Raw genomic sequence first — 55240 nt, forward strand, 5'->3', positions numbered from 1 at the left:
CTGGCGGGATCGCGCCCGCCGGGGCCGCGATCGTCGGGTGAGAACGCCGCGTCCCAGTTCATCGTCACGCGCGGCAGCATCCGCGCCAGCGTCAGGTCGGCGCGCAAACGCTCGCCGGCGGCGAATTCGGCGGCCGAGATCTGCGGCTGGCCGTCCTTGCCCATGCGGCGATGCAGCCAGAGCAAGGGGCTCTCGCGCTCGTCGACCAGCACCATGCGCCGCTCGCCGTCGACCGAGACGAGGCGCCCGGCGAGCGCGCGGCCGGGTCCGGCCCCGCCGCCGGCGAGCACGAGCCGGCGCGACCGACCTGCCCCGGTCCAGAGCGCCAGCCCCTCGCGGACGAGCGCTTCGGCCGCCGCCATCGGCGCATAGCCGGCGCCGAGCGTCGTCCCGTTCGCGGTGCGGTTCAGCGAAAGCCGGCCGCAGCCCAGCGCCGAGACGAGACCGAACGCGCCGGGCTGGCCGAGATGCCGCAACAGCCGCGAGCGGGCGTCGCGATCCCGGTCGCCGTCGGGGTCATGGTCGTCATGGTCGTGACCGTGCCGGCTCATCATGCCGCCTCCCGGGGTGCTGCGGGAAAGAGCGCGGCAGACAGGGCCAGCAAGCCGCATTCGATCGCCGCGAGGCCGAATTCGAGCCGGTCGTCGTCGCGCCCGTCCTCGACCAGCCGGCAGGCGTGGCGAACGGTGGTGCGGTCGCGCCCGAAGCAGATGCCGATCCGGTTGAAGGAGAGGCCGAAGACGACATGCGACAGATACATCGCCACCTGCCGCGCCCGGATCGCCGCGCGGGCGCCGGGCGAGGGACCGCGCAGACTCCGCGCCGGCAGACGCGCCATCGCCGCGGCGGCCGATTCCGCAAGCCGGGCCAGCGCCGTCAGGCTCGCGGGATCGCCACGCCGAATGAGATCATTGTTCATGATATGTTCCCTCGCTGGTTTCACTGAGGCCGGCCTGCAACCGAGACAATATATGAATATAATCCTAAATCCGGTTTGGCAAGGGCCTTGTCGCTTGCCGCGGCGACAGAAAGCGAAGCATGGCTGGCGGCACGCTCATGGCAGCAGCCATGAAAAAAGCCGCCGGCGGACCAGCGGCTTTCCGGATCGGGCAGGCGGCGCGACGGCCGCGGGGAGATCAACTCAGCGGCGCTTGCGGCGCTGCTGGCCCAGGCCCATCTTCTTGGCGAGCTGCGAGCGCGCCTCGGCATAGTTCGGAGCGACCATCGGATAGTCGGGCGGCAGGCCCCACTTCTCGCGGTATTGTTCCGGCGACATGTTGTACTGCGTGCGCAGATGGCGCTTCAGCGACTTGAACTTCTTGCCGTCCTCAAGGCAGATCAAATGATCGGCCGTGATCGACTTCTTCACCGGGATCGCAGGTTTCGGGGCCTCGGCCGGCACGACCGGAGCGACGCCGCCAACAACGCGGCTCAGCGCGGCATGCACTTCGCCGATCAGACCTGGCAATTCGGACGCGGGCACAGAATTGTTCGAGACATAGGCGGAGACGATATCCGCGGTGAGCTCGATGAAATCCGAACCGTCATTGTCAGCCATAGTGGCATCACTCCTTATGAGATTTTTGGACAGGCATAGGCTTTGGCGTTCGTTCTCCCGGGCGTCGAGCGCCTGCGATGGCCATGGCAGGCGGTCGGTCAAGAACCGCCAAACATGGAATCATCCCGAAAGGAACAACCAAATTCGATGTAGTCCAAAGTTAACATCGCCGCAAGTCAATGCCGGCGGCGCGAATACGATCGATCCTTGGAATTGTTGCAACAACTGGAACGTGTTTATGGTGGCCGAAATGCGAAATTCGCCCCAGGCGCCTGCCGGATGATTGTCTTGTCAACATAGATTGCCGCGTCTACCAGTCAGGCCTCGACAGGACACGAGACGGCGGCGATGCGTTCGACTCCAGGATTGAACCGGGACGTATCGACACAGTTTCCGAAGCCGCCGAAGGCGGCGCTCAAGACGCATGCGATTCAGGTGCACGGCACGACGCTGCGGGACGACTACGCCTGGCTGCGCGCCGAGAACTGGAAGGACGTGCTGCGCGAGCCCGAGCGCCTGCCGGCCGAGATCAAGCGCTATCTCGACGCCGAGAATGCCTATTGCCGCAAGATGATGGCCTCGACGAAAGCGCTGCGGAAGACGCTCGTTGCCGAGATGCGCGGCCGCGTCAAGGAAGACGATTCGAGCGTGCCGCGGCCCGACGGGCCGTTCCTGTACTATTCGCGCTACCGCAAGGGCGGCGAGCATCCGCTGATCTGCCGCAGGCCCCGCGACGGCAAGCCCACGACGGGCAAGCGGCGCGAGCAGGTCATGCTGGACGCCTCAGCCTTGGCCAAGGGCAAGGACTTCTTCGATCTCGCCGAGGCCGAGCACAGCCCAGACCACCGGCTGCTCGCCTGGAGCGTCGACGAGGCCGGCTCGGAACTGCATGTGATCAGGATCCGCGATCTCGACAGCGGGACCGACCTGCCCGACCGGATCGAGGACACGACCGGCGACATCGTCTGGGCGGCCGACAGCGCCTCCTTCTGCTATGTCGGGCTCGACGCCGAGCACCGGCCCTCGAAAGTCCTGCGCCACCGCATCGGCACGCCGACCGCGAGCGACGAGTTGCTGCATGTGGAGAGCGACGCCGGCATGTTCGTCGAGGTCGGCGCGACGCAATCGCGCCGTTACCTGCTGATCGAGGTCGGCGACCACGAGACCTCGGAGATCAGGATCCTCGATCTCGCCGAGCCCGAGGCCAGGCCCGTCATGGTGGCGGCGCGCCAGGTCGGCCGGCGCTACGACATCGAGCAACATGGCGACGAGTTGCTGATCCTGACCAACGCCGACGGCGCCGAGGACTTCAAGATCGTCGCCGCCCCGGCCGCCGATCCCGCGCCCGGACACTGGCGCGACCTCGTGCCGCACAAGCCGGGCCGGCTGATCCTCGACCATGTCTGCCTGCGAGGCCGGCTGATCCGGCTCGAGCGCGAGGACGGCCTGCCACGCATCGTCATCCGCGATCTCGCCAGCGGCACGGAGACGAGCATCGCCTTCGACGAGGAGGCCTATGGGCTCGGCCTCGACGCCGGCTACGAATTCGACACCGACACGATCCGCTTCATCTATGCCTCGATGGCGCGACCGGCCGAGACCTTCGACTACGACATGGCAACGGGCGAACGCAGGCTGTTGAAACGCCAGGAAATACCGTCCGGTCACGATCCGGCGGCCTATCGCGTGCGGCGCGTCTTCGCAAGGGCGAAGGACGGCGCGCTGGTGCCGGTCTCGCTGCTGCACCGCGCCGACCTCGCCCTCGACGGCAAGGCGCCCTGCCTGCTCTACGGCTACGGCTCCTACGGCTCGGCGATGTCGGCCTCGTTTCGGACGCGGCCGCTCAGCCTGGTCGATCGCGGCTTCGTCTACGCCATCGCCCATGTCCGGGGCGGCACCGACAAGGGCTGGGCCTGGTATCTCGACGGCAAGCGCCAGAACAAGACCAACAGCTTCACCGATTTCATCGCGGCGGCCGAGATGCTGGCCGACGAGGGCTTCACCGGCCGAGGCCGCATCGTCGCTCAGGGCGGCAGCGCCGGCGGCATGCTGATGGGCGCTGTCGCCAACATGGCCCCGGAGCTCTTCGCCGGCATCCTGGCCGAGGTGCCCTTCGTCGACGTGCTCAACACGATCCTCGACGAAACCCTGCCGCTGACGCCGCCGGAATGGCCGGAATGGGGCGATCCGATCCGCGACGAGGCCGCCTTCAGGATGATCGCGAGCTACTCGCCCTATGACAACGTCAAGGCGCAGGCGTATCCGCCGATCCTGGCGATGGGCGGGCTGACCGATCCGCGCGTGACCTATTGGGAGCCGGCCAAATGGGTGGCGCGGCTGCGCGCGACCATGACGGGCGGCGGGCCGGTGCTGCTGCACACCAACATGGAGGCCGGCCATGGCGGCTCGGCCGGGCGTTTCGACTCGCTGAAGGAGACCGCGCTCGGTTACGCCTTCGCGATCGAGGCGGTGGGCGCGCGCTGGAGCGGGCAGCCCGCGCCGAACGCCTGATCAGGCGTTCAGGCGGTTCTTCTCGCTGGCGAGGTAGGTCTTGAGCTCGTCCATCGAGGCGAAGCTGTAATCCCCTTCCGGCGTGCGGGCCTGGATCGAGCCGTCGGCATAGATGGTGAAATGCGCCGTGCCGACCTGATAGGCCCCGACGACGCCCTCCTCGGAAGCCGCGGGAGCCGGCGCGGCGGATTCAGCTTCGGGTTCCGGCTCGACATCGGGCTCGGGCTCGGCTGAGTCCGGCAGCAGCGCGAAGGTCGGCAGCGGCTCGGGCTCGCGGTCGGAAGCGGGCTCGCCCCCGGCCGGTCCGGGCGCGGTCGCGGCAGGCTCCTCGACCTTGTCCTCCGCCAGATCGGGCTCCGGCGCGGCGGCCTCCTCGCGCGCTTGCTCGGCCTGCGTCTCCTCCGGCTCGAACGGCGCGGCCTCGCGCGTCTGCGGCGGCCAGGGCGGCGGCTCGGATGGCAGCTCCGGCAGGCTCGCGGCTTCGGGCTGCTCCGCGCCGGTCGCGGCCTCGGCCTCGGAGGCGGGCGGCTCCGCGAACCAGCGCTCCTGTCCCGGCCTGATCGCCGTCATCCAGCCGGCGGCGTCGTCGATCTCGCTGTCGGCCGGCACGCGCCGTTCGCCCGCAAGCGCCGGGGTGGCCTCGTCGCCCGATTCCGCGCGGCTGCCGCCCAGCGCCAGCCGGTCCCGGAGCCGGTCGAAATCCTCGTCGAGGGAGGGCGCGGCGACGCTCTCGCGCAGAGCGAGCCCCGATGCCGCCGGCTCGCGATCGGCTGGCTCGGCCGAACCTAGGGGCTCGGGCAGGTCTTGCGGCTCGTCCCCTGCGGCCTTGAAATCCGCCGTCGCCTCGCTCAGGGCGGCCTCGAACTCGTCCGGCGTCGCCACCGGCAAAAGCCCGGCCTCCTGCTTCGCTTCGGACTCCGGCTCGCTTTCCGGCGCGGCCGATCCGGTCCAGCGCGAGGGCGACCAGGGCGCGGCGGGCTCGGTGGTGGGAGCATCGTCCGCCGCATGCGGGACGGCGAACAGATCCGGCTCGTCGTCACGCGCCGCCTCGTCGGTCCTGGGATCGGACGGCCCGTCGGGATCGCGCAGGGCCGCCGCGACGGCCCCGGCGGCCAGGACGCCGCCGGCCGCGGCCGCTCCGCCGATCGCCGCCGGACCCACGCGCAGGCCGCCATCGACGACGGGCGGCGCTCGCGGAGCGAGCGCGGCGCCGGGAGCCGGCTCGCGCTCCTCGCGGGCATGGGCCATCGAGGCGACCGAGACCGCCATGGCCGCGTTGGTCAGTTGGGCGCGCACGCGCCGCAGCTCGGCGAGAACCCGCGACAGCGCCAGCATCAGCACGCCCGCCGTCATCAGCACGGCGCCGACGATGACCAGCGTGAAGCCGCGCTCGATCAGGAGATAGGGCCAGCCCTCGACGATCGCGTAGGCGCCGCCTGCAAGAAATCCGAGACCCACCACAACGAAGATGATGCTCAATGCGATATCCTTGGCGAGGCTTCCGCTCGGGAGCCTGCGACGCGCCCGACGGCGTCGATCATCTAACGTATTGAATAAGAGAGAGTTTCAATTTCTCGCCCGGATAGGGCGATGAATGGGGCATGAGTGAGGCGAAGCCCCGGCCTCGCGACCGCCGACGCGATCGCGCCGAAGGCATCGCCGCCTTGCCCGCGCCGCCGGTTGCCGGAGCGGCGGCGGAGGCTTAACTAGAACGCGAATGGCGGGAGGTTCCGCCGGATATCGGGACGATGCCGGCGCGGCTCCATCGGTGGCCCGCGCGCCGGAACCGTCACGGTGTCCATTCGTTTCATCGCCAAGCCATTCGCGGAATTCACGAATTGCCCCATCTCAAGGAGAGGCCCGATGACCTTCACCCTGCCCGATCTGCCCTATGCCCATGACGCGCTGCAGCCCTTCATGTCGAAGGAGACGCTGGAATATCACCACGACAAGCACCATCAGGCCTACGTCACCAACGGCAACAACGCGATCAAGGGCACCGAATTTGAGGGCAAGTCGCTCGAGGAGATCGTCAAGGCCTCGCATGGCAAGAACCCGGCCGTGTTCAACAATGCCGGCCAGCACTACAACCATCTGCACTTCTGGAAGTGGATGAAGCCCAATGGCGGCGGCAAGCTGCCCGGCGCGCTGGAGAAGGCCGTCGTCGACTCGTTCGGCTCGGTCGAGAAGTTCAAGGAAGACTTCGTCGCCGCCGGCGTCGGCCAGTTCGGCTCGGGCTGGGCCTGGCTCGAGGTCAAGGGCGGCAAGCTCGCCGTCAGCAAGACGCCGAACGGCGAAAGCCCGCTGGTCAACGGAGCGACCCCGATCCTCGGTGTCGACGTCTGGGAACACTCCTACTACATCGACTACCGCAACCGCCGCCCCGACTACCTCAAGGCCTTCCTCGAGAGCCTGGTGAACTGGGAATACGTCGCGGAGCTCCACGACGGCGCCGCCAAGGCCTGAACCTCACCGCGGCCGGACATGAAGACGGGGCCTGGCGGCCCCGTTTTTTGTGTGCACGCATGTCGCGTTCAGCCGCGAACGACGCGTTCGACCTCCCAGGCGCTGCGCGGCTGAACGTGCAGATCCCAATAGTGCTCGGCGACGAGATCGGGGTCGAAGGCCGAACCGGGCGCGACCTGCCCGGCGATCGTGACGGTCGCGACATGGATGCCGTCGCCGGCCAGTTCCCCGGCCAGCACATGGGCCAAAGCGCGCAGGGCGGCCTTTCCCGTGGTGAGCGACCCGACGCCGACGCCAAGCTCCGGCCGCAGCGCCAGGCCGCCGCCGGTGAAAAGAATGCCGCCGGAGCCGCGCTCCGCCATGCCGGCCGCCACCTTCCGGGCGCAGACCAGCGCGCTGGTGACGTTCAACGCCAGATCGCGGTGGAACAGGGCCGGGTCGAGAGCAAGCGATGGTCCCTCGCGCCAGAACGCGCCGTTATAGACCAGCACCTGCGGCGGTCCGAGGTTGCCGATGATCGCCTCCATGACGCGCGCGGTCTCGGCGAGATCCGACAAATCGGCCGCGTAGGCGCTGGCGTCTCCTGCGGCGGCTCCGATCAGCGGCAGGAGCGGCCACGGATCGCGCGAGACCAGGGCGACGCGCATGCCCTCGCTTGCGAAGCGGCGGGCGATCGCCGCACCCATGCCGGGCCCGGCGCCGGCGATGATCGCGAGCGGCGGGTCGCTCACGATCCGCTCTCCGGCGGCCACCATGGCGGCAGGGCCATACCCCTCGCGTCGTGATGGCGGCGCACGGCCGGCATGCCGATCAGCGGCGTGTAATCGAAAGCGATCAGCCCGGCGCGGACGTGCGGATAAGTGTCGAAAACCGCCTTGGCCGCCGCGACGCTCTCGGCCTCCAGGATCATGAAGGTCCGCTCATAGGCGGGGTCCATGTAGGCCTGCAGAATGAGGCCGTCGGCATAGAAGGCCCGGCCCGTCTCGACCTCGGCTTCCATTTCCGCCGTCAAGGCTTCGGGCGTGGCCGCGGCGGTCGCGCGGCTGGTGGCGAAGATGCGCATCGCCTGGCCCTCACTTCAGCATCATCGGCGTCAGGACCGGGGCCATCAGCATCTCGAATTCGAGATTGGTCGCGCTGACGATGTTCTCGACGATCAGCCCAACGCGGACACGGGCGACATGCGTCTCGTCGAACAGGATCACCCGGTTCGACGCGGCGACGCCGAAGAAGTCTCCGGCATGGCGCTGGCGCGAGTGGAAGCGGGTGACGACCCGCGTCCCGTCCCGCGAGACGAACTGGTCGATGATCTCGACCGGGCTTTCGGCCGGGAACGCCGCGACGAAGGCCGTGACGATGGCCTTGTATTCCTCGCGCCCTTCGATCGGGCCGGTCGGCTTCAACCCCGTGAAGCCCTGCACCCCGGGATGAAGCGTCGCGTCGGCGACGGCAAGATCGGCGTGGCCGAGAAACTGCGTGACGAAGCGGCTAACGACGCTGGCTGGATCGGACATGGGTCACCTCCTGATCCGGCCCACATGGTCGGCCGACGCCATGAGGTCTATGCGCCGGCAACGATAATCGATATCGCTGTCGGCGATGACGCTCCATGGTATTGACCTCAATCTGCTCGTCGCCTTCGATGCGATCCGCGAGACGCGAAGCATAAGCCAGGCGGCAACGCAGCTCGGATTGCGCCAACCGGCGGTCAGCGGCTCGCTTGCTCGATTGCGAAAGCTGTTCGGCGACGAACTCTTCGTCCGAGCCGGCGGCGAGATGCAGCCCACTCCGAAAGCCTTGCGGATCGCCCCGGCGGTCGCGACGGCGCTAGCGCAGCTTCGGCAGGCGCTCAGCCCCAATCTCGCCTTCGATCCGGCCGGGGCCCGGAGATTCACGATCGCCAGCACCGACTATACGACCACGGTGCTGATACCGCCTTTCCTGACCGCGCTGGAGCGGGAAGCCCCGGAGGCGACACTGCGCATCGTCGGCTACGACAAGGACGATATCGGCTCGCTCATCGACCGTGGGGTCATCGATCTGGCGCTCGGCGTCTTCCAGAAACCGCCCGAACGCTCGGTGCGCCAGCGCCTCTGCCGCGAAAGTTTCGTCGGCGTGGCCCGCTCGGAACATCCGGGGCTGACCGAAGGCGGCATGACGCTCGACGCCTATCTGCGACAGCGGCACGCTCTTGTTTCGGTGCGGCGCGACGCAGTCGGCGAGATCGACCGGGCACTGGCCGAGCGCGGCCTGTCGCGGCGGATCGCGGTGACGCTGCCTCATATGCTGGCTCTGCCGGCGCTGCTGTCAGGGAGCGATCTCGTGACCGCCCTGCCCGGCCGTATCGCGGCCCGCTTCGCGAATGCCGGACTGGTCAGTTTTCCCTTGCCGCTGCCGCTGCCGGCCTGGCGCATCGAGATGCTGTGGAACCCGCAGGCCCGTAGCGATCAGGCGAACGCCTGGTTGCGCAGCCGGATCAGCGCGATCGCCGCCGCGCTTTGATCAAGCGGCGACGCTGCGCAGGAACTGGTCGACCGTCGTGCGCAGGCGCAGCGCCTGGGTGGCGACCTCGCCGGCCGCGCCCCTGACCTCCTCGGCCGAGCGCCCGGTCTCCTCGACCGAATCGGCGAGAACGCTGAGATCGCTCGACACCGACAGCGCCGAGGACGAGGCCATGGCGACGCCGCTGGCGATCTCGCCGGTGGCGATCGCCTGCTGCTCGATCGAGGTCGCGACCGAATTGGCGAAGTTCTCGATCGCGCCCATGCGCTCGGCGATGTTGCCGATCGCGCCGACGACCTCGCCGGTGGCGCTCTGGATCGCGCCGACCTGGGCGACGATGCGGTCGGTCGCGTCGGCCGTCTGGGAGGCGAGGTTCTTGACCTCCGAGGCGACCACGGCGAAGCCGCGCCCGGCCTCGCCGGCGCGGGCCGCCTCGATCGTGGCGTTGAGCGCGAGAAGGTTGGTCTGGGCGGCGATGTCGCGGATCAGGTTGACGACCTCGCCGATGGCGCGCGCCGTCTCGTCGAGCGCGCGCACCGAGCCCGCCGTATCGCGCGAGACCGAGGCCGCCTCGACGATCTCGGTGCGGACGCGGCGGACCTGGAACTCGACCTCGCGGATGGCCGCGCCCATTTCCTCGGCGGCCTGGGCGGCGTTCTCGACATTGGCCGAGGCGCCCTGCGAGTTCTGCGCGGCCCGCGCCGCACGGCCGGACGATTCCGCCGCCACCCGGGCAAGCCCGTCGGAGGCCTCGCTCATGCGGTCGGCATTGCTCTTGAAGGCCTCCAGCGCCACGCCGACCTCGGCGCGAAACAGCGCGATCGACTGGTCGACGCGATGCTGATGTTCGCGGCGCTCGGCCGCGGAGAGATGCTGCTTCTCCTGCAGCGTGGCGCGTTCCGCCAGGCTGACTTTCAGGATCCCGAGCGCGTGCGCGATGGCGCCGATCTCGTCGCGGCGGCCGACCGCGTCGATCGGCGTATCGAGCTTGCCGTCGGAGATGCCGACGATCGCGTTCGTCATGCTCTTCAGCGGCTTCATCGTGCGCGAGAGCGAAATCCAGAGCAGAGGCCCGAGAACGACCAGGATCGCGATGCCGAAGCCGATCGTGGCGAACTGTTCCCAGTTGGCGCGCGCGACGAGGCGGGTCTTGTCGAAACGGATCGCGACATAGCCGATCTGCTTCTGATGGCCGCCGATCCTGACGACATGGAGCTGGGTGATGAAGGTGTTGTCCTCGAGCTGGAGCGAGGTCTGCCCGCTCATGATGTCCCAGGGCTCGCGCCCGATGATCTTGGCGAGCCTGTTGGGTGTCAGCGACAGACGCGCATCGTCGTTGCGTCCGGCCGTCGCCAGCGCGACGAGGTCGTCCGCGACGAAGCCTGCGTCGAAATCCGGGTCGCGCTGCAGCGATTCGAGGATATAGCCCAGCGTGTTGGTGTCGCGCGCCAGAATCAGGGAAGGCGAGGCGTTGACCACCATCAGGGTCAGCGCGGTCATCTTCTGCTCGAGGTCGGCGCGGGTCTTGCCGTCATTGTAGCGCGCCACCGCGATCACGACGAAGACGATGGCGATGGCCACGATGGCGACGGCGGCGCCGACGATCTGCGTGCTCAGCGACCCGGCTCGCGCGAGCATGGCGGGCGCGCCAGCGGCCGAGATATCCGCTCGCCTGAACCAGTTCATTGCGTTGATGCCCTTGCCGCCAGCCTGGAAGACGGAGCCGGACCGACGCCGCACTCCCGATCGCCAATCTGGCCCAACGCGGTAAATTTTCGATTGCGATGCGGGCGATCAATCGAGCGAAGCGAAGCGACCGATCCGAAAGCCAGGCGGCGGCGCGAAGGCCATCAGCGCGGCGTGCTCCAGAGGCCGCGTCGCGACCACGGGGTCGAGCAGCCTCAATTCGTCGTCGACGAAGCCGGGATGGCACATGACGACATGGACCGGGCCCGGCCTGACCAGAAAGCGCGCGAGATCGGCGGCGATGTCGCGGGCCGGGTCGAAGGGCGAGACGCCCGAGAAGCCGCGATTGACCGGGATGCCGCGCCGCGTCGCCGCGCGCGCCAGGCCGAATCCGAGCCCGGAGATGACGAGCGCCTTGGCGACGGCGACGCCGCGCGCGCGGATGGCGTCGATCCGGTCGGAGGGATCGCGCAAATAGACCGTGCCCGCCGGATAGCGCCGCGCGATCGCGTCGAGCACCGCGCCGCGAATGCCGGGCAGGACATGGACGTGCTGGTGTCCGTCGACGAAATCGGGCGCGCGGCCGAGGGCGTCCTCGAAGGCGTCGAGCTGCCGCCCGATCTCCCGCGCGATCTCGGAGCGGATCTCGGCGGAGGCTATCGCCGCCCGCGCCAGATCGGCGAGCTTCGGCAGTTCGCCGCCCGGCGTCAGACGCGGCATCGCGGAAAGCGGCGCGGCGCAGGTCAGGTTGAGATGCAGGCCGAGATCGGCGCGGCCGGCATGGGCGGCGAGCGCGCCGGCCAGCTTCGGCCAATGCGGGCGACTGGTCATCGCGCCGGCGGCCGAGAGCCGGCCCTCCCCCAGCAACGCCAGGATCGAGCGGCTGACCCCTTCGGTCAGGGCGAAATCATCGGCGCAGAGCACGAAACCGCTCGTCATCGTCGGTTGTTGTCCCCGGTTCATCGACAATCGTATAGAAGACGCGCCATCCATCCGCGCCGCCGCCTTGCGGGCCGGCGCGCGTCACGGTCTTTGTGCGGATCGCGTCGCGCTGTCGAGCCCCCGCGCCGTGGCCCGGTCGGCTTTTGCCCGCCCGAGAGGTCCGTTTCGTGTCCGAACCATCGCCTGCCCCCCCTTCGACGCTTCATACCGCAAGTACGGACCGGCCCGAACTCTCGATCGTCGTCCCGGTCCATAACGAGGCCGACAACCTGCCGCTGCTGGTCGAGCGCCTGAACGCCGTGCTCGCGACGGAAGTGACGTCCTGGGAGCTGATCTGCGTCGACGATGGCAGCCGCGACGGCACGCTCTCGGTGCTGCGCCTGCTCAATGCGCAGGATCCGCGCATCGGCGCGGTCTCGTTCAGCCGCAATTTCGGCAAGGAGATCGCGATCGCGGCCGGCCTCGACCATGCGCGCGGCGACGCCGTCGCGATCATGGACGCCGATCTCCAGCACCCGCCCGAAACCATTCCGGTCTTCCTGGCGAAATGGCGCGAGGGCTATCTCAACGTCTATGGCCAGCGCTCCGACCGCAACAGCGAGAGCCCGCTGAAGCGCAACTTCGCCAGGATGTTCTATCGGCTCTTCGCCAGCTTCGGCGAGACGCAGCTTCCGGAAGGCGCGGGCGATTTCCGCCTGCTCGACCGCAAGGTGGTCGATGCGCTGCGGGCCCTGCCCGAGCGCGCCCGCTTCTCGAAGGGCCTGTATGCCTGGGTCGGGTTCCGCTCCATCGGCGTGACCTTCGACGTCGCCGAGCGCGAGCATGGCGAGACCAAGTTCCGTTTCGGCAAGCTGTTCTCCTTCGCCTTCGACGGCCTGTCCTCCTTTTCGACCATACCGCTCAAGGTCGCGACCTGGGCCGGCGTCGTCACCGCCATCGCCGCGACCTGCGCCGCCGCCTTCTTCCTGCTGCGCACCCTGTTCTTCGGCACCGACCTGCCGGGCTTCCCGTCGCTGATCGTCTCGATCATGTTCTTCTCCGGCATCCAGCTTATCTCGCTCGGCATGATCGGCGAATATGTCGGACGGATCTTCGCCGAGGTGAAGCGCCGGCCGCTGTACCTGATCGGCGAGCGCGTCGGTTTCGACGCCCGCGCCGTCGACCATCCGCGCGGCGACGCCCTGCCGCCGCTGATCCGGTAGACGCTCTCCGTCATTGCCGGGCGAGCGCGGCGATGCAATGACGGTTGGCGCACTGGACCATCCTTCGAGACGCCGCTATGCGGCTCCTCGGGACGAGGGCTGAAGCTGTCAGCCCCGCCAAGGCGCGCGATGCTCAGAAAGATCCTCTCCGTCGGCGGGTTCACGCTGCTCTCGCGCCTGACCGGCTTCTTGCGCGACATCGTGCTGGCGGCCGTGCTCGGCGCGGGCGCGCTGATGGACGCGTTCTCGGTCGCGCTGCGGCTGCCCAACCATTTCCGCGCCATCTTCGGCGAGGGAGCCTTCAACCAGGCCTATATTCCCAGCTTCGCCCGCATCCGCCAGCAGGCCGGCGAGGCCTCGGCGGCGCTGTTCTCCGACCGCGTCTTCACCCTGATCCTGATCGTGCAGGCCGCCCTGCTCGCCGTCGCGCTCCCGTTCATGCCGGAGGTGGTCCGGCTGCTCGCGCCGGGTTTCGCCAACGACACGCAACGCTTCGAGCTCGCGGTCGCGCTGACGCGGATCACCTTCCCCTATCTCACCTTCATCACGCTGGTGACGCTGCTCTCGGCCAATCTCAACGCGGTCGACAGGTTCGCCGCCGCCGCCGCCGCGCCGATCCTGCTCAACATCTGCCTGATCGCGGCGCTCGCCGTCGCCTTCCTCTTTCCGAACGCGGCCTATGCGGCGGCCTGGGGCGTTGCCGCCGCGGGCCTGCTCGAATGGCTGCTGCTGGCATTCGCGGCGCGCCGGGCCGGGGTCGCCGCGGCGCTGACCCGCCCGCGCCTCGACGCCGACATGAAAGCGTTCCTCAAGGCGTTCGGGCCGGCGGTGATCGGCTCGGCCGGCGTCCAAATCGCGCTCTTCGCCGACACGATCATCGCCTCGCTCCTGCCGGCGGGGGCCTATGCCGCGCTCTATTACGCCGAGCGGCTCTACCAGCTGCCGATCGGCGTGATCGCGATCGGAGTCGGCACCGTGCTGCTGCCGACGATGAGTCGCCTGATCGCGGCCGGCGACGTCGCGGCCTCCGACAGGGCGCAGAACCGGGCCGTGGCGCTGACGCTGGTCGCGGCGGCGCCCTTCGCCGCCGCCTTTCTCGCCATTCCGGAACTCATCGTCTCGGCCCTGTTCGAGCGCGGACGTTTCGACGCGGCGGCGAGCCAGGCGGCGGGCGCGGTGCTGTTCGCCTATGCGGTCGGCCTGCCGGCGATCGTGCTGATCCGGACGCAGGTGTCGAGCTTCCAGGCGCGCGGCGACACCGCCACGCCGATGCTCGTCTCGCTGACGGCGATCGCCTGCAACATCGCGCTGAAGCTCGCGCTGTGGCGCGATCTCGGCGCGCCCGGCCTCGCGCTTGCGACGGCGGGCGGAGCCTGGATCAATGTCGGGCTGTTGTTCCTGCTCGGCGTCCGGCGCGGCTGGACTCGGCCGGCGAAGGGCCTGCCTGCGCTCGCCGCAATCGTTCTGGTCGCGACCGTCCTCGCCGGGCTGACGGCGCGCTTCACCGCGCCGCCGCTGCTCATGCTGGCGCAGGCCGTCCCGGCGGAGCCGAGGCTGGCCGCGCTCGCCGGCATCGGGCTCGCCGCGATGATCGTCTATGGCGCGGTTTTGGCGATCGGGCTCAAGGCGGCCGGGCTGATCCGGCTGCTGCGCTGAAACCTCACGCCGCCTTGGACCGACCCTTGGACTTGGCGAAGTCCATGTAGAGTTCGCGCGCCTTGCGGTACATCGGGCCGGGCTGGAGCGGGGTGTTGTCGATGCGCGTCACCGGCACGACCTTCGAGTAGTTGCCCGAGGTGAAGATCTCGTCGGCCTGCTCGAAATCGCCATAGCGCAGGCTGCATTCCTCGACCGTGATCCCGTCCTGCCGCAGCAGCCCGATCACGCGCTGGCGGGTGATGCCGTTCAGGAAGGTGCCGTTGGGCGCGGGCGTCCTCACCACGCCGTCCTTGGCGAGGAAGATGTTCGAGGTCGCGGTCTCGGCGACGTTGCCGAGCATGTCGAGCACCAGCGCGTTGTCGAACCCGGCCGCCTTGGCGGCGCGCAGGATGCGGGCGTTGTTGGGATAGAGGCAGCCGGCCTTGGAGTCGGTCGGCATCGTCTCCATGGTCGGGCGGCGGAAAACCCCTTGCGTCACCGAGAAGCCTGTCGTGGGCGGCGGCATCGCCGCCTCGAACAGGCACAGGCAGAACTGCGTCGATTCCGCGTCGGCGATGATGGTCGAGGGACCGTCGGCCTCGGCCCAGTACATCGGCTTGACGTAGAGCGCGGCGCCGGGAGCGAATTTCTTCGCGCCTTCCAGCGTCTTCTCGATGATGAATTCCGGCGTGACCGTGGCCTTGAGGCCGAGCGCGGCGGCCGATCGGTTCACGCGCGCGGCATGCCTGTCGAGATCGGGGGCGACGTCATCGAAATAGCGCGCGCCGTCGAACACGGCCGAGGCCTGCCAGAGCGCATGGCTGCGCGGCCCGACGAAGCCCGGGTTGCCTTCGTGCCACTCGCCCTCGAACCAGCTCCAGGTCTGGGAATACCATGCCATCGCGGCGCTCCGATCGGGTCAGTTTTGCTGGCCGACACCGTCTGCCTGGGACAGGCTCGCGTCAACACGGCGGCGATGATCTGATGTGATGGAAGCGATCGGAAGGCGTGATGGATCCCGGCTGATGGATCGCTCGTGACGGATCAGAGCCCGAGCGCGCGGGCGCCCGAGACCACCGCCATGCCGACGATCAGCGCCAGCAATTCGCTGCGCCGGATCACCATGCTGCCGACCGCCGCCAGCAGCGCCAGCGCCGCCGACAGGCCGAGCCGCTCGACCAGCGGCAGCACGGTCGCGACCACGATCGAGCCCGGCAACGCCGCGAGCCCGCGCCGGACATGCGGGGTCAGCGGGATGAAACCCATCAGCGCCACGCCCGAGATGCGGCAGAGATAGGTCGCCAGCGCCATGCCGGCGATGGCGAGGATCGCGCCCCAGGCGCCGGGATCAGGCAGCGTCATCGCTGAAGGCTCCGACAGCCGCGCCCGACAGCGAGCCGACGATGATGAAAGCATAGCCCTCGACCAGCCTCGCGGTGACGAGCGCGACGAGGCCCGCGACGACCCAGGGCACGGCGGCGCGCCGGCCGCGCCAGAGCGGCACGATCATCGCCGCGAAGAAGATCGGCATGACGAGGTCGATGCCGTAGGTGCGCGGGTCGGCGACGAGCGCGCCGAGCAGATAGCCCGGCACGGTCGCCGCCACCCAGACCAGCCAGAGCGTCACCCCGGATCCGACGAGCACGCCGAGATCGCGCCCGCCCTCGCCATGATAGCGCGCGCCGATCAGCCAGCTCGCATCGGTGAAGAGGAAGAGGTGCAGGGCGTTGACCGTCTTCGGATAGTGCGCGAACCAGGGCTGGAGCGAGGCGCCCTGCAGCACCATGCGGGCGTTCACCGTCGCGGTGACGACGGCGAGGCCCGCGATCGCGCCCCAGCTCCATTCCGGCCGCCAGATCTCCATCGCGACGAGCTGCGCCACGCCGGCATAGACGGCGGCGCTCATCAGCACGGCCTCGAACAGGCTCAGGCCCTTGGCCGAGGCGGCAGCCCCGAAAGCGACGGCGAAGACGACGACGCCCGGGACCAGCACCGAGACCTTGCGCAGGCCGAGCACGGCCCCGGCAAGCGTCAGCGAAAAGACGGGTTTTGGCGGCGGCTGGAGCGGTTGCGCGGACATGCCCTTTCCAAGGGCCAAGCGCCGTTCCGGTCAACCGGGGCGGGCGGAGTCGCCGCATGATCGCAGCGCAGGACGGAGGACAGGCAGGATGTCACGGACTATGCTTCGGGCATGATGACTATGCTTCGGGCATGATCTGGCTCCACGCTCCCGACGAGACGGCGAAAGCACTGCCCGTCGCCTGGCTGATCGCCTCCGGCCGCAGCCCGGTGAATCTGGGCGAGCGCTCGGCGCTGCGACGCGGCATCGCCCATGACCTGATCGCGCGGCAGTTTTCGCTGCCACATCAGGCGGTGACGATCGAGCATGACGAGCGCGGCCGGCCCGTGCTGGCGCGGCCGATCGGCGCCGGGCTGCACCTGTCGCTCGCGACCCGCGCGGGGCTGGTCGCGGTGGCGCTGGCGCGCGGCCCCGTCGGCGTCGACGTCGAGCGGATCGAGCCCTCGGCCCCGCCGCCGCTGTCCGTCCTGCATCCGGACGAGCGCGCCATGCTGGCCGCGCTGCCTGAGGCCGCGAGGCCGCTCGCCTTCGCCCAGATCTGGACCGCCAAGGAGGCCTATGTGAAGGCGCTCGGCGCCGGGTTCGTGCGCACCCCGGAGAGCTTTTCGGTGACGCTCCTGCCCGAGGAGCGTTTCTCGGTCGAGGACCGCGAGCAGCCGACGCAGGCGCTCGGCCATGGCCTGATCGCCAAGAACGGCGGCCAGGCAACCCTGGCCGCCGCGATGATCGTGCTCGACTGAGGTCCGGTTTCAGCCCGGCTCGTCGATCGGCTTCTTCTTGAGCATGTAGGCGACGACGCAGACGATGGCCGCGCCGATGACCGAGGTGACGTAGCGCGGCATCGCGGCCGGGCCGATGCCGAGCGCGCCGACATCGGCCGGGACGGGCACGACCCATGTCGGCATGTTGACCTGCAGCCATTGCAGCACCGCGATGTCGCCCAGGATCATCTCCGCCGCGATCCAGCCCAGCAGGGCTGCGCCGAGCCAGATCAGGATCGGATATCGGGCGATGATCGAGGTCAGGAACTGCGCGCCCATGATGATGAGCGGGATCGAGAGCAGCAGGCCGAAGATGAAGAGCTGGGGATGTCCGCGCGAGGCGGCCGCGATGGCGATGACGTTGTCGAGGCTCATCACCGCGTCGGCGATGGCGATGGTGCGCACCGCCTTCCAGAGCGAGTCGCTGGCCTCGATGTCGGAGTGCGTTTCCTCCTCGCCCATGGCGAGCTTGATCGCGATCCAGAACAGCAGGAGACCTCCGACGACCTTGAGATAGGGCACCAGCAGCAGGTAGGTCACGGCCAGCGCGAAGATGATGCGCAGGCCGATGGCCGCCGAGGCGCCGAGCCAGATGCCGATCTTGCGCTGCCTTTCCGGCAGCGAACGGCAGGCGAGCGCGATCACGACCGCGTTGTCGCCCGAAAGCAGGAGGTCGATCCAGATGATCTGGAGCAAGGACACCCAGAATTGCGAGGATGAGAAATCCATGTCGCGGTCAGTCCCTTTGTCAGAGGGCCGGATCGGGCCGGCGGGGTTTCAGGAAATAGCCGAGGCCGAGCACGAGGATCGCGCCCAGAACCGCCGCCGGGTATTCGAGCTTTTGGATCAGCGCTTCGCCGAAGCGGGCGACGAGCCAGGGATCGCTCTCGATCATCTCGCCTGCGACCCAGCCGAGCAGCGCGGCTCCGGCCCAGACGAGGACGGGGAAGCGCGACAGCAGATTGGTGATCAGCGAGGCGCCGAGCACGATCAGCGGGATCGAGATCACAAGGCCCGCGACCAGCAATGGCAGCGAATCCTTGGCGACGGCCGCGATCGCCAGCACGTTGTCGAGGCTCATGACGATGTCGGCGACCGCCACCGTCTGCACCGCCTTCCAGAGCTTGCTGCTGGCGGCGATGCCGTCCTCTTCCGCGCCGCCGTCCTCGATGACCAGCTTGACCGCGATCCAGACCAAAAGCGCGCCGCCGATGATGCGCAGGAAGGGCGCGTTCAGCAACGAGGCGATCAGCACCGTGAAGACGACCCGCAGCAGCACGGCGACGCCTGCGCCCAGCGCGATGCCCTTGGTGCGCTGCTTGGGCGACAGCGCGCGGCAGGCGAGCGCGATCACCACCGCGTTGTCGCCCGACAGGACGATGTTGAGCGCGATGATCTCGAACAGCTTGCCCCAGATCAGCGGGTCGGCCAGCGACAGCGACGACAGATCCATCAATACAGCCCCTTCGACGGTCTCAACGCTCAGCTTCTAGCCAAGTCGTTCAGGCTTGTCCTGCCCATCCCGACGGATTTACGACTTTAGGCCAAGGCTTGTTCAGTCCAAGGCTTGTTCAGTCCAAGGTTTATTTCAGCCCAGAGCCTGCTCGATCGCCTTGCCGGCTGCCTGCGTTCCCAGCGTGCCGCTGAGATCGCGCGTGCGGGTGCGGGCGTCGCCCAAAGCGCGCTCGATCGCGGCCTCGATGCCCTTGGCCGCCTCGTGCTCGCCGAGATGGTCGAGCATCATCGCGCCCGACCAGATCTGGCCGACCGGGTTGGCGACGCCCAGCCCGGCAATGTCCGGAGCCGAGCCGTGGACCGGCTCGAACAGCGAGGGATGCTCGCCGGTCGGGTTGATGTTGCCGGACGGCGCGATGCCGATTGTGCCGGTGCAGGCCGGCCCCAGATCCGACAGGATGTCGCCGAACAGGTTCGAGGCGACGACGACGTCGAAGCGGTCCGGATTGAGCACGAAATGCGCGGTCAGGATGTCGATATGATACTGGTCGACGGCGATGTCGGGATAGGCCTTCGCCATCTCCTTCACCCGCTCGTCCCAGTACGGCATCGTGATCGAGATGCCGTTCGACTTGGTCGCCGAGGTCAGCTTCCTGCGCGGACGGCGCATCGCCAGCTCGAAGGCGTATTTCAGCACGCGGTCGACGCCGACCCGGCTCATCACCGTCTCCTGGATGACGATCTCGCGCCCGGTGCCGGCATACATACGCCCGCCCACGGAAGAATACTCGCCCTCGGTGTTCTCGCGCACGACGAAGAAGTCGATGTCGCCGGGCTTGCGGCCGACCAGCGGGCCGGGCACGCCGGGCATCAGCCGCACCGGGCGCAGGTTGACGTACTGGTCGAATTCGCGCCGGAACAGCAGGAGCGAGCCCCAGAGCGAGATGTGGTCGGGCACCTGCGCCGGCATGCCGACCGCGCCGAAGAAGATCGCGTCATGGCCGCCGATCCGGTCCTTCCAGTCGTCGGGCAGCATCTTGCCGTGCCTGGCGTAGTAGTCGCAGGAGGAGAAATCGAACGTGTCGAGCCTGAGTTCGAAGCCGTAGCGCTTCGAGGCGGCCTCGAGAACGCGCAGGCCCTCGGGCATCACCTCCTTGCCGATGCCGTCGCCGGCGATCACGGCGATGCGATGGACACGGTTGGTTCCGGTCATGGCTGTTCTCCAAAAAACGCGGCGAATTCGGCCGCGACGAGATCGGGCAGTTCTTCGGCGAGGTAATGCCCGCCGGGAAGGGCATGACCGCGCACGTCCCCGGCGCGCAGCCGCCAGAGCGCCAACGGATCGAAGCATTCGCCGATGACGCCGTGCTCGCCCCAGAGCGCGAGCAGCGGCTGCGTCAGCTTGCGGCCGCCATCGGCATCGTCATGGGCGATATCGATGCCGGCCGCCGCGCGATAATCCTCGCAGCTGCCGTGAATCGTGGCGGGGTCGGCGAAGCAGCGCAGATAGTGCTCCAGCGCTTCCGGCGCGAAGGGCGACAGGCCCGCCGAGCCGGAGCCGCATTTCTTCAGCCAGTAGGCCTTCGGATCGGCGCCGATCATCCGCTCGGGAAACGGCGCGGGCTGGATCAGGAAGAACCAGTGCCAATAGGCCCGGGCGAAGGCGTCGCTCGTGCCGGCATACATCTCGCGGGTCGGCGCGATGTCGAGCGTCGCGAGCTTGGTCACGCGCCCGGCATGGTCGAGCGCCAGGCGATGGCCGACGCGCGCGCCGCGATCATGCGCGCCGACGCAGAAGCGTTCATGGCCGAGCGCGCTCATCACCTGAGCCATGTCAAGCGCCATGGCGCGCTTGGAATAGGGGAAGTGCTCGGCATCGGTCGCGGGTTTGTCGCTGTCGCCATAGCCGCGCAGATCGGCGCAGACGAGCGTGAAGCGGTCCCTCAGCCGCTCGGCGACCTTGTGCCAGAGCGCGTGCGTCTGCGGATAGCCGTGCAGCAGGAGCAGCGGCGGGCCCTCCCCGCCGGTGCGGACGCGGATGCGCGCGCCCGACGTCGCGATGTCGAGCAGGCGAAAGCCGGGGAAGAGGCCGTCCTCGACTGGCACTTCGGTGAGACTCATCGGACCCGACGCTTGCAACAATGACAGGCGAGGTAGCCTGAAATGTCTTGGATTGCGCCTGCGGATTATTTCACAATCCTGATCAATAGCGAGGAGGCCTGTCGCAGCGGCGCGGCAGGCCGGGGCCGGCGCAGGATGCCTCTAGCATCGGCGCTGACGACACCCTAGAAGGTGCCTCGCAAACGGACCAGAGCAGGCATGAACGACATCGACACCCTGGGCGCCACGCTTCTCGGCGATATCGGCGCGGCGCAGGACGAGGCGGGCCTCGAACGGCTCAGGATCGCGGCGCTCGGCAAGGCCGGCTCGATCTCGGGCCTGCTGAAGACGCTCGGCGCGATGGCGCCGGAGGAGCGCAAGGAAAAGGGACCGCTGATCAACGGCCTGCGCGACAAGGTCCAGGCCGCGCTCGCCAGCCGCAAGGACGCGCTCGGCCACGCGGCGCTGGAGGCCAGGCTGGCGGCCGAGACCATCGACATCTCGCTGCCGGTGCGCGAGGGGCCGGAACAGCGCGGACGCATCCACCCGATCAGCCAGGTCATCGACGAGATCACCGCGATCTTCGGCGACATGGGCTTCGCGGTGGCGGAAGGGCCCGATGTCGAGACCGACGACCTCAACTTCACCAAGCTCAACTTCCCCGTCGGCCACCCGGCCCGCGAGATGCACGACACCTTCTTCTTCGCGCCCGACTCCAACGGCGAGCGCAAGCTGCTGCGCACCCATACCTCGCCGGTGCAGGTCCGCACCATGATCGCGCAGGAGCCGCCGATCCGCGTGATCTGCCCGGGCCGGACCTACCGGATGGATTCCGACCAGACCCATACGCCGATGTTCCACCAGGTCGAGGGCCTGGTGATCGACGAGCGCGCCCATATGGGCCACCTGAAATGGGTGCTGGAGGAATTCTGCAAGGCGTTCTTCGAGATCGACGAGGTCAAGATGCGCTTCCGGCCGTCCTTCTTCCCCTTCACCGAGCCTTCGGTCGAGGTCGACATCCAGTGCTCGCGCAAGGGCGGCGAGATCCGCTTCGGCGAGGGCGAGGACTGGCTCGAGATCCTCGGCTGCGGCATGGTCCATCCGAACGTGCTGAAGAACTGCGGGCTCGACCCGGAAGTCTATCAGGGCTTCGCCTGGGGCATGGGCATCGACCGCATCGCCATGCTGAAATACGGCATGCCGGACCTGCGCCCCTTCTTCGAGGCGGATGTGCGCTGGCTGCAGCATTACGGCTTCCGCCCGCTCGACCTGCCGACGCTGACGGGCGGATTGTCGTCGTGAGCGCAGGGAGGATTCCGGCATGAGCGGCGCGGTCTGGGCCGGCCTGTTCGCGGCGCTGCTTGTCGCGACGAACCTGCTCTGCCAGGCGGTCGCCTTCGTGCGCCTGCGCCGCCAGGACACCGGATCGGCCGTGCTCGACGCGCTGCCGGCGGTGACGATCGTGCGGCCGGTGTGCGGCATCGAGGCGTTCAGCCGCGAGACGCTGACCTCGGGCCTGACGCTCGACTATCCGCGCTACCGGACGCTGATCTGCGTCGCCGACGCCGACGACCCGATCGTGCCGCTGGTCGAGGAGCTGATCGGCCGCTTCGGGGCCGAGCAGGTCGGCCTGATCGTCGGCGACGTCGCGGTCAGCGCCAATCCCAAGCTCAACAACTGCGTCAAGGGCTGGGAGGCGGCCGCGACCGAATGGGTCATCCTCGCCGACTCCAACGTGCTGATGCCGAAGGACTACATCCAGCGCATGCTGGCCTCGTGGCGGCCGGATACCGGCCTCGTCTGCTCGACGCCGGCGGGCTCGCGGCCGTTCGACTTCGGCGCCGAGGTCGAATGCGCCTTCCTCAACACCTTCCAGGCGCGCTGGCAATATGCCGGCGAGGCGCTCGGCTTCGGCTTCGCGCAGGGCAAGTCGATGCTCTGGAACAAGCCCTTCCTCGACGCCAGTGGCGGCATAGCCGCGCTCGCCGACGAGATCGCGGAGGATGCGGCCGCGACCAAACTGGTGCGCCGCGCCGGCAGGCACGTGCATCTCGTCGGCCAGCCCTTCGAGCAGCCGCTCGGCGCGCGCACGCTACGCGACGTGGTGCAGCGCCAGTTCCGCTGGGCGCGGCTGAGGCGCGTGACGTTCCTGCCCTTCTTCGCGCCGGAGATCCTGTCCGGGCCGCTGCTGCCCGTGCTGCTGGCCGCCTTCGCCGCGCCCGCCTTCGGGCTGTCGGCCTGGCTTGGGCCGCTGCTCGTGCTGCTGCCCTGGTATATCGCCGAGATGGCGCTGGCGGCGGGCGTCGGCTGGTATTCGTCCTGGCGGATGCCGGCGGCCATGCTCGTCCGCGACATCGTCTTTCCGGGCATCTGGGCCTACGCCTTCCTTGCCGGCGAGGTGAGCTGGCGCGGGAACGCGATGAAGATCAAGACGGATGGGGCGGACGAGCTGAACGCCGTGGCGCCGGCGGCGGCGTTAAGTTTGCGACGCGATGGTCAGGGGTGATAGAAATAGCAGCGTCACCGCTTTGCGGACGAAAACCGAGCATGTCGAAGCCTGAGGAGTTGATCATGGTCTTCATGAGCGAGGCGGCGACTCGGGAACTCGAGGCCGTGATCGAAACGACTGTCAAAGCCAAGCTCGGCGGAATCGTCGATGTCGTCGAGACGCGTTTCGAAGATAATCAATTGGGCGAACCGGCGATTTTCGTTGACGTTTTTCTAACGGAGGACGCGCCGACGACTCTTGGTAAGCGCTTCAGCGACATGCATCTCGCCGTATTGACTGCGCTGGAAGCGCAAGGCGAAGCACGCTTTCCCTATATTTCGCCGAAGTGGCCGCACGACGAGTATCCGGAAGATGTTGAACCCCCGCGTCCCAGGCGTCGTGCATGATAGACGATATGCTGCGCCTAGCTCTTGATCTGACATATCGAGACAAAGGTCGTCCCCAACAAGTCTCCATGCGCCGCGCCACATCGACTGCCTATTATGCACTCTTCCACGCCCTTCTCGAAGTTTTTGCCGACCAAACAGTCGGAGGCGGCGCGCCTTGGGACGTGTACGAACAGGTATACCGTTTTCCTGATCATGCATCGCTCGCGAAAAGATTGAAACTTGTGAATGACATGCAAGTCAGATCTGTCGCGGCAACGCTTGCCCGCCTTCAGCAAGAGCGGCTTAAGGCCGATTACGATCCACAGCCTTTCCTGCTGGGCAAGATTGAAGTTCAAGAACTCATCATTTTGGCGAAAGAAGCCATTGTCGCGGTTCGCGGCCTTAATAAGGCGCAACGTCGTCTGATCGTAGCGGGACTGCTTGCCAGAAGTCGGTAAGCGTACTTTGCCCTTCGCCATTGAAGAAGACAAACGCATGAAATTCACGCATTCCTGGCTCAAGAGCCATCTCGACACCACCGACACCCTCGACACCATCACCGAAACCCTGACCCGGGTCGGGCTCGAGGTCGAGGGCGTCGAGGACAAGGCGAAGGCGCTGTCGGCCTTCACCATTGCTTACGTCATCGAGGCGAAGCCGCATCCCAATGCCGACCGCCTGCGCGTCTGCATGGTCGATACGGGAGCAGGCCAGCCGGTGCAGGTCGTCTGCGGCGCGCCGAACGCCCGCACCGGCATGAAGAGCGTGTTCTCTCCGCCCGGAACCTACATCCCCGGCAAGGACATCACGCTCGGCAAGGGCGTGATCCGCGGCGTCGAGTCCAACGGCATGCTGTGCTCGGCGGCCGAGCTCGAAATCTCCGAGGACCATGACGGCATCATCGACCTGCCCGACGACGCGCCGGTCGGCCAGCCCTATGCGCGCTATGCCGGCCTCGACGACGCCGTGATCGAGATCGCGGTGACGCCCAACCGCGCCGATGCGCTCGGCGTCGCGGGCGTCGCGCGCGACCTGTCCGCCGCCGGCCTCGGCGCGCTGACGACGCCCTCGGTCAAGCCGATCCGGGGCTCGTTCCCCTGCCCCGTCACCGTGACGCTCGACTTCGCGCCCGAGGACAATGCGCTCTGCCCCGCCTTCGCGCTCAGGCTGGTGCGCGGGGTCAGGAACGGCCCTTCGCCGGAGTGGCTGCAGGCGCGGCTGCGCGCGATCGGGCTTCGCCCCATCAACGCGCTCGTCGACATAACCAACTTCATGACCTTCGACCGCAACCGGCCGCTGCACGTCTTCGACGCCGCCAAGGTCAGCGGCGATCTCGTGGTGCGCCGGGCGAGGGACGGCGAGAGCATCCTCGCGCTCGACGGCAAGACCTATGCGCTCTCCGACGAACAGGTCGTCATCACCGACGACCACGGCGTCGAGTCGCTAGCCGGCATCATGGGCGGGGAGGCGTCGGGCTGCGACGAGCACACGGTCGACGTGCTGGTCGAGAGCGCGCTCTGGAGCCCGCTCAACATCGCCCGCTCGGGCCGCGCGCTCGGCATCAACTCCGATGCGCGCTACCGCTTCGAGCGCGGTGTCGATCCCGATTTCTGCCGGCCGGGGCTCGATCTCGCCACCGCGATGATCATCGAGCTTTGCGGTGGCGAAGCCTCCGAGATGGTCTTCGCCGGCGAGTTGCCCGAAGACGCTCATGCGATCGATTTCCCCTGGTCCGAGGTCAAGCGCCTGACCGGGCTCGATCTGCCGCAGGTCGAGATGAAGCTCGCCCTGACCTCGCTCGGCTTCCACGTTTCGGGCGCGGGCGAGCGGGTCGAGGTCACGGCCCCGTCCTGGCGCGGCGATGTCGGCGGCAAGGCCGATCTGGTCGAGGAGATCCTGCGCATCGCCGGGCTCGACCGCGTCGTCTCGACGCCGCTTCCCCGGATCAGGGGCGAGGTGGTCAAGCCGGTCCTGACCGTGCCGCAGAAGCGCACGCGCCTCGCCAAGCGTCTGCTCGCGAGCCGCGGCATGGTCGAGGCCGTGACCTGGTCCTTCATCGCCCATGATGCGGCGCAACTCTTCGGCGGCGGCTCGCGCCAGCTCGCGCTCGCCAACCCGATCGCGGCCGATCTCTCCGACATGCGGCCCTCGCTGCTGCCGGGGCTTATCAAGGCGAGCCAGGCCAATGCCGACCGCGGCATCGGCGAGGTCGCGCTGTTCGAGGTCGGCCAGGTGTTCCAGAGCGACGAGCCCGAGGGCCAACTGATCGCGGCTGCCGGCCTGCGCCGGGGCGCGGCGCGGCTGGAGGGCGTCGGCCGGCACTGGGACGGTGCGGGCAAGCCCGCGGACGCGCTCGACGCCAAGGCCGATGTCATGGGCCTGCTGGCTGGTCTCGGCGTGCCGGTCGGCGGCCTGCAGATCGTCGCGGGCGGACCCGACTGGGCCCATCCCGGCCGCTCGGCCACCTTGCGCTTCGGGCCCAAGGGCGTGATCGGCGCCTTCGGCGAAGTCCATCCCAGGGCGCTCAGGGCGCTCGACGTCAAGGGTCCGCTGGTCGCCTTCGAGATCCATCTCGATGCCTTGCCGCTGCCGAAATACAGGCCGACCAAGGTCAAGCCGAAGCTCATGCTGTCGGGCTTCCAGCCGGTGACCCGCGACTTCGCCTTCATCGTCGAGACGTCGGTCGCGGCCGGCGACATGCTGAAAACGGCGCAGAACATCGACCGCGCGCTGATCGCGGACGTCTCGGTCTTCGATCTCTACGAGGGGCCGGGCGTCGAGGCCGGCAAGAAATCGGTCGCGCTGGCGGTGACGCTGCAGCCGAAGGAGAAGACGCTGACCGAGGCCGAGATCGAGGCGGTCGGCGGCAGGATCGTCGCCGAGATGGCGAAGCGCCACGGGGCGACGCTGCGGGGGTAGTCCCGGCCAACGACCAACAAAAAAGACCGGCGTCACCGCCGGCCTTTTTCAGTCAGATGAAGGCGAAAACCCTCAGGCGGCCTTCGGCTCGGCGGCGGCGAGCGCGGCCTTGACCGTCTCGACCACGGCGGCGAACGAGGCCGCATCGTCGATCGCCATCGCCGACAGGGTCTTGCGGTCGAGCTCGATCCCGGCCTTGGTCAGGCCGTTGATGAAGGCCGAATAGACGAGGCCATGCTCGCGCACCGCGCCGTTGAGGCGCTGGATCCAGAGCGCGCGGAACGAGCGCTTCCGGTTCTTTCGGTCGCGATAGGCGTATTGCATCGAGCGATCGACGGCGGCCTTCGCGGCGCGAATCGTGTTCTTGCGGCGGCCATAGAAACCCTTGGCGGACTTCAGTGTCTTCTTGTGCTTGGCATGGGACGTTACGCCCCGTTTCACGCGAGCCATGTGGTGATCTCCGGAAGGTTAGGGGCGTCAGCCGTTGGGGAGGAAGTATTTCTTCACGTTGGCCGCATCGCCCTCGAAGAGGACGTTGGTGCCGCGGTGATTGCGGAGCTGCTTGTTGGTCCGCTTGATCATCCCGTGACGCTTGCCGGCCTGTGCGTAGAGCACCTTCCCGGTTCCGGTGATCTTGAAGCGCTTCTTGGCGCTCGACTTCGTCTTGATCTTGGGCATTTCGGCTCCTCATAGGTCGCGAGCGCGCGAGTTGCGCCGCTTCAATCTTGCTTGCTGGAAGCAAAGAACGATCGCCACGGCAGCCCTTATCAGCCGGGCGATCGAAGGACGCGCGTATGACAGAAAAGGCGGGGGGTGGCAAGCATCCGTCACGACTTGACATGATCGGCGCGAGACCCGCCGATGCGGTGACAAGGCGGGGAATCCAGCATTCATGAATCAGCTTGCCATTCTCGCGAGCATCGCGGCGATCCATCTCCTCGCGATCGCGAGCCCCGGGCCGACCTTCGCGGTCGTGATGAGCTATGCGGTGAGAGGCGACCGCCGGGCCGGGCTTCTGCTGACGCTCGGCGTCGTGCTGGCGACGCTGACCTGGGCATTTGCCGCGGCGGCCGGCCTCGGCACGCTGCTGGCGAGCTTTCCGCTGGCCTATCGCTCCCTGCAGATCGCCGGCGCTGCCTATCTGATCTATCTCGGCGCGAAGCTGCTGATCGCGACCTTTCAAAACGGAGGAGCGGCCGCATCTCATGCCGCCGCCGAGCCGGAGTCCGGGCTGGAGGCGGTGCGCGCCGGCTACCTGACCAACATCACCAACCCCAAGGTCGTCGCCTATTACGCCAGCCTGTTCGGCGTGATGATTCCGGCCGGCGCGCCGGGCTGGCTGTTCTGGGCCGCCGTCGCCGTGGTGGTCGTGGTCTCGACGGCCTGGTGGATCGCGGTGGCGCTGTTCTTTACCGTGCCCATGGTGAACCGGGCCTATGTCCGGGCGAAATCGGGCCTGGACATCGTCATGGGCGTCGTCCTGATCGCGCTTGGCCTGCGCCTCGCCGTCTTCGGATAAGCCGGCGGGCCGTCGAACTCAGCATGGAAAACGCATGACCCCCTGCATCATCACCGTCGCCATCACAGGCTCGCTCCCGACCAAGCGAGACAATCCCGCGGTGCCGATCTCGATCTCCGAGCAGGTCGAATCCACGCAGGAAGCGTTCGAGGCCGGGGCGACGCTGGCGCATTGCCATGTCCGCACCGACGAGGGCGCGCCAACCTCGGACCCCGAGCGCTTCGGCCGCCTGCTGGAGGGACTGCGCAAGCACTGTCCCGGCATCATCGTGCAACTCTCGACCGGCGGACGCTCCGGCGCGGGACGCGAGCGCGGCGGCATGATCCCGCTCAAGCCCGACATGTGCTCGCTCTCGACAGGGTCGTGCAATTTTCCGACCCGGGTCTACGAGAACAGCCCGGAGCTGGTCGACTGGCTGGCCAGCGAGATGCTCGCCCATGGCGTCAAGCCGGAGATCGAGGCCTTCGACCTGTCGATGCTGTTCAAGGCGGTCGAGATGAACGTCGCCGGCGCGATCAGGGGGCCGCTGCATGTCCAGTTCGTCATGGGCGTCAGGAACGCCATGCCGGTCGACCGCGCGAGCTTCGAGTTCTACGTCGCGACCCTGAAGCGGCTTAGCCCCGACGCGACCTGGACCGGGGCCGGCATCGGGCGCGACCAGATCACGCTGAACCGCTGGTCGCTGGAACTCGGCGGCCATTGCCGCACCGGGCTCGAGGACAATGTCCGGCTCGACCGCGAAACGCTCGCCCCGTCCAACGCCGCGTTGGTGAAACGCGTCGTCGAGCTCTGCCCGGACTATGGCCGCCGGCCGGCGACGGTGGCCGAGGCGCGCAGCCTGCTCGGTCTGGCCGCAGCCTGACGCAGCCTGCTCATCACGATGAAACATATGCCCCTGGCGCGACCAGCGCCACGTCATTTCGGCGCGAGCACCATCACCATCTGGCGGCCTTCGAGCTGCCAGTCGCTCTCGACCTTGGCGACCTCGGCGAGATCGCCCTTGACGCGCTCGAGCACCTTCACGCCGAGATCCTGGTGGGCCATCTCGCGGCCGCGGAAGCGCAGGGTCACCTTGACCTTGTCGCCCTCCTCGAAGAAGCCGTGCATGGCCTTCATCTTGACGTCGTAATCGTGCTTGTCGATGCCCGGCCGGAGCTTGATCTCCTTGATCTCGATCGTGCGCTGCTTCTTGCGCGCCTCGGCCGCCTTCTTCTGCTCGAGGAAGCGGAAGCGGCCGTAATCGAGGATCTTGCAGACCGGAGGCACGGAGTTGGGGGCGATCTCGACCAGGTCGAGGCCGGCATCCTCGGCAATCTTCAGGGCCTCGAAGAACGAGACCACGCCGCGATTGGCGCCGGCATCGTCGATGAGCTGGACATCTCGGACGCCGCGAATGTCGCGGTTGGAGCGCGGGCCGTCTTTGGTCGGGGTCGGGGCAGCACGGAAAGGACGACGAATGGGGGTATTCTCCTGTGATTGGCGCGTTGCGCGCCGCTGGGCAGACACATTGCACAAAGAGGCGCGATGTCAATGGAAACCCGGAAGAGGGCAGTAGGGTAGTCGGCAATACGGCAGCCGATGCAATAGACCCGACTGCCTATCGCCGACCGCCCTATCTCTCCAGCAGGGCGCAATAGACGTCGAGCGTCTCCGACACCATCGTCTCCAGCGAGAAATGCTGCTCGACATGCAGGCGGGCCCGGCGCGCGAGCGCGTCGCGGGCCGATGGCCGCAGGCTGAGCGCCTCGGTGAGAGCCGCCGCCAGCGCCGCGGCGTCGCCGGCCGGCACGCGCCAGCCGGTGCGCTCGGAAGGCGGGGTCCGCGGCGGGGCGAGCACCGTCTCGGGCACCGCGCCGAGATCGGAGACGACGACCGGCGCGCCCATCGCCTGCGCCTCGACCGCGACGCGCCCGAAGGCCTCGGGCTCGGTCGAGGGCACAGCCACGATCGCCGCCGCCAGCAGCGCGGCCGGCATGTCGGCGCAGTGGCCGACGCGCTTGACGCGGTCCTTCAGGTCGGCGGCGGCGATCTGCTGGTCGAGCTCCTTGACGTAGCCGTCGCGCCCCTGCGGATCGCCAGCCAGGATGAAGGCGGTGTCGCTGTCGCCGCCGTCGCGCAGGATGCGGGCGGCCTCGATCAGCACGCGCTGGCCCTTCCAGCCGGTCAGCCGGCCGGGCAGCAGCACGATGCGCTGATGCGGCTCGACGCCCCAGGCCTTGCGCAGCGCCTGGATGCGCTCGGGACCGACGGCCGCCGGCGCGAAAGCGGAAAAATTGGTGCCGCGATGGACGATGCGGATGCGGTCGCGGGCGAAGCCGTGCTTGGCCAGGATCAGCGCGGCGGTATAGGCGGAGTTGGCGATCACCACGTCGCCGCGCGCCATCACCGAGTTGTAGAGCGCCTTCACCGTCGAGCGGCTGGCGTATGAGCCGTGATAGGTCGTGACGAAAGGCAGCCTGAGCCGCCGCGCCGCCGCCAGCGCCACCCAGGCCGGCGCGCGCGAGCGGGCATGGATCAGCTCGACGCCCTCGTCGCGGCAGAGCCTGGCCAGCCGGCCGACATTCAGCGCCATGGCGAGCGGGTTCTTCGACGCCGCAGGAAAAGGCAGCCAGACACCGCCCTTGGCCTGGAGCTCGGCGACGAGCCGGCCGCCTTCGGTCGCGACCAGCGCGCGCGCGCCGGCATCGGTCAGGCCCTTGGCGATGTCGACCGCGGTGCGCTCGGCCCCGCCAGCATCGAGATCGGGGATGATCTGCAGGATGGTGCGGCCGCTGAGCGGATGGGTCTCGGTCGAGGGCAGCGTCAGATGCGCGCCGGGCTGCATGGAAGGGTTCACGTGATCAGGATACTCGCTGGTTCGTCGACGATATGACCACGCGCGCCTTGCCGCCGCAGCCGAAATTCGCGATGCAGGGCGGATTCGCCACAGGAGATTTGAACGTGGAGCGCGAGCCGCCGCAATGGCTGGAGACCGGGCAAGGCGACAGACGGCGCAGGCTCGCCTGCCTGGTCCAGACCGGCGACGGCCCGCCCGTGGTCTGGCTCGGCGGCTTCCGCTCCGACATGCGCGCGACCAAGGCCGAGGCGCTGTCCGACTGGGCGCGCGCCAACGGGCGCGGATTCGTGCGCTTCGACTATGCCGGCCATGGCGAGAGCGGGGCCGATTTCGCGCGCTGGACCCTGTCGGACTGGCGCGACGACGCGCTCGCCGTCATCGCCGCCCATTGCCGGCGGCCGCCGGTTCTGGTCGGCTCCTCGATGGGCGGCTGGATCGCGCTGCTCGCCGCGCGCCAGATGATCGACGCCGCGACCGCGCCCGCCGGCATGGTGCTGATCGCGCCGGCGGTCGACTTCTCCGAGGAGCTGATGTGGGCGCAGATGCCGGACGGCGTCCGCGAGACGATCATGCGCGACGGCGTCTGGATGAGGCCGTCCAAGTATTCGCCCGATCCGACCCCGATCACGCGGGCGCTGATCGAGGACGGACGCCGCAACCTGATGTTCGGAAGCGAGATCAGGACCGGCTGCCCGGTGCATATCCTGCAGGGGATGGCCGATCCCGACGTTCCGTGGCGCCACGCGCTCAGGCTGGTCGAGCATCTCGGCTGCGATCCGGTCGTGCTCACGCTGATCAAGGACGGCGATCACCGTCTCTCCGGCCCGGCCGACATCGCCCGCCTTCAGGACGCGGTCGCCCAAGTCGCGCGACCAGCCTGACGCCCCCCGGCCGACGACAGCGTCAATGGACGCTGACCATCCTGAGATCGTGTTCCCAGGCGTTGGCGGTCGCGGCCTCGCGCGAATCGGTCACCAGGATCGGCGCGCCATCGGCCGAGAGCAGCGCGAAGAGCTGCAGGCCGGGCTTGATCTGAGGCGCCTGCGGGAAGATCCGCACGAGCTCTTCCGAGCTCATCGGCTTGAGATAGGCGACCTCGCCCGTGCCGAGCGCGGCGAATTCGGCCGGGGTCAGCGGGCTGGCCTGGATCAGGTCTCTGTCTTCGTTCATCGCGCCCTCCTTCAGAGCAGTGCGAATGGCGAGCTTCCAGTCTACGACGGCGATCATGAACGGAAGCAAAATCCGGGCTCATGATTTTGGCGCCGTCGCTTCAATCCCGGCTCACGATATCGATACGCCGGATGAGCCGTTCAGGTTCCGGCCGCACGAGATCGATCGCGAGCAGGCCGTTCGAGAGATCGGCCCCCAGCACCTGCATGCCGTCGGCCAGCAGGAAGGCCCGCTGGAACTGGCGCGCGGCGATGCCGCGATGCAGGAACTGCCGGTTCTTGTCTTCGCTCTGGCGGCCGCGAATGCAGAGCTGGTTCTCTTCCAGGGTGATCTCGAGCTGGTCGCGCGCGAAACCGGCGACGGCGAGGGTGATTCTGAGCCGGTCGGGTTCGTCCTCGGTCCTGACCAGCCGCTCGATGTTGTAGGGCGGATAGCCTTCGCTGCCGCCCTTGGCGACCCGCTCCAGCGCCCGCTCGATATCGTCGAATCCGAGCAGGAAAGGATGGGACAGGCTTGGCGTGCGCGTCATTGAGAAGCCCCCGAAAGGCGCCTCCGGAAACATCCGGAGCCCGCTGGCCGCAGCGCCCCGGAGCGGAGGGCGAACCCCTCCGCGCAAGGGATACATGGCGATACGGGTTTCAGGCTTCAAGAGCGGCGCGCCGCGCCTTGCCGATATCCGGGTGGTACAGCCACCCCGGCTTGAACGGGGGACCTCTAGATCCACAATCTAGCGCTCTAACCAACTGAGCTATGGCTGCATGCCGCACCCTGGCGACCGGCCCGAAGGACATGGTCCGCGACGGCGCGGAACCTAGAACCGACGCCGCCCGATTGCAACCGCGTAATCGCGGCGATTCCGGCAAGCCTCGCGGCGAGCGCGCACGTCCCGTCAGCCGGCGCGCAGGGAGGAGCCGGCGATCCGCGCGATCTCCCTGAGATGCGCGGCATGCGCCTCGTAGCCGCGGCGGACCGCCCTGGCCTGAAGCGCGACCGCGTCGGCGGCGCTGTCGGTGAGCGCCAGCGTCTCGGCCTCGCCGAGCCTGGCCTTCAACTCGGCGCAGGCATGGTCGAGCATCTTCGCCTGCAACGCGCCGACGGTCCTGGTCAGCGTCAGCGTCTGGCTCAGCATCGCGCCGATGAGGTTCGGCATCTCCGGCGGCGCCGGCGTGGCGGGCCTGGCGAGCGCAGCGGCCTTGGCGGACGCAACGATGGCCGGAGCGGCCTTGGCGACGTCCTTCGCCACGGCGACCGACTTCGCGGCGACGGTCCCGGCGACCTTGGTGGCCTTCCGGCTAGCGGCGACGCTTGCGGCCACCACCGGCGTGGCGCTCTCGACCGCCTTGGCGGGAGCGGACGTCACGGCCTTCGCCACGGATTCCGAGGCCTTGGCGACCTTCGCGGCGGGGGACGCCAAGCCGGCGGGTGCGACGCGCTTGGCCGATTTCGTCTTGGCGGGCCTGGTCGATTTGGCGGGCGCAGCGGCAGCCTTGGCCGGAGCGGCCTCGACCTTCGACGCGGGCGCGGCGGTCTGGGCGGGCGCGGCCGCGACCGGCTTGGGCAAAGCCTGAACGACAGGCGCAGGCTTCGCGACTGGCGTGGCTGCGGCGACCGGAGCCGGGGCAGGCTTGCTCCCGACGGGCTTGGCCGGAACCGGCGCGGCCGGAACCGGATCGGCGGCGACCGGGCGGGACATCGCAGTCACGGGCGCCAGGCTGATCGGCGCCTTGGCGGGGGCCTTGCCCGGAGCGGGCTTGGCGTCGGCGGGATTGGCCATCACGGTTCTCCTTCTGCGATCGAACGGCTCGTGGCCGGGCGGACTGCCCGGCCGAGCCGGCAATTCACGAGCGTGGCCGGGGCACGGCGCTGGCGCGCCATGCGACGGCCCGCCTCATCTTGGCGGTCACCTCATCTTGGTGGCTTTGGCGGCCGTCTCGGCAGCCTTGCCCGCCACGTCCTGGGCTGCCGCGCCCATGTCCTTGAACTGGGTCTGAAGCGCAGCCATCTGCGACTTCAGGAATTCGGACTGGTGCTGCATGACCTCGGTCATGTCCTTGGACTTGACCAGCTTCTGGGCGAGGTCGAAGGCGGCCGCGACATTGGTCTCGGCATAGCTCATCGCCTTGCGGGTCGCGTCCTGCGCGTTGACGCGGGCCGTTTCGGCCGAGCCATGGGCGGAGTCGACGGCCTTCTGAGCGGCGCCGATGAAACCGTCGAACGCCTTGCGGGCCTGATCGACGCTCTTCTCGGCGAATTCGCGCATCTCGGTCGGAACCTCGTAGGGGATCTTGCCATTCATCGGGTCTTCCTCCGGTCGTCTGGATCCATCGCTCAACGGCGATTGTGCGCTGCAATATCATTGTTGCAATGCGATGACAACAGCGCGCGCATCAAGGGCGCCCGCACGTTAACGCTGTTTAAAGGAGACGCGGGAGGGCCGGCGGGGTTCCATGGATTTGCAATCCGCCCGAGGGTATTAAACAGTTGTTAGCCATATCGGCTAAATCGAACGGGCGACGGGCGGTCATGAGCGGAGCCGGACAGGACTGGGCGCGGATCGGCGCCGCCGCGGCGCGGGATGCCGGGCTCGCGGGCTTCGCCGCCGGCGGCGCGCTGCTGATCTGGGACGCAGGGCGCGGCCGGGCCAGCCATGCAAACGCCGCCGGACTCGCGCTTCTGGGCCGCGACGGGCTCGACGCCGAGCTGCCGGCCGCGACGCGGCAGCGGCTCGCGCTTCTCGCCGGCGGCCTCGCCTCGCGCGCCGCCGTGCGCCTCGAACGGCTCAGGCTGACCTCCGGCTTCGCGGCGATGCCCGTGACCTGCGGCTGCCGCCTGCTCGATGGCGATGACGGCCAGGCCGTGCTGGCGATCGCCGTGCCGAGCGCAGAGCTGCGCCGGCTCGGCGTCGCCGTGCCGGACCCCGACACGACCGAGCCGGTTATCGCGACGGAAGCCGCCGAGCCCGCGCCCGACCAATCCGCGCCGATCGAAGCCGCCGTGTCGGCGGCCGATGCCGCGCCCGCCCCGCCCAGACGCGCGCTGGCGCGCTTCCTCTGGCAGAGCGACGCCGCCGGCCGTCTGACCAGCGTCTCGCCCGACATCGCCACGCTGGTCGGCCCCGCCGCGGCAGCCGCGCTGCCCGGCCGAAGCTGGCGGGATCTGCTCGACGCCGAGATCATCGACCGCGATGGCGGGCTGCTCGCGCGCCTTGCCGGGACGGCGACCTGGAGCGGCCATGGCGTGCTCTGGCGCATCGGGCCGGAACAGGAAGGTGTGCGCGTCGAGCTCTCCGGCGTGCCGGCGCTCGACGCCGCGCGCAAATTCTCGGGCTTTCGGGGCTTCGGCCTCGCCCGTCTGACGAAGCGCGAGCCCTTCCCCGCGCCTGCGACCGCGCTGGCCGGGCAGGACGCGGCGCCCGAGATCGCGGAGGAAGACCTGGCCGCGCCGCTGCCTGGCCTGCAAGAGCCGACCGAAATCCAGTCGGACAGCGCCGATGCGACGGCGACGGCGGAAATCGTCGTCTCGGACGAGGCTCCGACCGACGCCGAGGACGAGTTCGACGCCGGTGGCGGCACGGCCGCCACGATCGAGCCGGAGCTACCCGCCGCGGCCGTCGACGAGCCGGCCGGTCCGCCCGTCGCGGAAGCCCCTGCCCGGCCTGGCCCGACCAACATCGTGCCGTTGCGCAACGGCCACCTGACCGCCGTCCGGCCGGTGCTCGAACCGTCCAAGCCAAATCTCAGCTCGGCCGAGCGCAACGCCTTCCGCGAGATCGCCAAGGCGCTGGGCGCGCGCATCGCCGGCGACGACGAGCCGGCGCCGCGCCTGCCGCAGGCCGCGCCGCTGCGGCTGAAGGAGAGCGAGCCGCCAGCGCCTGCGCCGGAGATGCCGGCCCAGCCCGTCGCGATCGACGAGACGCCCGCCGGCGAAGCGGAAGACGCTCTTCCTGCGCCGGCGCCCCTCGACGACAACGCGCTGGCGCTCGACGCGGCTGCGCTGTCGGCGCTCGATGCCCCCCGCCAGCGCCTGCCCAATTCCCATGCCGACGTGCTCGACCGCCTGCCGGTCGCGGTGCTGGTCAATCGCGGCGACGAGGCGCTCTACGCCAACCGCACGCTGCTCGATCTGCTCGACTATGCCGATCTCGACGACCTCACGGCGAGCGGCAGCGTCAGCCGCCTGATCAAGGGCGCGAACCGCACCGATGGCGGCGCGATGATCCTGATCGACCGGCTCGGCCATCTCGTCAGCGTCGACGCCGTGCTGTCGAGCGTGTCCTGGCAGGGCGAACCGGCGACGCTGATGGCCTTCCGCCATCCCGATGGCGGCGGCGAGGTCAAGGTCCAGACGCCGGAAGAAGCGGAGGCGGCGGAACTCGCGGCCGAGTTCGAGGCGGAGGACGCCGAGAGCGCCGCCCGCGTCTCGGCGCTGCGGCTCGATGTCGATGCGCGCGAATCCCGCATCGGCGAACTCGTCGCGATGCTCGACACCGCGACCGACGGCGTCGTCACCATCGACGAGCGCGGCCGGATGCTCTCGCTCAACCGCACCGCCGAGGCGCTGTTCGGCTACGACCAGCGCGAGGTGACGGGCGAACTCTTCACGCTGCTGTTCGCCCCGGAAAGCCATGCCCCGGCGCTCGACTATCTCGAGGGCCTGAAGGGCGGCGGCGTCGCCTCGGTGATGAACGACGGGCGCGAGGTCGTCGGCCGCGTGCGCCAGGGCGGGCGCATCCCGCTGTTCATGACGATGGGGCAGATCGCGCATGGCGCGGAGCGCCGCTTCTGCGCCGTGCTGCGCGACATCACCGCCTGGAAGAAGACGGAGAGCGACCTGGTCGAGGCGCGCAAGGCGGCCGAGAAGGCCAGCGCCCAGAAATCCGACGTTCTGGCCAAGATCAGCCACGAGATCCGCACGCCGCTGAACGCGATCATCGGCTTCGCCGAGGTGATGGCGGAGGAGCGCTTCGGACCGATCGGAAACGAGCGCTACAAGGAATATCTGCGCGACATCCACGCCTCGGGCGGCTACGTCATCAGCCTGGTCAACGACCTGCTCGACCTCGCCAAGATCGAGGCCGGCAAGCTCGATCTCGACTTCGTCAGCGTCAACCTGAACGAGATCGCGCTCTCGACCGTGAGCCTGCTGCAGAGCGAGGCCAATCGCGGCCGCGTCGTGCTGCGCTCGGGCCTGTCGCCGAAACTGCCGCCGGTCGTCGCCGACCAGCGCTCGATCCGCCAGATCGCGATCAACCTTCTGTCCAACGCGGTGAAGTTCACCGATGCCGGCGGGCAGGTCATCGTCTCGACCGCGCTCGGCGACAAGGGCGAGGCGATCCTGCGCGTGCGCGACACCGGCATCGGCATGGACGACCACGAGATCGCTCTCGCCTTGGAGCCGTTCCGGCAGGTGCCCGCGACGCGGCGGGCCGGCGGCACGGGGCTCGGCCTGCCGCTGACCAAGGCGCTTGTCGAGGCCAACCGCGCCGCGATGACGATCACCAGCGTCAAGAAGGAAGGCACGCTGGTCGAGATCACCTTCCCGCCCCAGCGCGTGCTGGCGGGGTGACGCCCTTCGTTGATCCCGGCACCACCCCGTCATCCCGGATCGGCGCGGCCGCGACCCTTGCCGGGATGACGGCGGAGGTTGGCGATATGGAATGAAAAAAGGGCGCGCGTCCCGCGACGCGCGCCCTCCGTCATTCGGATATGGCGCGAAGCCTACTTCGGCGCGGCGGCCAGCACCGGCGTCAGCTTGTCGGCGTCGCGCTTGATCAGGGCCTGGAAGCCGGCGGGCGTGCGCTCCTCGGCGCTCGGCAGCGTCGCGCCGAGATCGAGCAGGCGCTTCTTGGTCGGCTCGTCGTTGAGCGCCTTGTTCAGCGCGTCGACGAGACGGTCGACCGCCTCCTTCGGCGTGCCCTTGGGCGCGGCGATGCCGTTCCAGGCCTCGATCTGGTAGTCCGGCAGGCCGGCCTCCTTGGTGGTCGGCACGTTCGGCAGCGCCGGCGAGCGCTCGGCCGAGGCCACGGCATAGGCTTTGATCGTGTCGGCCTTGACCTGCTCGGAGACCGAGACGATCTGGTCGCACATGAAGTCGATCTGCCCGGAGACGAGATCGTTCAGGGCCGGACCCGTGCCGCGATAGGCCACGGCGTTCAGCTTCGGCACGCCGAGCACACCCTTGAGCAGGGTGCAGGTCGTCCAGGAGACGGAGCCGACGCCGGCATGGGCCTCGTTGAACTTGTCCGGCGCGCCCTTCACGGCGGCGACGAACTCCTTCAGATCCTTGGCCGGAAAGTTCTTCTTGGCGACGATCAGGATCGGCGTGCCGCCCGCGAGCCCGATCGGCTGCATGCCGTTGATCGGATCGTATTTCAGGCCGGGATAGGTCGCGGGCGCGGCCGAGAAGGTGCCGAGATGGCCCATGGCGATGGTGTAGCCGTCGGGCGTCGCCGTCATCGCGCGGGTGATGCCGGTGGTGCCGCCGGCGCCGGCGACGTTCTCGACCACGATCTGCTGGCCGAGCGTCTTCGACATGTGGTCGCCGACGATGCGGGCGATGATGTCGGTCGGTCCGCCCGCCGCGAAGGGCACGATCATGGTGATCGGGCGGGACGGATAGGCCTGCGCCTGCGCGCCGCCGGACAGAGCCAGCGTGATGGCGGCGGCGAGGCCGAGTGTGAGTTTCTTCATGCGTGATCCTCCCTGAGATCGGTTGAAGGGGAAACTGGGGTCGGGACGGGTTCCCGGCAACCCCGTCATTCGGTGAAGACCTCGTCGCGCTTCCTCGACATCGACGGCAGCAGCGCGATGACGAGGACGACGACGGCGACCAGCAGCAGGCCCGCCGAGATCGGCCGTTCGAGGAAGGTCATGAACGAGCCGCGCGAGATGATCAGCGCCTGCCGGAGCTTCTCCTCCATCAGCTTGCCCAGCACGAAGCCGAGCAGCATCGGCGCCGGCTCGAAGCCGAGCTTGATCAGGACGTAGCCGAACAGGCCGAACAGCGCCGTGAAGGCGACGTCGACCGGCTGGTTGTTCACCGAGTAGATGCCGATGCTGCAGAAGATCAGGATCGCCGGGAACATCAGGCGGTAGGGCACCTGCAGGAGCTTCACCCACAGGCCGACCAGCGGCAGGTTGATGACGAGCAGCATCAGGTTGCCGATCCACATCGAGGCGATCATGCCCCAGAACAGGTCCGGGTTCTTGGTCATGACCTGCGGGCCGGGGATGATGCCGTGGATCGTCATCGCGCCGACCATCAGCGCCATCACCGCGTTAGGCGGGATGCCGAGCGTCAAGAGCGGGATGAAGGCGGTCTGCGCGCCGGCGTTGTTGGCCGATTCAGGCCCCGCCACGCCCTCGATCGCGCCTTTGCCGAAGCGGGAGCCGTCCTTGGCGATCTTCTTCTCGATCGTGTAGCTGGCGAAGGGTCCGAGCACCGCGCCGTTGCCCGGCAGGATGCCGAGGATCGCGCCGACGCCGGTGCCGCGCAGCACCGGATTGATGCACTGCCTGATCTCGTTCCAGTCCGGCAGCAGGCGTCCGATCTTGGTGCGCACGACGTCGCGGGTCTCCGGGTTCTCGAGGTTGCGCAAAACCTCGGCGAAGCCGAACACGCCCATCGCCAGCACGGCGAAGTCGATGCCGTCGGCCAGCGGCGGGAAGCCGAAGGTCATGCGCTCCTGGCCGGTCTCGAGGTCCGTGCCTACGGTCGAGAGCAGCAGGCCGAGCATGATCATGCAGAAGGCCTTGAGGATCGAGCCGCGCGCCAGCACGACGGCGAAGCACAGGCCCATCACCATCAGCGAGAAATACTCGGCCGGGCCGAACAGCAGGGCGAGCTTGGTCAGGGGCGCGCCCAGCGCCGCGATGACGACCGTCGCGACCGTGCCGGCGAAGAAGGAGCCGAGCGCCGCGACGCCGAGCGCCACGCCGGCGCGGCCCTGCTTGGCCATCTGGTGGCCGTCGAGCGTCGTGACGACCGAGGTCGCCTCGCCGGGGATGTTGACCAGGATCGCCGTGGTCGAGCCGCCGTATTGCGCGCCGTAATAGATGCCGGCCAGCATGATCAGCGCGCCGACCGGATCGAGCCCGAAGGTGATCGGCAGCAGCATCGCGATGGTGGCGATCGGGCCGACGCCCGGCAGAACGCCGATCAGCGTGCCGACGAGGCAGCCGACGAAGCAGAGCACGATGTTGATCGGGATCGGGATGGAGGTGACGCCCTGGAGGAAGGGTGGCGACCACCAGACGATTCTCCAGACCGTGGCGAAGCCGAGGCCGAGATTGGCGAAGATCTCTTCCATTGTCTCAGATCCCCAGCAGCCAGGGCGCGAGCGGGATCGGCAGACCCAGCGCGTATTTGAACAGCAGCGCGCAGAATGCCGTCATCGCGATCGCGAAGATGATCAGCTCCTTCCAGCTGCGGTCCTCGGCGGCCATGCCGGAGACGAGCACGACGATCGGACCGGAGACGACGAGACCGAGCTGCGGCACCTTGAGCGGGCCGAGATCGAAGCCGCGGATCGTGAGGCCGAACAGCACCGCGCCGCCGAGGACGAAGATGACGCCGCGCCAGGACCAGCCCGACAGCTTTTCTCCCTCATAGCTCATCGAGGTAATGGCCAGCATCACGCCCAGCCCGGCGCAGATCGCGGCGAAGGCCTTCGGCAGCATGCCGGGCCCGATCTGGCGCAGCGTGCCGAGCGGAAGGTCGCTGGCGAGGAAGAAGGCCAGGGCCGCGAGCAGGATCATGAACAGACCGGCCGCCAGATCCTGTGTCGAGCGGATCCGCAATCCGCGCGCCGCTTGTATCCTGTTTGTGTTCATGGGGATCCTCCGGGCTGCAATCCGGCGACGCGGACGGCACGTTTCGGTGTAGGCGACGATCTGGGAGCCGACCTGGGCGTCGGCTTGGGCGGTGTTGGCGCAAACGGCAGAACCTGCCGCTCGTCCATGAGCGTGACGCTCTCGCGCAGGATGGCGAGGAAGTCGTCGCGGGGGCTAAGCTTCTGCTGCGGCCGCCAGGCGATGCCGACCAGCGCGCCGGCGGGCGGCGGATCGAGCAGCGCGCCGCGCAGGCGGCGCATGGTGACGCCGGGAAAGCTGAGGCGGGACACCCAGTCGGGGGCGAGAGCCATGCCGAGGCCGGCTGCGACCGCCGACATCATGGCCGGCTTCTCCGTCGCCTCGATGGTGACGTTTGGCACCGCGCCGACGCTCTCGAAATAGGCCATGACGAGGTCGTAGGCGAAGGGCCTGATGCGCTTGGAGGGCACGACGAAGGGCTCGCCGACGAGATCGAGCATGGTGAGGTATTCGCGCGCGGCGAGCGGATGCGTCTCGTTCAGCACCACGATCGGCCGCTCGACCCGCAGCACCTCGAAGGCGCAATCGGTCGGCTTGCGCGGCGGACGGGTCAGCGCGAGGTCGAGCTTGCCGGCCTCCAGCATCTGGACGAGCGCAGCCGTCATCGCCTCGACGAACTTGATCTCGACCTTGGGGAAGCGCTGCCGGAAACTCGCCAGCGCCCCGGGCACGAAGCTCGACGAGGCGGCGTCGATCGCGCCGATGCGAAGCACCTTTCCGGAAGCGAGCGAGGCCTGTCGCACGGCGCGCGAGGCATGCTCCATGCGCAGCAGGATGGCCTTGGCCTCCTCCAGCATGATCAGCCCGGCGCGCGTCAGCGCGACCTGCCGCGTCGTGCGCGTGAACAGGGCGACGCCGAGTTCGTCCTCGAGCGCGCTGATCTGTCGAGACAGGGCTGGCGGCGCGAGGCCCAGCCGTTCGGCCGCATGGCCGAAATGCAGTTCCTCCGCCACCGCGATGAAACATCGCAGTTGCCGAACATCCATGGCTGTCGTGTCGCTCCCCTTCTGGCGTATCGTTTTTTCCGATATCTTCCAGTCGTTGTCGTTATGCCTCTAACGGCTGCCGCCGCAGAATCGACCCTAGAGCAATTCATAATTTATTGGCAATAAAGCCTTGAGCCCGGCCCCGCGCAAAAGTCGGCTCAGCTTTCGGGCGGTCTTCGGCGGAGAACCCGCCCATCGATCAGCGCGAGCCCCGCGAAGATCGCGGCCATGCCGGCGAAATGGCGCGGCAGCAGCCCCTCGCCGAGCAGGCCGACTCCGAGCATGATGGCGCTGACCGGGATCAGGAAGGTCACCAGCATGACGTTGCTCGGGCCGGCCGAGCGCATGATCCTGAAAAAGATCACATAGGCCAACGCGGTCGAGATCAGCGCGAGGCCGACCAGCGCGAACACCGTCTGGCCTGTCGGGACCGGCAGGGTCCAGGGCGGTTGCGCCAGGAGCACGACCGGCAGCGTCATCAGCGTCGAGGCGCTGAGCTGGCCGGCGGCGGTGACGAGCGGCGGCAGTTCGCGGAAGCGCCGGCCGTACAGGCCCGAAAACGCATAGGACACCGTCGCCGCGACGCAGGCGAACTGGGCCATCAAATTGAGGCCGAGGCCGGCGAGCGCATCCGGCCCGATCAGGATCGCGACGCCGACGAAGCCGGCCGCGACGCCGGCGATCTTGCGCCCCGTCGCCCGCTCGCCGCCGAAGGCGTGCATCACCATGACGGCGAAGATCGGCGTCATCGCGTTCAGGATCGAGGCGAGCCCGCTCGCGATCTGCTGCTGGCCCCAGAGAAACAGGCTGAACGGAATGACGTTGTTGAGGATGCCCATGCCGAAGAAGGCGAGCCAGATGCGCCGGCCCACCGCCATGGAGAGCCTGGCCAGCCGGACGATCAAAAGCAAGGCGAGCGCGGCCAGGCCCACCCGCACGACGAGCACGGGCAGAGGCGGCCACTGCGCCAGGGCGAGCTTGTTGAAGAAGAACGAGCCGCCCCAGAGCACCGACAGCGCGGTGAGCAGGAGCCAGTCGAAGGCGGACATCCGCGGCGGCGAGGAGGGCGTCGGCATGGTCATCGCGGATGGCGCCCCGGCTGCAGCGTCAGTCCACGTCAGTAGAGGATCGATGCCGGCGCAGCCCACCCGGTTTCCGGGAGGTTCGACAAAACCACGGCCCGCGTCCGCCGTCGTCCCGGGCGAAGCGCGGCGCGGACCCGGGACCCATTCCAGAACGGCATTCCGGGAGGTTTCGGAATGGCTCCCGGGTCTCCCTTCGGTCGCCCGGGACGACCACGCGCTTTTCGCACGACGCCACTTGACGAAATCCGTGACCCTATGATCGGCCAGGCTCCCAGGATGAGGCTGAAGGACTGCTCGGAGCGCTCAGGCGGCTTCCGCCTCGCGCGCGGCCCACATCGTCCTGAAGGCGGGGCGGGCGTGGCAGGCATCGAGCCAGGCCTTCACATGCGGCGCCGCGTCGAAGAGCTGCGTCGCCGGCTTCGCATAGCGGAAGACCTCGGCGACGTTGATATCGGCGACGGTGAAGCGCCCGCCCATGACGAAGCCGCCGCCCTCGGCCAGCGCCTTGTCGAGCATCGCGAACTGGCGCGGCAGCGCCGCCAAGGCGGCCTCGACCAGCGCCGGATCGCGCTTCTCCGGCGGATAGGCCGCCATGTGGTACTGGATGTCGAGCGCGTGGCTCTCGACGCTGGAGACGGCCCAGAGCGACCACATCGCGGCCAGCCCCTCCTCCCGCACATCGGCCGGAGCCAGCGGGCCGCCATGCTTGCGCGCGAGATAGAGGTTGATCGCGAGCGATTCGGCCATCCGGAAGCCGTCATCGTCGATCGCCGGGATCTGGCCCTTGCCGTTGACCGCGAGGAACTCCGGCGACTGCGTATGGATCGGCGCGCCCGGCGCGTCCGGGTCCGGCACGCGATAGACCTGGATCACCGGGACATGCTTGAACGCCAGCCCCATCTCGTTGGCGAGCCAGATGTTGCGCGAGGCGCGCGAGCGGTAGCAGCCGTAGATCGTCAGGGACATGATTTTGCCTTTGATAGCGGGGGCTTGAGAGCTTTACGCGGTCTACCGCGTTCCGAACATCCGATCGCCGGCGTCGCCGAGGCCCGGCACGATGTAGCCGTGGTCGTTCAGGCATTCGTCGATCGCCGCCGTCCAGATGCGGACCTCCGGGTGCGCGCCGCGCAGCCGGGCGATGCCTTCCGGCGCGGCCAGCAGGCAGACGAAGCGCAGGTCCCTGGCGCCGCGCTCCTTGAGCCGGTCGATCGCGGCGACCGCCGAATTCGCCGTCGCCAGCATCGGGTCCATCACCACGATCATGCGGTCGGCGACGTCGGAGGGGGCCTTGAAGTAGTATTCCACCGCCTGCAGCGTGTGCGGATCGCGGTAGAGGCCGATATGGGCGACGCGGGCGGCTGGCACGAGCTCCAGCATGCCGTCGAGGAAGCCGACGCCGGCGCGCAGGATCGGCGCGAAGACCAGCTTCTTGCCGGCGATGATCGGCTGCATCGTCTTCGTCAGAGGCGTCTCGATCTCGACCATCTCGATCGGCAGGTCGCGCGTCACCTCGTAGCAGAGCAGCATGCCGATCTCGTTGAGGAGCTGGCGGAAGCTCTTGGTCGAGCGGTCCTTCTCGCGCATCAGCGTCAGCTTGTGCCGGACGAGCGGATGGTCGACGACGGTGACGCCGTCCTGCTGCGTGGTCATTCGCTCGATTCCCCCTTTTGCCACTCTCATCCCTCATTTCGAGGAGCCGCGAAAGCGGCGTCCCGAAGGACCATCCAGCACTCTGGAGCATCCTTCGGGGCGCGGCCTGCGGCCGCTCCTCAGGATGAGGGCGGAGGGTTGCCTAACTCAGTCAGAATACCGTGCCGTCGCTGACGATCGTCAAGGGCGGGCCGCCCCCAGTGCGCTTTTGCGCGGCGATCCGGCGGCCGGCGGCCCAGGTGCCGCCCTCCAGCACCTTCGCCAGCGGCAATTCCTCGCGCGTGCGGCCAAGTCGCTTTCGCACCAGCGTCCCGATCTCGTCGAGCAGCGCGACGGTCAGCGCGCGCCACTCCACCACCAGCGTCGAGCCCGCCTCATGGGCGCGGCCGGCCTCCGCCTCGTCTTTCAGCGCGAGCACGCCCGCGTCGAGGAAGAGCCCGCCATTGCGGTATTCCGGCAGGCCGGTGAGATCGTCGATCTCGACCACCGCGATCCCGGCCCATTGCAGCGGCTCGATCAGCGAATAGGACAGCCATTGCGAGAGCTTGTGGAAGGGCACGAGCCCGGCCGTGACCTCGCCTGGCGCGATCAGGGGATGGCGCCAGGTGTCGCCGAGCGGAATGCCCGCGATCGTCAGCCGCGACGGCCAGATGCCGCCGAAGACGCTCAGCACCTCGCCGAGGATGTGCCCGGCGCGCAGCGAGCCGGTCTCGGCCGCGCCCGCGAGCCGGTCGAACAGGTCGCCCGGCCGGTTCAGGCCCTGCCGCTCCAGCTCCTCGCCGAGGCGGTTGAGCAGCGCCGCGCGGCCCTCGACCGCCAGCAGGGGATTGTCCGGCCCGGCCTGGAAGCCGGCGGCGAGCGCGTCGGAATCGAGATGGCGCAGCGCGTTGGCGTCGGCCCGCAGCGGCGCGCCGGAATCGCTGGAGAAGAGGCCGGCCGCGAACATGTCGAGCGAGGCCAGCGCCAGCCCCTCGGAGCGGCCGACCTGATGCCCGGTCTCGGGATCGCGGTAGCGCCAGTCCGGCCCGGCGCCGGCGTCGAGCAGCACGCTGACGATGGCGAGGTCGTAGGCGGCGCGGCCGCGCGCGCGGGCATCGGCGAAACCGGCGCGCGCGTCGAGCGCCCGCCAGCGGTCGACGCCGGCGACGGTGAAGTGCCGCCAGCGCGCATGGAAGGGGATGTCGAGCGTCGGATAATTCGCCCGGATGGTGTCGAGCACGTAATCGGCGCAAGGCTCGAGCCTGGCCGCGTCGACATGGAAATGCAGCAGCTTGCCGGAAAGGCCGAGTTCGAGCATCTCCTGAGCGCGGGCGCGGACGGCGGCAGGCTTGAGCAAGGCGCGGACGGCCTCGGGATTGCGATCAGGCATCAGAGGGGTCGCCGGCAGTCCCCTTCCCCCCGCTTGCGGTGGGGAAGGGTCGGGGATGGGGAGGCGTGCAGGACGAGACTGGACGGGCGACGCAGGCGATGTCCTGGACTCTCCCCCCCGCCCCGGCCCTCCCCGCCGCACGCGGGGGGAGGGAGCGCGCGCAGTGCCGAACAGAGGAAAAAGTCGCCGACATATCGGTAGCCGTCATCGCTCAGAACTTGTCGAGGTCGCGGCCGACGGTCGCCTTGAGCGCGTTGTCGCCGGGCGCGCCGTCGGGCGCGTAATAGCCGGCCGCCTTCTTGGCCTCCATCTCGACCGAGGCGTCGGGCGGGATCAGCTCGGGCGGGATCGCGACGCGCTCGCCGATCTCGATACCGCTCTCGACCATGGCGTCGTATTTCATGTTCGACATCGACATCAGCCGGTCGATCCTCGTGACGCCGAGCCAGTGCAGCACGTCCGGCATGAGCTGCTGGAAGCGGGCGTCCTGCACGCCGGCGACGCATTCGGTGCGCTCGAAATAGGTCGCGGCCGAATCGCCGCCCTCCTGGCGCTTGCGGGCGTTGTAGACGAGGAACTTCGTGACCTCGCCGAGCGCCCGGCCCTCCTTGCGGTTGTAGACGATCAGCCCGACGCCGCCGCCCTGGGCCTCCTTCACGGCCTCCTCGATGCCGTGGACGAGATAGGGCCGGCAGGTGCAGATGTCGGAGCCGAACACGTCGGAGCCGTTGCACTCGTCATGGACGCGGCAGGCAATGCTGCTCTTGCGGTCCGACAACGCCGAGACCTCGCCGACGACATAGGCCGTGATCGAGCCGATCGGCGGCAGGAACACCTTCATGTCCGGCCGCGTGACGAGTTCGGGATACATGCCGCCGGTCTGCTCGAACAGCGTGCGGCGCAGTTCGGTCTCGCTCGTGCCGAAGCGCTCGGCGATGCCGGGCAGATGCCAGACCGGATCGATCGCGATCTTGGTGACGCTGATGTCGCCGGATTTGTGCAGGATGTGGTCGTCGGCCGCGAGCCGGTGCGCCGCCATGGCGGCGAGGATTTCGGGCAGATTGAGCCTCGCCTTGGTCACCGCGATGGTCGGGCGGATGTCGATGCCCTCGCCGATCCACCGGCCGAAATCCTGCGCGACGCTGTGGCCGAACGGATCGAGCGAGACGATTCTTCCGGGCTCGAACCATGACGGTTGCGGCGCGATCTCGGCGGTCGGGTGGGTGTTGCGCAGGTCCGGGCGCTGCGAGGGGTTCATGGCGCGGGCCGAGATCGCGAGCGCGCGGTAGACCGAATAGGAGCCGCCATGCGCGCCGATGACGTTGCGGTCTCCGGGAACCGTGGTCGAGGCGATGATCGGCCCGCGCTCGGTCGCGCTGCCGGCGCCCCAGCGGATCGGGAAGCGGCCGGCGGCGCTGCCCGGCTCGGGATACGAGGTCAGGCGGGTATGGGTGGTGCGGTTCGGCGAATTCATCGCGGGCTCGCGCTGCAATAGGAAAGGGCCCCGCGACGGAAAACCGTCCGGGGCCCTCTGGACCTAGCGAAGTGTGTACGAGTGCCGGCCCGCCGTCAATCGGGTCATCTTCCCGTCATGGTCGGGCTTGTCCCGACCATCCACGTCTTGCGGCGTCGAGCCCAATGATCAGGACATGGATGGGCGCCACAAGGGCGACCATGACGGCGAGGACTGTCTCAGAACACGGCGAGATAGCGCAGCAGCGAAATGATGCCGATGACGATGACGATGATCTGGACGACGTTCTTGATCTGCGCGTCGAGCGGCAGCATGCGCACGAGATAGAGAACCAGACCGATGACGAGGACGGTAATGAGAAGCGAAATCAAAAGGGACATGATTAAATCCTTATGCTCGGCCGGAAGCCGGCCCCCCGGGGCCCGCGCCGCGACGCATTCGCAAGCACATCAGCCCCGCGTCGAAAACGTCGCGGGGTGGGAATAGGTTCCGGTGGGGGTGGATGCGCGCCGGCAAAGGCGCGGGAAGCACCGCCGCCTCCATCCTTCTCCCGGATGGGAGAAGGTGGCCCGGAGGGCCGGATGAGGGCCAGCCCTTTCAGCGAAAAAGCGCTACGGCTTCGCCATACCTCTTGTAGGCAGCGGCGGCCCTCATCCCTGCCCTTCTCCCACCCGGAAGAAGGGTTCCTCATGCCGATCGTGGATCGGACTCAGCCTGCGATCCGCCCGAAATCCGCGACCGCGCGCGTCGCCTCGCGGAGCTGGTTGAGCAGGCGCAGCCGGTTCGCCCGCAGGCCCGGATTGGGATCGTTGACCGTGACCTTGTCGAAGAAGGCGTCGACCGCCGGGCGCAGCTCTGCCAGCGCCGCCATCGCGCCCTCATAGTCCTCGGCCGCGACGGCGCTCGCGGCTTTCGGCGTCGCCTGCGAGAGCGCGACCGCGAGCGCCTTCTCCTCGATCAGCCCGGCCTCGGCGATGAGATGCAGGTCCGGAGCGCCCGCGAAGACGCCCTCGCCGTCCTTCTTCTCCTCGGCCCTGAGGATGTTGGCGGCGCGCTTGTAGCCGGCGAGCAGGCTCCTGCCGTCCTGCGTGTCGAGGAAGCTGGAGAGCGCCGCGACGCGGCGGGTGACGAGGAGGAGGTCGTCGGACGCAGACCGGCCCTCCCCAAGCACCGCATCGACCAGATCATGCCGCGCGCCCTGGTCGCGGAGCATGACCTTCAGGCGGTCCTGGAAGAAGGAGAGGAGGTCGATGTTCTCCTTGTCTACTAATCGCCCCGACCAATCTCGCTTGGCGCGGCCTGAAAAACCGGAGCGACCAGCTTCAACTCTCATCACATGAGCCTCAAGCAGCGGCATGAGTGAAAAACCATGTCCATTCTCAACCACCAGCCGAATAACCCCCAGCGCCGCCCTGCGCAGCGCGAACGGGTCCTTGCTCCCGGTCGGCTTCTCGTCGATCGCCCAGAAGCCGACCAGCGTGTCGAGCTTGTCGGCGAGCGCGACCGCCACCGAGACCGGATCGGTCGGGACGCGGTCGGAGGGGCCGAGCGGCTTGTAGTGCTCCTCGATCGCGGCTGAGACCGACGTATGCTCGCCCTGCAGCTCGGCGTATTTGCGGCCCATCAGCCCCTGAAGCTCGGGGAACTCGCCGACCATCTCGGTCGGCAGATCGGCCTTGGCGAGTTTCGCGGCGCGCTCGGCGAAGTCCGGATCGGCCCCGACGATGGGCGCGAGCTCCCGCGCCAGCGCAGCGATGCGCTGCACCCGCTCGCCCTGCGTCCCGAGCCTGGCATGGAAGACGACGCCGAGCCTATCGAGCTTGGCCATGCGCTGGTCGAGCGGTTTCGTCAGGTCGAGCCCGAGCTTGTCCGCGCTCTCCTTCAACGTGTCGAGGTCGGGCAGGTTGCCCTTGTCGGTCCGCCAGAAATAGGCCGCGTCCGAGAGCCGCGCGCGCACCACGCGCTCGTTGCCGGCGACGATCGCAGCCCCCCCGTCGCTGGCGAGAAGGTTCGAGGTCAGCAGGAAGCGGTTGGCGAGGCTGCCGCTCGCGGGATCGCGCAGGACGAAGCACTTCTGGTTCGCCCGGATCGTCGCGCGGATCGCCTCCGCCGGGATTTCCAGGAAGCGCTCCTCGAACGATCCCATCAGCACGACCGGCCACTCGACCAGCCCCGCCACCTCCTCCAGCAACCCCTCGTCCTCGACCAGCTCCAGTCCTCGCGCGAAGGCGAGCGTGCGCGCGTCCGCCAGGATGATCTCCTTGCGCCGGTCGGCATCTAGCACGACGCGGGCCTTCTCCAGGGCGGCGACATAATCGTCGAAGCGCTTGACGGCGGTCGCGCCGGGCGCATGGAAGCGGTGGCCATAGGTGAGGTTTCCGGATTGGATGCCGTCGACGTTGAGCGGCACCACCTCAGGCTCCTCGGTCTCGGCCCCGAAGGTGCACAGGATCGCGTGCAGCGGGCGGACCCAGCGCAGGCTGCCCGGCTCGCGCGAAGCCTTGCCCCAGCGCATCGATTTCGGCCAGGGGAAGGCGCGGATCACAGCGGGCACGATCTCGGCGATGGCGCGAGAAGTCTCGACGCCGGGCTTCTCGACGACGGCGACGTAGCTGTCGCCCTTCTTCGGATCGCCGACGATGGTGGCCTGGTCTAGGGAGCTAAGCCCCGCCGCCCTGAGGAAGCCCTGGACGGCGGCGTCCGGCGCGCCGACGCGTGGGCCCTTGCGCTCCTCGCGGACATCGCGGCCGCGCACGGGCAGGCCGGCGACATGCAGCGCCAGCCGCCGCGGCGTGGCGAAGGCCTTCGCGCCCTCGTAGACCAGCCCGCGCTCGACCAGCGCGTCGGTGACGAGCTTGCGCAGGTCGTCCGCCGCCTTGCGCTGCATGCGGGCGGGGATTTCCTCGGAGAAGAGCTCGAGCAGGAGATCGGGCATCAGGCGTTCAGGCTCTTGTTGATGACGTCGCGAATCTCGCGAGCGATGAAATATTTGGGATTCGAGAGGTCTTCGATCTCGAAAAGGATGCCGACCGATACGAGCGCCTCAATGTTCAACTGCGCGGAGCGATACTGCACCCCGAGCAAACTGGCCACAGCAGGGATCGTCACGATCTGAACCCTGAAAAGGTGATCGATGATCGCCAGCAGGTTCGATGATCGACCAGCGCCGGTAGCTCGCCTGCGATAGTCCTTATGCAGGGCGATAAGCGCATCCGCCGCCATAATTGCGCTCCTGCAGGCGTCCGAGACGACATTGAGGAAGAAATCGATCCAGTCGAGCCACGCGCCCTCGCGCGAAACGGCGAACATCCGGTCGATATACTCGTCCTTGCGATGTTCGAGGCTGGGGCTGAGGTAGAGGATCGGCTCCCGCAAGACGCCGCGCATGAAGAGATGAAGGGGGATCAACATGCGTCCGACACGCCCGTTGCCGTCGGCGAAAGGGTGGATGGTCTCGAACTGATAATGGATCAAGGCCGCGTCGACGAGGTCGGGTATGCCGGCGCGATCCTCGAGGTGAATGTACTTCTCCAGTTCTCCCAAACATCCGAGCGCGTCGGCCGGTGGCGGCGGAATGAAGCGGGCCGCCTCGATCTCGCGCGCGCCAATGAAGTTCTGATGCGCCTTGAACTCCCCGGCCAACGCAGATGAGCCGCGATGACGCTTTACCCCTTGCAACAGCGTGCGATGGGCATCGCGCATCGTACGGAGCGAAAGCGGCAGCGTTGCAAGACTTTCGATGGCGTTGGCCAAGGCCCGGCGATAATTGACGACCTCGCGAGCGTCACTGGCCGAAGCGGATTCCGGACCTCCGGCGTCAACGAGCAGAAGCTCGTCGAGCGTCGTATAGGTTCCTTCCATGCTCGAAGACGTCAACGCCTCACGAACCTGAAGCGGCCGGATCAGCAGCAAGGGATCGGTCAACGTGCGCCCGATCCCGTTCAACTCCCCCAGAAGCTGTGCAGTGGTTGCCAGCCTGTCGGCCAGAGAGCCGAGATCGAGGCCGGCTGGCGGCAAGGAATGCGGTACGAATGCCCATTGCGAGCGATCGGTCGGCACAAGCCGGCCGCTCGGAGTCGCCGCAAAGTCCTCTTTTTTCATTTGGTGCAATCGCTCGACCAAGGATTATAACAAATAGGCAGTTTGTTATAATCCCTCTATGGCAGATTGCCAGAGAGTATAATTGCTCACGCCCCGCCGCCCGCAGTCCTGAGCCAGGCCGCGCCGCAGGCTTTCGAGAGTTCGCGCACCCGCAGGATGTAGCTCTGGCGCTCGGTCACCGAGATCACGCCGCGCGCGTCGAGCAGGTTGAACATGTGGCTCGCCTTGATGCACTGGTCGTAGGCCGGCAGAGCCAGGGTGTGGCGGGCGTCGTTGGCGCCTTCTTCCGCCTCGCCCGCCGCCAGCAGCGCCCGGCACTCGGCCTCGGCATCGGTGAAGTGGCGGAACAGCATCTGCGTGTCCGCATGCTCGAAATTGTGCCGCGAGAACTCCTGCTCGGCCTGCAGGAAGACCTCGCCATAGGAGATGCGCTCCGCGCCGTCGCCGCCGTTGAAGTTGAGGTCGTAGACGTTCTCGACGCCCTGGACATACATCGCCAGGCGCTCGAGCCCATAGGTCAGCTCGCCCGCGACCGGCGCGCATTCGACGCCGGCGACCTGCTGGAAATAGGTGAACTGGCTCACCTCCATGCCGTCGCACCAGCATTCCCAGCCGAGCCCCCAGGCCCCGAGCGTCGGGCTCTCCCAGTCGTCCTCGACGAAGCGGACATCGTGCAGGGCGAGGTCGACGCCGATCGCCTCCAGCGAGTCGAGATAGAGCTGCTGCAGATCGGGCGGAGACGGCTTCAGGATCACCTGGAACTGGTAGTAATGCTGAAGCCGGTTCGGGTTCTCGCCGTAGCGCCCGTCCTTGGGCCGGCGCGAGGGCTGGACATAGGCCGCCTTCCAGGGCTTCGGCCCGAGCGCGCGCAAGGTCGTCGCCGGGTGGAAGGTGCCGGCCCCGACCTCCATGTCGTAGGGCTGCAGCACGACGCAGCCGCGCTCGGCCCAGAAGCGCTGCAAGGTCAGCAGCAGACCCTGGAAGGAGCGGGTCGGGTCCATCGCGGCGGAGGAAGAGGCGGGAGCGGGCAAGGGCCTGGAGCCTTCGGAGTCTGGGATCGCGGCGTGACTAGAGGCTGGCGGGGGCGCAGGTCAAGTTTGGCGCCGCAATCGCGCGGGCAGCATTCGTTCATTCGCAGCGCGACAGCCTTCTCCTCGACCGCACGGTCCGCGGCGCTCGGGGGCGACCGCCCGAGACGGATCGGCGGCCTGTCGCAGCAGGAGAGCCACGTCTGTTCGGCGCCATCGCGCTCGCGGGCGCGGCGCTCGTCTCCGCCCCATCCCCGGCCGCGCCGCTTCGTCGCCCACCGGCGCATCTGGACCGGCTATCGCTGGGTAGTCAGACCTGTGAGGCCTGCCGCCGACAGGCCCAAACTCGGCCGCATTGCGACCGCTTCCTGAAAGCTGCCTGAACGGCGCGGTGGAACGCCGTTCAGGTTCGACAGTTATCATTGGACTTAAATAAGGCGGTCACGCGCGCGACAGAGGTCGCCGCCGCCCTGTGAGGAAAGGAACAGGTTCATGCTTCGCAAGCTGATTCTCGGATTTGCGGCGGCCATCGCTCTCGGGGCCGTGTCGCTTGCGCCCGCCACGGCCGCTCCGGTCGCGGCCGGCACGGTCCAGACCGCGCAGGAGACGCGCGCGGCCGGCGATCTGGTCGAGAAGGCGCAGTACTATTACGGGCCGCGCCGCTATTACGGGCCGCGCCGCTATTATGGGCCGCCGCGCTTCTACGGCCGCCCCTATTACGGGCCGCGCCGCTATTACGGCCCGCCGCGCTTCTATGGCCCGCGCCCGTTCTACGGCCCGCGCTACTACTGGTGAGCGCTTCAGTCGGGGCGCAGCGTCGCGGTTCCGCGATGCAGCGCCTCGCTCAGGGCGGTCATCCCGGCATCGGCCCGATGCAGAACGAGAGCCGGCAGCAGCGCTGCCGGCTTTTTGCTGCCGAGCGTGGCGCTGACCAGGATGCGGATCGCCGGCAGGTCGGCGGCGGCGTGGACGGGGCGGATCGCGACGCCGCCGAACCCGGTCGCGAGCCCGGCGAGAACCTCCGGCAGCGCCTCGGCACGATGCACCAGAGCGAGCCGGCCGCCCGGCATCAGCAGACGGCGCGCCGTCCGCAGCCAGAGCGCGAGCGGCGTCTCGACGACATGGGCGGCGCGGCGGTTGGGGACCGGCGACAGCCTCGCCTTTCCAGGCGCGTAGAAGGGCGGGTTCATCGCGACGCAGGCGAAGCTCGCCGTCGCCAGCCCGGCTTGCCGCAGCGCGGCGGCCGGCGCGCCGAGATCGGCCGCGACCACCCGCGCGCGCGCTCCAAACCCGTTCACATCGATATTGCGGGCGGCGAGCGCGGCAAGCTCCGGATCGCGCTCCAGCAGCGTGACCCGCAGCGCCGGTTGCGCCAGCGCCGCCGCGAGGCCGATCGTGCCCACGCCCGCGCCGAGATCGAGCAGCGGGCCGGCGCCGAGCTCGGGCAGGGTCGCCGCCAGCAGCACGGCGTCGGAACCGGCGCGATGGCCCTTTTTCGGCTGGAGCAGGGTCAGCCGGCCGTCGAGGATCCGGTCCTCGCCGATCCCGCCGAGGGCTGGCGCAGGGGCGAGTTCAGCCATCGCGCAGTTCGGGCCCGAACCCGGCCTCGACCAGCAAGGCCCGCGCCCGCATGCGGTCGGCCTCGCGCACCAGGAGCCGGCGCGGGAAAGCCCCGATCATGCCTTCGAGCGCGCTGATATGCTGGTCGGCGACCAGGCAATCGAGATTGGCCGAGGCCAGAAGCGCCTCGATGGCGCCGAGCAGGACGATATCGTTGGTGCGGACGAGTTCGTGCATGACGCCATGGAGCCCATGGCCGGCCAATCGCGCAAGTCCCTCGTTTAGAAGCGACGCCTGCCGCCCCTTCCCCGCTTGCGGTGGGGAGGGGGCCGGCAGGCGCGGCGACCGGCTGCGTTTGCAGGGGCTGGCCAGCCATGCGACGCTTGTGGCAAGGCAGTTGCGCGCTCCGACAGGCGCGAGAGGCCGGCTGGAGTGATCGTCATGGGCGTCGTCGTCGCGTTCGAGGACAAGGAAGCGGGCAAGGGATCGGACAGCGCCCGGATCGAGACGCTTGTCGAGCTGACGCGGCCCGACATGGAGCGCGTCAACGCGATGATCCTGTCGCGCACCGGCTCGGACGTGACCATGATCCCGGAAGTCGCGAACCACCTGATCTCGTCGGGCGGCAAGCGGCTGCGGCCGATGCTGACGCTGGCGACGGCGGCGCTCTCCGGCTATCGCGGCGACGGCCATGTCAGGCTCGCGGCCGGCGTCGAGTTCATGCACACCGCGACGCTGCTGCATGACGACGTCGTCGACCAGAGCGACATGCGCCGCGGCAAGCTCGCGGCCCGCATGCTCTGGGGCAACGAGGCGAGCGTGCTGGTCGGCGATTTCCTGCTCGGACAGGCCTTCAAGATGATGGTCGAGGTCGGCTCGCTCAGGGCGCTCGACA

General features: G+C 68.5%; 56 protein-coding genes and 1 tRNA gene (2 of these 57 running past the window's edge). 17 read left to right on the forward strand and 40 right to left on the reverse strand.

The window, feature by feature from the left end; translation table 11 throughout:
- From AC1RRW_RS08045 to AC1RRW_RS08055, 3 genes are all read right to left on the reverse strand, one after another.
- Positions 1-551: the 5' portion of a DUF6456 domain-containing protein gene (locus AC1RRW_RS08045; RefSeq protein WP_492900138.1), read on the reverse strand. It extends 289 nt beyond the left edge of the window; only the first 551 of its 840 coding nucleotides appear in the window; it begins with the start codon at positions 549-551; its stop codon lies off the left edge, out of view.
- Entirely contained in the window at positions 551-919 is a 369-nt protein-coding gene (locus AC1RRW_RS08050) for a helix-turn-helix domain-containing protein (protein WP_492900139.1), read from the reverse strand. The genes AC1RRW_RS08045 and AC1RRW_RS08050 overlap by 1 nt, the downstream gene beginning before the upstream one ends.
- A gap of 222 nt (positions 920-1141) precedes the next feature.
- Positions 1142-1558, reverse strand: a complete 417-nt coding sequence (locus tag AC1RRW_RS08055; protein ID WP_492900231.1) for a Ros/MucR family transcriptional regulator — start codon at positions 1556-1558, stop codon at positions 1142-1144.
- A gap of 348 nt (positions 1559-1906) precedes the next feature.
- Here AC1RRW_RS08055 and AC1RRW_RS08060 point away from each other — a divergent pair, with 348 nt between their 5' ends.
- Positions 1907-4069, forward strand: a complete 2163-nt coding sequence (locus AC1RRW_RS08060; RefSeq protein ID WP_492900140.1) for a S9 family peptidase — start codon at positions 1907-1909, stop codon at positions 4067-4069.
- Here AC1RRW_RS08060 and AC1RRW_RS08065 read toward each other — a convergent pair whose 3' ends face one another.
- Positions 4070-5548 (reverse strand): hypothetical protein, encoded by a 1479-nt coding sequence (locus AC1RRW_RS08065; RefSeq protein WP_492900141.1) that lies wholly within the window; start codon positions 5546-5548, stop codon positions 4070-4072.
- Positions 5549-5932: 384 nt separating this feature from the next.
- On the opposite strand from AC1RRW_RS08065, the gene AC1RRW_RS08070 reads away from it, so the two are divergent.
- Entirely contained in the window at positions 5933-6535 is a 603-nt protein-coding gene (locus AC1RRW_RS08070; RefSeq protein WP_492900142.1) for a superoxide dismutase, read from the forward strand.
- A 68-nt stretch (positions 6536-6603) separates the two neighbouring features.
- On the opposite strand, the gene AC1RRW_RS08075 is transcribed toward AC1RRW_RS08070, so the two are convergent.
- The 3 genes from AC1RRW_RS08075 to AC1RRW_RS08085 are packed head-to-tail and all read right to left on the reverse strand — an operon-like array spanning position 6604 to position 8049.
- Positions 6604-7266 carry an SDR family NAD(P)-dependent oxidoreductase gene (locus AC1RRW_RS08075; protein WP_492900143.1) on the reverse strand — a complete coding sequence of 221 codons (663 nt, stop codon included), beginning with the start codon at positions 7264-7266 and terminating at the stop codon, positions 6604-6606.
- On the reverse strand, positions 7263-7598 hold the full coding sequence (locus AC1RRW_RS08080) for a hypothetical protein (protein WP_492900144.1): 336 nt from the start codon (positions 7596-7598) through the stop codon (positions 7263-7265). The genes AC1RRW_RS08075 and AC1RRW_RS08080 overlap by 4 nt, the downstream gene beginning before the upstream one ends.
- Positions 7599-7608: 10 nt before the next feature.
- Positions 7609-8049, reverse strand: coding sequence for an ester cyclase (locus tag AC1RRW_RS08085; protein ID WP_492900146.1), 441 nt, complete (start codon positions 8047-8049; stop codon positions 7609-7611).
- 85 nt (positions 8050-8134) lie between these two features.
- Here AC1RRW_RS08085 and AC1RRW_RS08090 point away from each other — a divergent pair, with 85 nt between their 5' ends.
- Positions 8135-9037, forward strand: a complete 903-nt coding sequence (locus tag AC1RRW_RS08090) for a LysR family transcriptional regulator (protein WP_492900148.1) — start codon at positions 8135-8137, stop codon at positions 9035-9037.
- Here the strand turns inward: AC1RRW_RS08090 and AC1RRW_RS08095 are convergent, their stop codons facing one another.
- Both AC1RRW_RS08095 and AC1RRW_RS08100 read right to left on the reverse strand, forming a co-directional pair.
- A complete protein-coding gene (locus tag AC1RRW_RS08095) occupies positions 9038-10675 on the reverse strand; it encodes a methyl-accepting chemotaxis protein (protein ID WP_492900149.1) in 1638 nt (545 codons plus the stop codon).
- A gap of 156 nt (positions 10676-10831) precedes the next feature.
- Positions 10832-11662 carry a ChbG/HpnK family deacetylase gene (locus AC1RRW_RS08100; protein WP_492900151.1) on the reverse strand — a complete coding sequence of 277 codons (831 nt, stop codon included), beginning with the start codon at positions 11660-11662 and terminating at the stop codon, positions 10832-10834.
- A 170-nt stretch (positions 11663-11832) separates the two neighbouring features.
- On the opposite strand from AC1RRW_RS08100, the gene AC1RRW_RS08105 reads away from it, so the two are divergent.
- On the forward strand, positions 11833-12867 hold the full coding sequence (locus AC1RRW_RS08105; RefSeq protein WP_492900152.1) for a glycosyltransferase family 2 protein: 1035 nt from the start codon (positions 11833-11835) through the stop codon (positions 12865-12867).
- Positions 12868-12996: 129 nt separating this feature from the next.
- Positions 12997-14523 (forward strand): murein biosynthesis integral membrane protein MurJ, encoded by a 1527-nt coding sequence (gene murJ / locus AC1RRW_RS08110; RefSeq protein ID WP_492900153.1) that lies wholly within the window; start codon positions 12997-12999, stop codon positions 14521-14523.
- Between the two features lie 4 nt (positions 14524-14527).
- Here murJ and AC1RRW_RS08115 read toward each other — a convergent pair whose 3' ends face one another.
- The 3 genes from AC1RRW_RS08115 to AC1RRW_RS08125 form a co-directional block, all read right to left on the reverse strand.
- Entirely contained in the window at positions 14528-15406 is an 879-nt protein-coding gene (locus AC1RRW_RS08115; RefSeq protein WP_492900154.1) for a branched-chain amino acid aminotransferase, read from the reverse strand.
- 143 nt (positions 15407-15549) lie between these two features.
- Positions 15550-15867 (reverse strand): AzlD family protein, encoded by a 318-nt coding sequence (locus AC1RRW_RS08120; protein WP_492900156.1) that lies wholly within the window; start codon positions 15865-15867, stop codon positions 15550-15552.
- A complete protein-coding gene (locus tag AC1RRW_RS08125; protein ID WP_492900157.1) occupies positions 15854-16585 on the reverse strand; it encodes an AzlC family ABC transporter permease in 732 nt (243 codons plus the stop codon). Before AC1RRW_RS08125 ends, AC1RRW_RS08120 begins: the two co-directional genes overlap by 14 nt.
- Before the next feature lie 131 nt (positions 16586-16716).
- Here AC1RRW_RS08125 and AC1RRW_RS08130 point away from each other — a divergent pair, with 131 nt between their 5' ends.
- Positions 16717-17325: a 4'-phosphopantetheinyl transferase family protein gene (locus AC1RRW_RS08130; RefSeq protein ID WP_492900158.1), complete on the forward strand. Its 609-nt coding sequence runs from the start codon at positions 16717-16719 to the stop codon at positions 17323-17325.
- A 9-nt stretch (positions 17326-17334) separates the two neighbouring features.
- Here AC1RRW_RS08130 and AC1RRW_RS08135 read toward each other — a convergent pair whose 3' ends face one another.
- The 4 genes from AC1RRW_RS08135 to AC1RRW_RS08150 all read right to left on the reverse strand — a co-directional run bounded on the left by AC1RRW_RS08135 (position 17335) and on the right by AC1RRW_RS08150 (position 20922).
- On the reverse strand, positions 17335-18075 hold the full coding sequence (locus AC1RRW_RS08135; protein WP_492900159.1) for a TerC family protein: 741 nt from the start codon (positions 18073-18075) through the stop codon (positions 17335-17337).
- Between the two features lie 19 nt (positions 18076-18094).
- Complete coding sequence (locus tag AC1RRW_RS08140; protein ID WP_492900160.1) at positions 18095-18799, reverse strand: TerC family protein; 705 nt, start codon at positions 18797-18799, stop codon at positions 18095-18097.
- Positions 18800-18934: 135 nt separating this feature from the next.
- Complete coding sequence (locus AC1RRW_RS08145; protein ID WP_492900161.1) at positions 18935-20014, reverse strand: tartrate dehydrogenase; 1080 nt, start codon at positions 20012-20014, stop codon at positions 18935-18937.
- The gene (locus tag AC1RRW_RS08150) at positions 20011-20922 is read right to left on the reverse strand and encodes an alpha/beta fold hydrolase (protein WP_492900162.1); all 912 of its coding nucleotides are present in this window, start codon (positions 20920-20922) and stop codon (positions 20011-20013) included. Before AC1RRW_RS08150 ends, AC1RRW_RS08145 begins: the two co-directional genes overlap by 4 nt.
- 198 nt (positions 20923-21120) lie before the next feature.
- Between AC1RRW_RS08150 and pheS the strand changes: the two genes are divergently transcribed.
- From pheS to pheT, 5 genes are all read left to right on the forward strand, one after another.
- Entirely contained in the window at positions 21121-22203 is a 1083-nt protein-coding gene (gene pheS, locus AC1RRW_RS08155) for a phenylalanine--tRNA ligase subunit alpha (RefSeq protein WP_492900163.1), read from the forward strand.
- A 19-nt stretch (positions 22204-22222) separates the two neighbouring features.
- Complete coding sequence (locus AC1RRW_RS08160; RefSeq protein ID WP_492900165.1) at positions 22223-23407, forward strand: glycosyltransferase; 1185 nt, start codon at positions 22223-22225, stop codon at positions 23405-23407.
- Between the two features lie 65 nt (positions 23408-23472).
- Positions 23473-23796, forward strand: coding sequence for a hypothetical protein (locus AC1RRW_RS08165; RefSeq protein ID WP_492900166.1), 324 nt, complete (start codon positions 23473-23475; stop codon positions 23794-23796).
- Entirely contained in the window at positions 23793-24236 is a 444-nt protein-coding gene (locus tag AC1RRW_RS08170; RefSeq protein WP_492900167.1) for a hypothetical protein, read from the forward strand. Before AC1RRW_RS08165 ends, AC1RRW_RS08170 begins: the two co-directional genes overlap by 4 nt.
- A 37-nt stretch (positions 24237-24273) precedes the next feature.
- Positions 24274-26697: a phenylalanine--tRNA ligase subunit beta gene (gene pheT, locus AC1RRW_RS08175; RefSeq protein ID WP_492900168.1), complete on the forward strand. Its 2424-nt coding sequence runs from the start codon at positions 24274-24276 to the stop codon at positions 26695-26697.
- 72 nt (positions 26698-26769) lie between these two features.
- Here pheT and rplT read toward each other — a convergent pair whose 3' ends face one another.
- Complete coding sequence (gene rplT / locus AC1RRW_RS08180) at positions 26770-27147, reverse strand: 50S ribosomal protein L20 (RefSeq protein WP_492900169.1); 378 nt, start codon at positions 27145-27147, stop codon at positions 26770-26772.
- Between the two features lie 27 nt (positions 27148-27174).
- Positions 27175-27375 carry a 50S ribosomal protein L35 gene (gene rpmI / locus AC1RRW_RS08185; RefSeq protein WP_066609790.1) on the reverse strand — a complete coding sequence of 67 codons (201 nt, stop codon included), beginning with the start codon at positions 27373-27375 and terminating at the stop codon, positions 27175-27177.
- A 214-nt stretch (positions 27376-27589) separates the two neighbouring features.
- On the opposite strand from rpmI, the gene AC1RRW_RS08190 reads away from it, so the two are divergent.
- Positions 27590-28216 (forward strand): LysE family translocator, encoded by a 627-nt coding sequence (locus AC1RRW_RS08190; protein ID WP_492900170.1) that lies wholly within the window; start codon positions 27590-27592, stop codon positions 28214-28216.
- Between the two features lie 34 nt (positions 28217-28250).
- A complete protein-coding gene (locus AC1RRW_RS08195) occupies positions 28251-29078 on the forward strand; it encodes a 3-oxoadipate:acetyl-CoA acetyltransferase (RefSeq protein WP_492900172.1) in 828 nt (275 codons plus the stop codon).
- A gap of 53 nt (positions 29079-29131) precedes the next feature.
- Here AC1RRW_RS08195 and infC read toward each other — a convergent pair whose 3' ends face one another.
- Both infC and AC1RRW_RS08205 read right to left on the reverse strand, forming a co-directional pair.
- Complete coding sequence (infC, locus tag AC1RRW_RS08200; RefSeq protein WP_492900232.1) at positions 29132-29674, reverse strand: translation initiation factor IF-3; 543 nt, start codon at positions 29672-29674, stop codon at positions 29132-29134.
- A gap of 154 nt (positions 29675-29828) precedes the next feature.
- A complete protein-coding gene (locus AC1RRW_RS08205; protein ID WP_492900233.1) occupies positions 29829-31040 on the reverse strand; it encodes a glycosyltransferase in 1212 nt (403 codons plus the stop codon).
- Positions 31041-31123: 83 nt separating this feature from the next.
- On the opposite strand from AC1RRW_RS08205, the gene AC1RRW_RS08210 reads away from it, so the two are divergent.
- The gene (locus tag AC1RRW_RS08210; RefSeq protein WP_492900234.1) at positions 31124-31933 is read left to right on the forward strand and encodes an alpha/beta hydrolase; all 810 of its coding nucleotides are present in this window, start codon (positions 31124-31126) and stop codon (positions 31931-31933) included.
- A gap of 22 nt (positions 31934-31955) precedes the next feature.
- On the opposite strand, the gene AC1RRW_RS08215 is transcribed toward AC1RRW_RS08210, so the two are convergent.
- The 5 genes from AC1RRW_RS08215 to AC1RRW_RS08235 all read right to left on the reverse strand — a co-directional run bounded on the left by AC1RRW_RS08215 (position 31956) and on the right by AC1RRW_RS08235 (position 34518).
- Positions 31956-32222, reverse strand: coding sequence for a BQ00720 family protein (locus AC1RRW_RS08215; protein ID WP_492900173.1), 267 nt, complete (start codon positions 32220-32222; stop codon positions 31956-31958).
- 100 nt (positions 32223-32322) lie between these two features.
- Positions 32323-32751, reverse strand: coding sequence for an Hsp20 family protein (locus AC1RRW_RS08220; protein WP_492900174.1), 429 nt, complete (start codon positions 32749-32751; stop codon positions 32323-32325).
- A gap of 152 nt (positions 32752-32903) precedes the next feature.
- Positions 32904-32980 (reverse strand) — tRNA-His (locus tag AC1RRW_RS08225).
- Positions 32981-33111: 131 nt separating this feature from the next.
- Entirely contained in the window at positions 33112-33996 is an 885-nt protein-coding gene (locus AC1RRW_RS08230) for a hypothetical protein (protein ID WP_492900175.1), read from the reverse strand.
- Positions 33997-34122: 126 nt separating this feature from the next.
- Positions 34123-34518, reverse strand: a complete 396-nt coding sequence (locus AC1RRW_RS08235; protein ID WP_492900177.1) for a phasin — start codon at positions 34516-34518, stop codon at positions 34123-34125.
- Between the two features lie 227 nt (positions 34519-34745).
- On the opposite strand from AC1RRW_RS08235, the gene AC1RRW_RS08240 reads away from it, so the two are divergent.
- Positions 34746-37787 carry a sensor histidine kinase gene (locus tag AC1RRW_RS08240; protein WP_492900178.1) on the forward strand — a complete coding sequence of 1014 codons (3042 nt, stop codon included), beginning with the start codon at positions 34746-34748 and terminating at the stop codon, positions 37785-37787.
- A 152-nt stretch (positions 37788-37939) separates the two neighbouring features.
- Here the strand turns inward: AC1RRW_RS08240 and AC1RRW_RS08245 are convergent, their stop codons facing one another.
- From AC1RRW_RS08245 to AC1RRW_RS08305, 13 genes are all read right to left on the reverse strand, one after another.
- The gene (locus AC1RRW_RS08245) at positions 37940-38911 is read right to left on the reverse strand and encodes a tripartite tricarboxylate transporter substrate-binding protein (RefSeq protein ID WP_492900179.1); all 972 of its coding nucleotides are present in this window, start codon (positions 38909-38911) and stop codon (positions 37940-37942) included.
- A gap of 65 nt (positions 38912-38976) precedes the next feature.
- Positions 38977-40530, reverse strand: a complete 1554-nt coding sequence (locus tag AC1RRW_RS08250) for a tripartite tricarboxylate transporter permease (protein ID WP_492900180.1) — start codon at positions 40528-40530, stop codon at positions 38977-38979.
- A 4-nt stretch (positions 40531-40534) separates the two neighbouring features.
- Entirely contained in the window at positions 40535-41053 is a 519-nt protein-coding gene (locus AC1RRW_RS08255) for a tripartite tricarboxylate transporter TctB family protein (RefSeq protein WP_492900181.1), read from the reverse strand.
- The gene (locus AC1RRW_RS08260; protein ID WP_492900182.1) at positions 41050-42078 is read right to left on the reverse strand and encodes a LysR family transcriptional regulator; all 1029 of its coding nucleotides are present in this window, start codon (positions 42076-42078) and stop codon (positions 41050-41052) included. The genes AC1RRW_RS08255 and AC1RRW_RS08260 overlap by 4 nt, the downstream gene beginning before the upstream one ends.
- 158 nt (positions 42079-42236) lie before the next feature.
- Complete coding sequence (locus tag AC1RRW_RS08265; protein WP_492900235.1) at positions 42237-43154, reverse strand: DMT family transporter; 918 nt, start codon at positions 43152-43154, stop codon at positions 42237-42239.
- Between the two features lie 312 nt (positions 43155-43466).
- Positions 43467-44129 (reverse strand): glutathione S-transferase family protein, encoded by a 663-nt coding sequence (locus AC1RRW_RS08270; protein ID WP_492900183.1) that lies wholly within the window; start codon positions 44127-44129, stop codon positions 43467-43469.
- 42 nt (positions 44130-44171) lie between these two features.
- Positions 44172-44843, reverse strand: coding sequence for a uracil phosphoribosyltransferase (gene upp / locus AC1RRW_RS08275; RefSeq protein ID WP_492900184.1), 672 nt, complete (start codon positions 44841-44843; stop codon positions 44172-44174).
- A 121-nt stretch (positions 44844-44964) separates the two neighbouring features.
- Positions 44965-46182, reverse strand: a complete 1218-nt coding sequence (locus AC1RRW_RS08280) for a URC4/urg3 family protein (RefSeq protein ID WP_492900185.1) — start codon at positions 46180-46182, stop codon at positions 44965-44967.
- A gap of 211 nt (positions 46183-46393) precedes the next feature.
- The gene (locus tag AC1RRW_RS08285; protein ID WP_492900186.1) at positions 46394-47656 is read right to left on the reverse strand and encodes a GTP cyclohydrolase II; all 1263 of its coding nucleotides are present in this window, start codon (positions 47654-47656) and stop codon (positions 46394-46396) included.
- Between the two features lie 218 nt (positions 47657-47874).
- On the reverse strand, positions 47875-48036 hold the full coding sequence (locus tag AC1RRW_RS08290; protein WP_492900188.1) for a Thivi_2564 family membrane protein: 162 nt from the start codon (positions 48034-48036) through the stop codon (positions 47875-47877).
- A gap of 329 nt (positions 48037-48365) precedes the next feature.
- On the reverse strand, positions 48366-50591 hold the full coding sequence (glyS, locus tag AC1RRW_RS08295) for a glycine--tRNA ligase subunit beta (protein WP_492900189.1): 2226 nt from the start codon (positions 50589-50591) through the stop codon (positions 48366-48368).
- On the reverse strand, positions 50591-51757 hold the full coding sequence (locus AC1RRW_RS08300; protein WP_492900191.1) for a Fic family protein: 1167 nt from the start codon (positions 51755-51757) through the stop codon (positions 50591-50593). Before AC1RRW_RS08300 ends, glyS begins: the two co-directional genes overlap by 1 nt.
- A gap of 86 nt (positions 51758-51843) precedes the next feature.
- Entirely contained in the window at positions 51844-52758 is a 915-nt protein-coding gene (locus AC1RRW_RS08305; RefSeq protein WP_492900236.1) for a glycine--tRNA ligase subunit alpha, read from the reverse strand.
- Positions 52759-53277: 519 nt separating this feature from the next.
- On the opposite strand from AC1RRW_RS08305, the gene AC1RRW_RS08310 reads away from it, so the two are divergent.
- Positions 53278-53580 carry a hypothetical protein gene (locus tag AC1RRW_RS08310; protein ID WP_492900192.1) on the forward strand — a complete coding sequence of 101 codons (303 nt, stop codon included), beginning with the start codon at positions 53278-53280 and terminating at the stop codon, positions 53578-53580.
- 5 nt (positions 53581-53585) lie between these two features.
- On the opposite strand, the gene AC1RRW_RS08315 is transcribed toward AC1RRW_RS08310, so the two are convergent.
- A complete protein-coding gene (locus AC1RRW_RS08315; protein WP_492900193.1) occupies positions 53586-54365 on the reverse strand; it encodes a tRNA1(Val) (adenine(37)-N6)-methyltransferase in 780 nt (259 codons plus the stop codon).
- A complete protein-coding gene (locus AC1RRW_RS08320; RefSeq protein WP_492900237.1) occupies positions 54358-54582 on the reverse strand; it encodes a putative signal transducing protein in 225 nt (74 codons plus the stop codon). The genes AC1RRW_RS08315 and AC1RRW_RS08320 overlap by 8 nt, the downstream gene beginning before the upstream one ends.
- A gap of 204 nt (positions 54583-54786) precedes the next feature.
- Here AC1RRW_RS08320 and AC1RRW_RS08325 point away from each other — a divergent pair, with 204 nt between their 5' ends.
- Positions 54787-55240 carry the beginning of a polyprenyl synthetase family protein gene (locus tag AC1RRW_RS08325; protein ID WP_492900194.1) on the forward strand. The gene runs 575 nt beyond the window's last position, so only the first 454 of its 1029 coding nucleotides appear in the window; its start codon is at positions 54787-54789; its stop codon lies off the right edge, out of view.

This window comes from Allobosea sp. GW821-FHT12C12, from assembly GCF_058807355.1.

Coding starts and splice junctions, on each gene's coding strand:
- AC1RRW_RS08140 (WP_492900160.1), bottom strand. CDS start 18,799: ATGGATCTGTCGTCGCTGTCGCTGGCCGACCCGCTGATCTGGGGCAAG.
- AC1RRW_RS08070 (WP_492900142.1), top strand. CDS start 5,933: ATGACCTTCACCCTGCCCGATCTGCCCTATGCCCATGACGCGCTGCAG.
- AC1RRW_RS08055 (WP_492900231.1), bottom strand. CDS start 1,558: ATGGCTGACAATGACGGTTCGGATTTCATCGAGCTCACCGCGGATATC.
- AC1RRW_RS08150 (WP_492900162.1), bottom strand. CDS start 20,922: ATGAGTCTCACCGAAGTGCCAGTCGAGGACGGCCTCTTCCCCGGCTTT.
- AC1RRW_RS08160 (WP_492900165.1), top strand. CDS start 22,223: ATGAGCGGCGCGGTCTGGGCCGGCCTGTTCGCGGCGCTGCTTGTCGCG.
- AC1RRW_RS08245 (WP_492900179.1), bottom strand. CDS start 38,911: ATGAAGAAACTCACACTCGGCCTCGCCGCCGCCATCACGCTGGCTCTG.
- AC1RRW_RS08270 (WP_492900183.1), bottom strand. CDS start 44,129: ATGTCCCTGACGATCTACGGCTGCTACCGCTCGCGCGCCTCGCGCAAC.
- AC1RRW_RS08310 (WP_492900192.1), top strand. CDS start 53,278: ATGCTTCGCAAGCTGATTCTCGGATTTGCGGCGGCCATCGCTCTCGGG.
- AC1RRW_RS08305 (WP_492900236.1), bottom strand. CDS start 52,758: ATGGACCCGACCCGCTCCTTCCAGGGTCTGCTGCTGACCTTGCAGCGC.
- AC1RRW_RS08280 (WP_492900185.1), bottom strand. CDS start 46,182: ATGCCTGATCGCAATCCCGAGGCCGTCCGCGCCTTGCTCAAGCCTGCC.
- pheT (WP_492900168.1), top strand. CDS start 24,274: ATGAAATTCACGCATTCCTGGCTCAAGAGCCATCTCGACACCACCGAC.
- AC1RRW_RS08080 (WP_492900144.1), bottom strand. CDS start 7,598: ATGCGCATCTTCGCCACCAGCCGCGCGACCGCCGCGGCCACGCCCGAA.
- AC1RRW_RS08210 (WP_492900234.1), top strand. CDS start 31,124: ATGCAGGGCGGATTCGCCACAGGAGATTTGAACGTGGAGCGCGAGCCG.
- AC1RRW_RS08315 (WP_492900193.1), bottom strand. CDS start 54,365: ATGGCTGAACTCGCCCCTGCGCCAGCCCTCGGCGGGATCGGCGAGGAC.
- AC1RRW_RS08255 (WP_492900181.1), bottom strand. CDS start 41,053: ATGAACACAAACAGGATACAAGCGGCGCGCGGATTGCGGATCCGCTCG.
- AC1RRW_RS08235 (WP_492900177.1), bottom strand. CDS start 34,518: ATGAATGGCAAGATCCCCTACGAGGTTCCGACCGAGATGCGCGAATTC.
- AC1RRW_RS08215 (WP_492900173.1), bottom strand. CDS start 32,222: ATGAACGAAGACAGAGACCTGATCCAGGCCAGCCCGCTGACCCCGGCC.
- AC1RRW_RS08085 (WP_492900146.1), bottom strand. CDS start 8,049: ATGTCCGATCCAGCCAGCGTCGTTAGCCGCTTCGTCACGCAGTTTCTC.
- AC1RRW_RS08300 (WP_492900191.1), bottom strand. CDS start 51,757: ATGAAAAAAGAGGACTTTGCGGCGACTCCGAGCGGCCGGCTTGTGCCG.
- AC1RRW_RS08220 (WP_492900174.1), bottom strand. CDS start 32,751: ATGACGCGCACGCCAAGCCTGTCCCATCCTTTCCTGCTCGGATTCGAC.
- glyS (WP_492900189.1), bottom strand. CDS start 50,591: ATGCCCGATCTCCTGCTCGAGCTCTTCTCCGAGGAAATCCCCGCCCGC.
- pheS (WP_492900163.1), top strand. CDS start 21,121: ATGAACGACATCGACACCCTGGGCGCCACGCTTCTCGGCGATATCGGC.
- AC1RRW_RS08240 (WP_492900178.1), top strand. CDS start 34,746: ATGAGCGGAGCCGGACAGGACTGGGCGCGGATCGGCGCCGCCGCGGCG.
- AC1RRW_RS08205 (WP_492900233.1), bottom strand. CDS start 31,040: ATGCAGCCCGGCGCGCATCTGACGCTGCCCTCGACCGAGACCCATCCG.
- AC1RRW_RS08145 (WP_492900161.1), bottom strand. CDS start 20,014: ATGACCGGAACCAACCGTGTCCATCGCATCGCCGTGATCGCCGGCGAC.
- upp (WP_492900184.1), bottom strand. CDS start 44,843: ATGAGAGTGGCAAAAGGGGGAATCGAGCGAATGACCACGCAGCAGGAC.
- rpmI (WP_066609790.1), bottom strand. CDS start 27,375: ATGCCCAAGATCAAGACGAAGTCGAGCGCCAAGAAGCGCTTCAAGATC.
- murJ (WP_492900153.1), top strand. CDS start 12,997: ATGCTCAGAAAGATCCTCTCCGTCGGCGGGTTCACGCTGCTCTCGCGC.
- AC1RRW_RS08265 (WP_492900235.1), bottom strand. CDS start 43,154: ATGCCGACGCCCTCCTCGCCGCCGCGGATGTCCGCCTTCGACTGGCTC.
- AC1RRW_RS08190 (WP_492900170.1), top strand. CDS start 27,590: ATGAATCAGCTTGCCATTCTCGCGAGCATCGCGGCGATCCATCTCCTC.
- AC1RRW_RS08195 (WP_492900172.1), top strand. CDS start 28,251: ATGACCCCCTGCATCATCACCGTCGCCATCACAGGCTCGCTCCCGACC.
- AC1RRW_RS08115 (WP_492900154.1), bottom strand. CDS start 15,406: ATGGCATGGTATTCCCAGACCTGGAGCTGGTTCGAGGGCGAGTGGCAC.
- AC1RRW_RS08130 (WP_492900158.1), top strand. CDS start 16,717: ATGATCTGGCTCCACGCTCCCGACGAGACGGCGAAAGCACTGCCCGTC.
- AC1RRW_RS08230 (WP_492900175.1), bottom strand. CDS start 33,996: ATGGCCAATCCCGCCGACGCCAAGCCCGCTCCGGGCAAGGCCCCCGCC.
- AC1RRW_RS08135 (WP_492900159.1), bottom strand. CDS start 18,075: ATGGATTTCTCATCCTCGCAATTCTGGGTGTCCTTGCTCCAGATCATC.
- rplT (WP_492900169.1), bottom strand. CDS start 27,147: ATGGCTCGCGTGAAACGGGGCGTAACGTCCCATGCCAAGCACAAGAAG.
- AC1RRW_RS08090 (WP_492900148.1), top strand. CDS start 8,135: ATGACGCTCCATGGTATTGACCTCAATCTGCTCGTCGCCTTCGATGCG.
- AC1RRW_RS08285 (WP_492900186.1), bottom strand. CDS start 47,656: ATGAATTCGCCGAACCGCACCACCCATACCCGCCTGACCTCGTATCCC.
- AC1RRW_RS08050 (WP_492900139.1), bottom strand. CDS start 919: ATGAACAATGATCTCATTCGGCGTGGCGATCCCGCGAGCCTGACGGCG.
- AC1RRW_RS08095 (WP_492900149.1), bottom strand. CDS start 10,675: ATGCTCGCGCGAGCCGGGTCGCTGAGCACGCAGATCGTCGGCGCCGCC.
- AC1RRW_RS08060 (WP_492900140.1), top strand. CDS start 1,907: ATGCGTTCGACTCCAGGATTGAACCGGGACGTATCGACACAGTTTCCG.
- AC1RRW_RS08320 (WP_492900237.1), bottom strand. CDS start 54,582: ATGCACGAACTCGTCCGCACCAACGATATCGTCCTGCTCGGCGCCATC.
- AC1RRW_RS08250 (WP_492900180.1), bottom strand. CDS start 40,530: ATGGAAGAGATCTTCGCCAATCTCGGCCTCGGCTTCGCCACGGTCTGG.
- AC1RRW_RS08260 (WP_492900182.1), bottom strand. CDS start 42,078: ATGGATGTTCGGCAACTGCGATGTTTCATCGCGGTGGCGGAGGAACTG.
- AC1RRW_RS08125 (WP_492900157.1), bottom strand. CDS start 16,585: ATGTCCGCGCAACCGCTCCAGCCGCCGCCAAAACCCGTCTTTTCGCTG.
- AC1RRW_RS08120 (WP_492900156.1), bottom strand. CDS start 15,867: ATGACGCTGCCTGATCCCGGCGCCTGGGGCGCGATCCTCGCCATCGCC.
- AC1RRW_RS08165 (WP_492900166.1), top strand. CDS start 23,473: ATGGTCTTCATGAGCGAGGCGGCGACTCGGGAACTCGAGGCCGTGATC.
- AC1RRW_RS08290 (WP_492900188.1), bottom strand. CDS start 48,036: ATGTCCCTTTTGATTTCGCTTCTCATTACCGTCCTCGTCATCGGTCTG.
- AC1RRW_RS08170 (WP_492900167.1), top strand. CDS start 23,793: ATGATAGACGATATGCTGCGCCTAGCTCTTGATCTGACATATCGAGAC.
- AC1RRW_RS08100 (WP_492900151.1), bottom strand. CDS start 11,662: ATGACGAGCGGTTTCGTGCTCTGCGCCGATGATTTCGCCCTGACCGAA.